At 34.5% G+C, this 50709-nt stretch carries 35 protein-coding genes, 1 tRNA gene and 1 pseudogene; 11 read left to right on the plus strand and 26 right to left on the minus strand.

What is annotated here, in order from left to right:
- Positions 1-13: 13 nt before the first annotated feature.
- The 16 genes and pseudogenes from TA89_RS11830 to TA89_RS11905 all read right to left on the minus strand — a co-directional run bounded on the left by TA89_RS11830 (position 14) and on the right by TA89_RS11905 (position 22898).
- Positions 14-2398, minus strand: coding sequence for an N-acetylmuramoyl-L-alanine amidase (locus TA89_RS11830; protein WP_040213611.1), 2385 nt, complete (start codon positions 2396-2398; stop codon positions 14-16).
- Between the two features lie 14 nt (positions 2399-2412).
- The gene (locus TA89_RS17775; RefSeq protein WP_052447472.1) at positions 2413-5583 is read right to left on the minus strand and encodes an Ig-like domain-containing protein; all 3171 of its coding nucleotides are present in this window, start codon (positions 5581-5583) and stop codon (positions 2413-2415) included.
- A gap of 44 nt (positions 5584-5627) precedes the next feature.
- Positions 5628-6509, minus strand: a complete 882-nt coding sequence (locus TA89_RS11840; RefSeq protein WP_040213613.1) for a glycosyltransferase family 2 protein — start codon at positions 6507-6509, stop codon at positions 5628-5630.
- Between the two features lie 38 nt (positions 6510-6547).
- A complete protein-coding gene (locus TA89_RS11845) occupies positions 6548-7498 on the minus strand; it encodes a glycosyltransferase family 2 protein (protein ID WP_040213615.1) in 951 nt (316 codons plus the stop codon).
- A 15-nt stretch (positions 7499-7513) separates the two neighbouring features.
- Positions 7514-7867 carry a DUF2304 domain-containing protein gene (locus TA89_RS11850; RefSeq protein WP_040213617.1) on the minus strand — a complete coding sequence of 118 codons (354 nt, stop codon included), beginning with the start codon at positions 7865-7867 and terminating at the stop codon, positions 7514-7516.
- A 1-nt stretch (position 7868) separates the two neighbouring features.
- Complete coding sequence (locus tag TA89_RS11855; RefSeq protein ID WP_040213618.1) at positions 7869-8570, minus strand: glycosyltransferase family 2 protein; 702 nt, start codon at positions 8568-8570, stop codon at positions 7869-7871.
- Between the two features lie 20 nt (positions 8571-8590).
- On the minus strand, positions 8591-10558 hold the full coding sequence (locus TA89_RS11860) for a DUF2142 domain-containing protein (protein WP_040213620.1): 1968 nt from the start codon (positions 10556-10558) through the stop codon (positions 8591-8593).
- Positions 10559-10629: 71 nt separating this feature from the next.
- Complete coding sequence (locus TA89_RS11865) at positions 10630-11946, minus strand: glycosyltransferase (protein ID WP_040213622.1); 1317 nt, start codon at positions 11944-11946, stop codon at positions 10630-10632.
- 1 nt (position 11947) lies between these two features.
- On the minus strand, positions 11948-15031 hold the full coding sequence (locus TA89_RS11870) for a glycosyltransferase (protein WP_040213624.1): 3084 nt from the start codon (positions 15029-15031) through the stop codon (positions 11948-11950).
- A gap of 21 nt (positions 15032-15052) precedes the next feature.
- Positions 15053-16537: a class I SAM-dependent methyltransferase gene (locus TA89_RS11875; protein WP_040213625.1), complete on the minus strand. Its 1485-nt coding sequence runs from the start codon at positions 16535-16537 to the stop codon at positions 15053-15055.
- Between the two features lie 26 nt (positions 16538-16563).
- Complete coding sequence (locus TA89_RS11880; RefSeq protein WP_040213626.1) at positions 16564-17847, minus strand: ABC transporter ATP-binding protein; 1284 nt, start codon at positions 17845-17847, stop codon at positions 16564-16566.
- Between the two features lie 21 nt (positions 17848-17868).
- On the minus strand, positions 17869-18645 hold the full coding sequence (locus tag TA89_RS11885; protein WP_040213628.1) for an ABC transporter permease: 777 nt from the start codon (positions 18643-18645) through the stop codon (positions 17869-17871).
- Positions 18646-18751: 106 nt separating this feature from the next.
- Positions 18752-19309, minus strand: coding sequence for a dTDP-4-dehydrorhamnose 3,5-epimerase (rfbC, locus tag TA89_RS11890; protein WP_040213631.1), 558 nt, complete (start codon positions 19307-19309; stop codon positions 18752-18754).
- A gap of 12 nt (positions 19310-19321) precedes the next feature.
- The gene (gene rfbB / locus TA89_RS11895) at positions 19322-20377 is read right to left on the minus strand and encodes a dTDP-glucose 4,6-dehydratase (RefSeq protein WP_040213633.1); all 1056 of its coding nucleotides are present in this window, start codon (positions 20375-20377) and stop codon (positions 19322-19324) included.
- A gap of 63 nt (positions 20378-20440) precedes the next feature.
- Complete coding sequence (gene rfbA / locus TA89_RS11900; RefSeq protein WP_040213636.1) at positions 20441-21325, minus strand: glucose-1-phosphate thymidylyltransferase RfbA; 885 nt, start codon at positions 21323-21325, stop codon at positions 20441-20443.
- Between the two features lie 166 nt (positions 21326-21491).
- Positions 21492-22898 (minus strand): annotated as a pseudogene (locus TA89_RS11905) (undecaprenyl-phosphate glucose phosphotransferase).
- A 298-nt stretch (positions 22899-23196) separates the two neighbouring features.
- Between TA89_RS11905 and TA89_RS11910 the strand changes: the two are divergent.
- Both TA89_RS11910 and TA89_RS11915 read left to right on the plus strand, forming a co-directional pair.
- Positions 23197-24306 carry an LCP family protein gene (locus TA89_RS11910; RefSeq protein WP_082023929.1) on the plus strand — a complete coding sequence of 370 codons (1110 nt, stop codon included), beginning with the start codon at positions 23197-23199 and terminating at the stop codon, positions 24304-24306.
- A 797-nt stretch (positions 24307-25103) separates the two neighbouring features.
- Entirely contained in the window at positions 25104-25979 is an 876-nt protein-coding gene (locus TA89_RS11915; protein WP_040213638.1) for an aldose 1-epimerase family protein, read from the plus strand.
- Between the two features lie 166 nt (positions 25980-26145).
- Here TA89_RS11915 and TA89_RS11920 read toward each other — a convergent pair whose 3' ends face one another.
- From TA89_RS11920 to TA89_RS11925, 3 genes are all read right to left on the minus strand, one after another.
- Entirely contained in the window at positions 26146-28527 is a 2382-nt protein-coding gene (locus tag TA89_RS11920) for an ATP-dependent DNA helicase (RefSeq protein WP_040213639.1), read from the minus strand.
- A 989-nt stretch (positions 28528-29516) separates the two neighbouring features.
- Positions 29517-29678 (minus strand): YvrJ family protein, encoded by a 162-nt coding sequence (locus TA89_RS18045; protein ID WP_082023930.1) that lies wholly within the window; start codon positions 29676-29678, stop codon positions 29517-29519.
- A 143-nt stretch (positions 29679-29821) separates the two neighbouring features.
- Complete coding sequence (locus TA89_RS11925) at positions 29822-30412, minus strand: DUF1836 domain-containing protein (protein WP_040213640.1); 591 nt, start codon at positions 30410-30412, stop codon at positions 29822-29824.
- Positions 30413-31460: 1048 nt separating this feature from the next.
- On the opposite strand from TA89_RS11925, the gene TA89_RS11930 reads away from it, so the two are divergent.
- Positions 31461-31706, plus strand: a complete 246-nt coding sequence (locus TA89_RS11930) for an AbrB/MazE/SpoVT family DNA-binding domain-containing protein (RefSeq protein WP_040213642.1) — start codon at positions 31461-31463, stop codon at positions 31704-31706.
- Between the two features lie 87 nt (positions 31707-31793).
- Here the strand turns inward: TA89_RS11930 and rsmI are convergent, their stop codons facing one another.
- Both rsmI and TA89_RS11940 read right to left on the minus strand, forming a co-directional pair.
- A complete protein-coding gene (gene rsmI / locus TA89_RS11935) occupies positions 31794-32639 on the minus strand; it encodes a 16S rRNA (cytidine(1402)-2'-O)-methyltransferase (RefSeq protein WP_040213643.1) in 846 nt (281 codons plus the stop codon).
- Between the two features lie 8 nt (positions 32640-32647).
- Entirely contained in the window at positions 32648-33442 is a 795-nt protein-coding gene (locus TA89_RS11940; protein WP_052447473.1) for a tRNA1(Val) (adenine(37)-N6)-methyltransferase, read from the minus strand.
- Positions 33443-33757: 315 nt separating this feature from the next.
- On the opposite strand from TA89_RS11940, the gene TA89_RS11945 reads away from it, so the two are divergent.
- The 4 genes from TA89_RS11945 to TA89_RS11960 all read left to right on the plus strand — a co-directional run bounded on the left by TA89_RS11945 (position 33758) and on the right by TA89_RS11960 (position 40805).
- Positions 33758-35782: a methyl-accepting chemotaxis protein gene (locus TA89_RS11945; protein WP_040213645.1), complete on the plus strand. Its 2025-nt coding sequence runs from the start codon at positions 33758-33760 to the stop codon at positions 35780-35782.
- A gap of 189 nt (positions 35783-35971) precedes the next feature.
- Positions 35972-36577, plus strand: a complete 606-nt coding sequence (locus TA89_RS11950) for a TetR/AcrR family transcriptional regulator (protein WP_040213646.1) — start codon at positions 35972-35974, stop codon at positions 36575-36577.
- Between the two features lie 346 nt (positions 36578-36923).
- Entirely contained in the window at positions 36924-39014 is a 2091-nt protein-coding gene (locus tag TA89_RS11955; protein WP_040213648.1) for an efflux RND transporter permease subunit, read from the plus strand.
- 27 nt (positions 39015-39041) lie between these two features.
- Positions 39042-40805, plus strand: a complete 1764-nt coding sequence (locus tag TA89_RS11960; RefSeq protein WP_040213650.1) for a methyl-accepting chemotaxis protein — start codon at positions 39042-39044, stop codon at positions 40803-40805.
- Positions 40806-40879: 74 nt separating this feature from the next.
- Here TA89_RS11960 and TA89_RS11965 read toward each other — a convergent pair whose 3' ends face one another.
- The 3 genes from TA89_RS11965 to TA89_RS11975 form a co-directional block, all read right to left on the minus strand.
- Positions 40880-42121, minus strand: a complete 1242-nt coding sequence (locus TA89_RS11965) for a C40 family peptidase (RefSeq protein WP_052447474.1) — start codon at positions 42119-42121, stop codon at positions 40880-40882.
- Positions 42122-42470: 349 nt separating this feature from the next.
- Positions 42471-43775: a C40 family peptidase gene (locus TA89_RS11970; RefSeq protein WP_040213651.1), complete on the minus strand. Its 1305-nt coding sequence runs from the start codon at positions 43773-43775 to the stop codon at positions 42471-42473.
- A 439-nt stretch (positions 43776-44214) separates the two neighbouring features.
- The gene (locus TA89_RS11975; RefSeq protein WP_040213653.1) at positions 44215-44514 is read right to left on the minus strand and encodes a hypothetical protein; all 300 of its coding nucleotides are present in this window, start codon (positions 44512-44514) and stop codon (positions 44215-44217) included.
- A 210-nt stretch (positions 44515-44724) separates the two neighbouring features.
- Here TA89_RS11975 and TA89_RS11980 point away from each other — a divergent pair.
- A tRNA-Pro gene (locus TA89_RS11980) sits at positions 44725-44800 on the plus strand.
- 436 nt (positions 44801-45236) lie between these two features.
- Positions 45237-46508: a mechanosensitive ion channel gene (locus TA89_RS11985; protein WP_052447475.1), complete on the plus strand. Its 1272-nt coding sequence runs from the start codon at positions 45237-45239 to the stop codon at positions 46506-46508.
- Positions 46509-46672: 164 nt separating this feature from the next.
- On the opposite strand, the gene TA89_RS11990 is transcribed toward TA89_RS11985, so the two are convergent.
- Positions 46673-47374: an N-acetylmuramoyl-L-alanine amidase family protein gene (locus TA89_RS11990; RefSeq protein ID WP_052447476.1), complete on the minus strand. Its 702-nt coding sequence runs from the start codon at positions 47372-47374 to the stop codon at positions 46673-46675.
- Positions 47375-47500: 126 nt separating this feature from the next.
- Between TA89_RS11990 and TA89_RS11995 the strand changes: the two genes are divergently transcribed.
- The gene (locus tag TA89_RS11995) at positions 47501-48853 is read left to right on the plus strand and encodes a [Fe-Fe] hydrogenase large subunit C-terminal domain-containing protein (RefSeq protein ID WP_040213654.1); all 1353 of its coding nucleotides are present in this window, start codon (positions 47501-47503) and stop codon (positions 48851-48853) included.
- 57 nt (positions 48854-48910) lie between these two features.
- Positions 48911-49561 (plus strand): HAD family hydrolase, encoded by a 651-nt coding sequence (locus tag TA89_RS12000; protein WP_040213656.1) that lies wholly within the window; start codon positions 48911-48913, stop codon positions 49559-49561.
- Between the two features lie 58 nt (positions 49562-49619).
- Here TA89_RS12000 and TA89_RS12005 read toward each other — a convergent pair.
- A partial coding sequence (locus tag TA89_RS12005) for a glycosyltransferase family 4 protein (protein ID WP_040213659.1) occupies positions 49620-50709 on the minus strand: 1090 nt, incomplete at its 5' end.

Consider the following 50709-nt stretch of genomic DNA (forward strand, 5'->3'; position numbering starts at 1 on the left):
CTCTTGCTTTTTTTTATTTATAGAAATTATTTATTGTGTTAAATATCTGCTGAGCAGTCATATCCTGCTTAAAAGGATTTGTAATATTCATAATATCATAAGCATTTGTGATAAAACCGTACTCCATAAGTACCGATGCCATATTAGTATTTCTTGTTACATATAGATTATGATCTCTTGATCCTCTATTGTAGAAGCCAACGGCAGATACTGCTGATGCCATTCTGTCTGCAATAACCTTACTGTCAGCTGCTGGCTTTGAAGGTGTTTTATCATATTTTATGCCACCAGACTCATATACACCTGAATTATCAATATTAGGTCTCCAGGTACTGTAATGAGAACTTGATCCTTTAGCAGAACTGTTATAGGAATCATGATGTATGCTTATAAAGAATATTGCTCCTGAATTGTTTGCAATATTTGTTCTGTCTTGAAGACTTAATCCCTGATTATCTAAGGTTCTGGTCATAACAACCTTATATCCTGCACTTTCAAGCTTTGACTTAAGCTTTAAGGATATAGCCAGGTTTAGCTTTGCCTCCTCGTACTTTATACCGTTATGAGTGGCTATAGCTCCTGGATCAGAACCTCCATGGCCGGGATCTATAACTATAGTTTTCCTGCTTCCTTTGTAAAAAGGAATAAATCTATATTCCAGATGTCCGTCATTACTGAATGCATAAACCTCAAGGGTATGCTTTCCTTGGGAGAAGCTGGTTATATCCGCTTCCATTTTGTATCCTACCATATTTCCCTGAGGATAACCTGGAAAAGCATTATTTACATCCGGTCTGCTCACTGTAAGACCTGTTTTTCCTATAAACTTACCATCTATATACAAATGAAGCTCTTTAACTTTTGAAGGACTTAAAGCCCATCCTGATATGGTGAGTTTATTTCCATCAACATAGGAATCTGCCCTAGGAGTATCTACTGCCATATCATATCTTGGCTTCACCATAGTAAAGGTTCTGTCTTCTCTTTTTTTAGTTCCATCTTGACCTACCACTTCAACAGAAAGCTTATTTACCCCTGCAGGTATGGAATCTCTGCTTATCCTGTAGCTGTATCCAACTTTATTACCGTCAGGATAGCCTTTGTACATTGCTGTAACATCAGGCCTGTCAACATTAGGAACAAGGCTTCCGTTATGATTGTCATTTACATAAATGTTTATGGTTTTTATTCCTGCAGGATGTAAAACCCAGCCTTTTACATTAACATCAGCATTATTAAATTTATCTGTAGATAAAGGTGTATCTATACTGGTTCTCATGGAGAGGTTAAGATTAGTTAAATTAATAACCCTATCTTCCTTTTTGCTTGTTCCATCATTACCTACTACTTCTAAAGTTAATGTATTGGTTCCTGAGTTGAACCATTCTTTTTTAAGGGTTACTGAATATCCTACTTTTGTGCCTATTTCGTATCCGGGAAAGGCTTTTGTTACATCAGGCCTTTCCACATTAGGTACTGCAGTCATCACTAATTTATTGTTAGCATATATCTTCAGGCTTTTAATTCCTGCAGGATGAAGAGCCCATCCACTCATGTTGAAGGTAGAAGCTCCAAGAACATCTGATGTAAGAGGCTTATCTATGGCAGTTCTTATAGGAAGTGTCATATCAGGAACGAATACATATCTGTCTTCCTTAGTCTTACTGCCATCCTTCCCAATTACTTCAACAGTTATTTTATTTTTTCCGGGGAGCTTGTCTGAAATATCCATAGCATAGGAATATCCACTTTTAGGATTGTTAGCTTTATAATCAGGATAAACATTAAGAACATCCTGCCTGCTTATATTAGGAACTGTTTGTCCTTTATATTTTCCATTTAGGTAGAAATTAATTTTCTCTACCCCTATAAGATTCAAAGCCCATCCTGTAAGAGTGGTTTTATTTGAAAAAACTCTTTCCTCAGGAAGAGGAGCATCTATGCTCATCTTAGTTTTCCCATTTTTCACTACAGATATGATTCTGACTTCATTAATCTTACTTCCATCATTACCTACTACTTCTACCATGATTTTATGACTGCCTTCAGCAGCTTTTGAAACATCAAGGTTATAGCTATATCCGCTTTTATCTCCTCCGGGATATCCTGGGTACACAGCATTTACATCCTGTCTGCTTAGGTTTGCTGTAGTAGTTCCCTGCAGGCTTCCATCCATGTAAATATTTATGGATTTCACTCCTGCTTTTGATAAAGCCCAGCCTTCTACCTTTATTCCTGAAGAAGCTGTAGCGTTATTTAAAGGTGCATCAACAGCCATTAAAGATGTTGATTTTGCTGTGACTATAGCAGTTTCTCCCACCGCATGAGCCACATAGGGAACGGTATTTATAAACAATAAAGCTCCCAATGATATTGATAAAAGTTTACTTTTTATCATTGTTTCCTCCTTAGTTAGCGCTTGAACACAGGAAGTTCAAAGTATAATGCAGGTCTTCCCATTTGATCTATAAGAGTCTTCATTCTTGAAGTCTGCTTATATGCCCAAGCTACATCTGTGGAATACTGATGCCAGTAGTCCTTATCATTTAAATTGTATCTCATCTTATATAAGGTGTCCTGCTTGTAATAAGAATTAGTTATATATCCTTTACCTATCCATGCAGCTCCGCCTTTTATTGCAGCATCAACACTAAACCAGCCCTGTTTGTATGCATATTCTGATCCTAGCCTTAAAGCATCGCTGTCTTTAGCACCTATTCCATAAACATTGTAAGTCACTCTTGGAGTTACAGGAATGCCGTCTACCGATTCTACCAGTACACCGTTAGCAAGTTTAGAACCTCCATTGCCGGTTTCTAAAAGAGCATGAGAAACTAGGTATATGGGATTGACATTTGCTGCTCTGCCCGCTTCTAAAAATACTGATCCTTTATTGGTCAGTACCCCTTTATTCTGCAGAGCACTGTTTAAATTAGATGCTGTGATACCATCAAAATATGTAAGCTTCATAAACATGAGCCTTGAAGTTTCATCGCTGAAGAAATTATCAGGATTCATATATCGAGCTACATCTTCTCTGGTAGCAGGCCTATTATTAGAACCACTGTAATAAACTACAGGAGCGCCTTCTCTAATTTCTCTGTCTATATAATAATCTAAGGTTTGAGGATAGGAGGTATAGGATATTTTTCCATTTACATTAAAGTTTCTGCTTTGAGTTTGTACCGTTCCATCATTACCGATTACTTTTACCGTTATGTTATGACCGCCAAAAGCTAAGCCTTCTAAATTAAGCTTATAGGAATATCCGCTGTTTTTACTGTTAACATAGCTTGGATACGCATTTCCTACATCCGGTCTGGATTGATTTAGAGAAGCATTACCCTTATATTTTCCATCTAAGGATATCTGTACTTCTTTTACACCTGAAGCATTTAATGCCCATCCGCTTACGTTAAGTGCAGATTCAACGGTAACCATATTATTTGTAGGTGATTCAACGTTCATTACAGGCTCAGCCTTAACCATTTTAAAGCTTGTAGTCTGAACGGACTTAGTGCCGTCTGTGCCTGTGAATTCAACCTTTAATGTATGGCTTCCCGGCTTAATATTATTTGCAGGTATTACATATTCAAATCCGCTGTTTGACTGATTATATTGAGGATATTTAGAAGCTATGTCTGCTCTTGGCTTATTTACCTCTGTTGTTCCCATAAGATCATTATCAATATAAATATTAGCGGATACTACTTTAGTATTTTGTAGTGCATATCCCTTAACAGTAACATTACTGTTGTTAAAGCTTTGATTTACTGAAGGGGTTTCAATTTTACTCACTGCACCTAATGATTTTATAGTTACTGTTCTGTTTTCCTTATGGATGCTGCCGTCATTTCCATGAACCTCAGCTGTTATTTTTCTGGTTCCTACAGGAAGCTTAGAGTAAGGTATAGTATATTCATATCCTGTCCTTACCGGCAGGTTATAGGATGGAAAAGCAGCTTTAACGTCAGGTCTGTCAATGGTTGGCCTAACTTCACCTATATATTTGTCATCTACTAATATCTTAACTATTTTTACTCCTGAATGATTGATTGCCCAACCTGAAACCTTTAGGTTACTATATTCCTTGGTTTCATTCAGTCCCGGAGCATCTATAGCGGTAACAGGATTCCATTTAACTACCTTTAGAGGTCTGACTTCTGATTTCTCTGTACCGTTGTTTCCGATAACTTCTACCGTTATGTTTCGAGCACCGGCAGGTACAGTATTTAAATCTAAAGTATAGGAATATCCTATGTTCACCGGTAGATTATATTTAGAATATACAGCTTTTACATCAGGCCTGTCCACATTAGGAACCATAGTAGTCTTTAGTGTACCGTCAACATATATCTTAATGTTTTTCACTCCAGAAGGATTTATTCCCCATCCGGAAATATTTATGGTATTTGCAGTAGTGGATGCATTTAAACCAGGATTATCTATAGCTGTAATCGGACTCCATCTATCAATTGTAAAGTATCGGGTATCAGTATGCTTTAATCCATTATTACCTTCTACTTCAACGGTAATCTTTCTTCTTCCGCTGGCTGCATCGGATAAATTCAAGTTATATTCATATCCCAGTTTTACCGGTAAACCATAGCTGGAATAGGCCTTCTGCACATCAGGTCTCGATATTGTAGGTTTTACATCTGAAACAAACCTATCATCAAGATAAATCTTAATATTTTTTACCCCTGATGGATTTATACCCCATCCTGTTATCTTTAAAGAATCCCCACCGGTAGTAAAGTTAAGCCCTGGGTTATCTATAGCCGTAATCGGCTTCCAATTCCCCTCTTTTACTGAAAGGATTCTTTTTTCAGAATGTTTAGTGCCATCCTTTCCTTCTACCTCTACGGTTATGGTTTTCTTACCGGGAATTTCATTGGTAATATCAATAGTATGCTGATATCCAATTTTGCTAGGAAGGTTGTAGCTTGAATATACCTTTTGTACATCTGGTCGATCAATGGTAGGCTGAAGATTTGCAATTAGTTTGCCATCTAAAAGCAAACGTATATTTTTAACTCCTGAGCTATTTATTGCCCATCCACTTACCTTTATGCTGTTTTCTAATGTTGATGCATTTAGGCCTGGTTCGTCTATAGCTGTGATAGGATTCCATTTTGCGTTCTGTATATTAACATATCTGTCTTCCCTATGTTTTGTTCCATCTTTACCCACAGCTTCTGCAGTAATTTTATGTGATCCTGCTGTAAGGTTTGATGTTGAAAGGGTATATTTAAATCCTACCTTATCACCTTGACCATATTGAGAATAGATTTTATTAACATCCGGCCTTAAAAGCTGAAGAGTAGTTTGTCCTACATATTTTCCGTCAACCAGAACATTAATTTTTTCTATTCCTGATTTGTTTAAGGCCCAGCCGACAATATCTACATTTCCATAGATATTTTGATTTATCCCTGGTGTGTCTATGGCCGTTATAGGCGATAGAACCGCTTGTGAGGTTACTGCATATGCTGCCAGCGGTGCACTTAAAGCTGTAAAGCTGTAAGCGGACAGAGTTATAGCAAAGGTAACCACATAAGCATTTTTTTTGCTCTTATTCATTTAATCCCCCCTTTATTTAATTTTCGATTAAAATCCCCCTATGTTCATAACTGGAAAGATTTTTTTGATTTAAATAAATTTTTTGTTAAAGCTAACAACAACTGCACCACTATACCTAAGTATATCAAAAAAGAAATAAAAATGTTATATTTTTCTTTAAAATGTTTGTTGTAAAATATATACATTGCTCGATAAAACTCTATAATTGTCTTTGTTCCTTTTTTTGCACTGCTTGCTTTTTTATAATGTATTATTTCAGCTTCCGGATAGTATATTATTTTCCACCCTGCTTCCTTAATTCTATAGCACCAGTCCACGTCTTCACCGTACATAAAGAAGGTCTCATCTAGAAGTCCTACACTTTCTATAATCTCTTTTCTTAAGAGCATATAAGCACCCATTACGCAGTCTACCTCTGCTGTTTCATTCTCATTAATATATGTAAGATGATATCCTCCAAATCTCTTATCCCCGGGAAATATTTTATCAAGCTTTAATAGATAGCTAAAGGAATTCCAAGGGGTGGGAAACCCTCTTTTACAGGCCTTATCCAATTTACCGTCTCTGAGGAGAACCTTGCAACCTAATACACCGGCTTCCGTATTATCATCCATATAAGCTATAGTTTTAGCAATGGTATCATTTTTTACTATGGTATCTGAATTTAGCAACAAAATATATCTGCCCTGTGATTTTTTTATAGCCATGTTGTTAGCAGCAGAAAAGCCAAGATTTTCTTTGTTTTCTATAAGTTTAACCTTATCACCGTAGCTCTTTTTAATGGCTTCTACACTTCCGTCTTTAGAAGCATTATCAACAACAAAAATTTCATAACTAACATTCTTGGTAGTTTTAAATACAGACTCTATAGCATCTAATGTTAATTGTTTAGTATTATAACTTACTATGATTATCGAAATATCCATTATAATCCACCCTAACCTATGAATTTTAGTTATCCAGACTACTTAATAATCAACGCAAAGCTTTCTTTAATTAAAAACCATTGAATTATAAAGTAATTCCTAAGATTCTTTTTGTTAAAACTAACCTTTTTCGTTTTCTTTATAAGCTTTAAACCTGAAACTATTCCTTGAATATAATCTTTTCCTAAAGATTTGCATGAAAAAAATAAAAGCTTTATAAAATAACCTAATAGTATAAAAGGTAAATTTATTATAAGCTGAATTACAGGCATATTTTTATATATTAATAATATATTATTTCTAGGTACAAGCTTAGTTTTAAAGCTGTTATATCTGCTTCCACTGGTGCCGCTGCCTTTATGATAAATCACAGCCTTGCTTGCATACATATTTTTATAACCATGTATTTTAGCTCTATAGCCTATATCTATATCTTCCAGATACGCAAAAAAGCTTTCATCAAAATAACCAATACTTTGAAATACTTCCCTTCTATATATAGCAGCTCCTGCACAGGAGCTGAAAATCTCTCTGTCTTCAGAAAAAGTCCTGAAATTTTTACCATCACCATGCTTTACAGACCATCCCAAGAGTGTATATCCATCCCCTGCATCATCTATTATTTCTCTATGGTCATATCTAAGCATTTTACTGCTGCAGGAGAAAATATCATCCCTGGCACTGATACATTTATAAAGATTTTCAAGCCATGTTTCTTCTGCTTCTGTATCATTATTCAGAAGAACCACGAAGGGATTTTTACTCTTTAATATCCCTTCATTTACAGCTCTGCTGAATCCATAGTTTTCCTTTAAGGATATAAGAATTATATCCGGATAATTTTCTTTTATAAACTCCAGACTTCCATCAGTAGAATTGTTATCTACAATTATGATTTCCTCCGGTTTTAAACTTTGGTTATATAAGGAACTTATACAATTTGGAAGATAATTTAATCCATTATAGTTTGGTATGACTACACTGATCATAATAAATACCTCATTTTATTTATGAGATTCTTGATTTTCTAAATAATTTTTAAGTATTCCAAGCTCCTGAGTCAAATCCTTAACTTTAGTGGAGTAGTTGGATACAGCTCTTGTTAAGGTAAATACAATAATCAGAAGGAAGCTTATTATTATAAAATAAAGGGCATTTACCGGCTCTACTATATGAAGAATCCTTGAAAATGTAAAAACCAGTTTTGGAAAAATCGATATGAGTATAAATATAACACTTACAAGCAGCCAGGTTAAAGTATATTTTAGCTGAAGCTTTCTCCTGTTAACCATAGCTATTATATAGATAGCAAAGAGTATTGCAGCAGCTATAAGCATCAGTTGAAGCACTCTATCCATATTATACCTCCTTATAGGAAGACATAGCTGTAATCAATATAGCTACACTTACCTTAATCATATAATAAATTGATTTAAAGGAATCTATGGAAGATTTCCCTTCTAATCTTTCATTCATAATTACTGGTATTTCTTTAATTTTTAATCCATTCTTTTTAAGCAGAACTACTGTTTCTGGTTCTGGATAATCTACAGGATAGTATTTTCTAAACAGATTAATTGTAGTTTTATCCGCTGCTCTAAACCCTGAAGTAGGATCTGTAATAGATATTCCTGTAAGCATTTTAATTAAGTAATTAAAGTAAGTTATACCTACTCTCCTCATCAAAGTAGATTGAAAGCCTTCTTTATTAATGAATCTAGATCCTATACACATGTTATATCCGCTTTTTACTTCTCTTATAACATCTTTTATGTATATAGGATTATGCTGCCCATCACCATCTACCTGTACTGCTATGTCATAATTATTATAATATGCATATTTATATCCTGTCTGCATAGCCCCGCCTATACCAAGATTGGCAGGAAGATTTATAGTATTTACTCCTAATTCTCTGCATACATTTTTTGTATTATCCGTAGAGCAGTCATTTACTACCAGAATATCATACCCTTCGTTTAATGCATTAATACTTTCTATAAGACGCGGTATATTCTTGCTCTCGTTGTAAGCGGGTATGATAAGCAAAACCTTTTCCAAACTTCATCACTACCTTCCCATTAAATATAATATCTTTCTATTACTATTAACATGGTATATAAAAGTGTCCAATTTATATAGACATACAAATACCTGTTAAAATTCACCCTAGACATCTGCACCTTTAGGTTTGGTATAAACATTAAAAGCAGTGGAATCACAGGTATAAAGTACCTCCCTTGAACTCCTGCTATAATTTCGTGCGCTACGGGAGTCCAACCTGCATAAAGGGATGAAAGAATAAGCAAGGCACTTGTAACAAATATGAATATAAATAAAATTCTCTGTTTTCTATGCTTCGGCATATCTGAAGTTACCGAAACAAAGATAGAAGTGAAAAATAATGAATATATAACAGAGTAAGGAAGCATTGTATCAAGCCAGCCTAAATTACCTATAGCACCCTCTATATAAGCCTCAGAATACATAAATAAGGTATTCCTAATAATAAATGCATATCTGAAGGGATGGGTAAGAGCATATTTAATCTGCATTCCAGTATTTACTCCTAAAAAAGGAGCAAAATCTAAACCAAGTCTAGTATCCACATACTTCATCCAAGATCCGGTTATTAATAAGCTTATTATACCAACCAATACTATAAAGATAACATAATGATTTCCATTCTTAAATCTTTCTTTGGGAATAAGAAAGAATATTAATACTATAGGAAGATATACTATTTTACTTAAGGTTATAAATACAGCCATAGCCAGAATTAATAATTTATGCTTAATGTTAAGCTCCTCTTTAGATTCACTGAGGCTTAATGTATAGGCAATAAATAAAATGGATATTCCATTAAGCATAGCATCTGGAGATATTGACGCTGCCTGCTGAAGACATACAGGAAACAAAGCGGTGATTGCCAGTATATTTTTCCCGAAGGGAACAATTTTTAAAGCATATCGGATTAAAAGAGCCCAAACGATGAGATTTGCCAGTCTGCCTAAGTAAAACACCATAAGTACAGGAAGATTTAATAAATTTCCTAAAGCTATACCTATACTTTGAGGTATATACTGAACAGGAGCATATACAGCAGCGCTGGGGTAAACATAAAATTCCTTATCTTTTTTATTTAGAGGTTCCTTTAAAGCTTCCTTAAAACCTTCAAAATTGACTTTTTCATAAGGATTAAAAGATATTCTTTTAGCTTCCAATAAGTCTTCCATCTTTTGTATACTCTTAGGTAAATAGCTGCCTACCCCTTCAGAGGTGTTATCTGTTACCATTCCTCCTTGTGAAATCTCATAAGCTCTGTAAAAATGAACAGGTTCGTCAGGAGCCTGAAGAGGAGGCATAATTAACATCATAATTATTCCAAAAGCCAGAATCAGCGTAAACACTACGTTTTCTATCTTAAAACTTTTTATCCTGCAAGCAATGTACCAGAAAAACACAAGACCTAGGAGACCTATAAATATAATAATGACAGTATAAGTTCTTGGATAAGCTTCCTTACTGTTTATTTTTAATGCCATATCTCCGCTTTCTGATTTTCCGTTTAAATATAAATATCCATCCTTATAAGCATCGGATTTGCTTTTATATATAGTAACAGAATTATTGTAGTCAGCATCTGGAATCTTTATATAAAAATAATACTCCCTGTTTTTTGTATTTTTTAAATTATTGAATTTAAATTTATGGTACTCATTATCTTTAACTAAAAAGGCATCCTCATTATGTACTTCTATAATTTGTCCTGTCTCATTATCCTTGATTCCATATTCAATAGTACTAAAATTATTTCTTCCAAATGTCCCCATCAACACTTCAACTGAAGAAATATTATCTTCATTTGATATAAAACTTTGTCCTACTTCAATTGCTCCATATATTTCTCCTATTACTTCTTCTCCTAGATTTTGAACAGTATTGTTATATTCATGTTTTGAAGATATCTTATAAAATAATTCTCCAAATTGAAAAAGTACAAATAAAAGAAGAGCAAGAGTAAAAATAAACAAACTTTTTCTCTTCATTATGTCCTCCTAATTAACTTTAAAAAGGGAGCGGTATCTCCTTATTATAATTAAATATAATATAAGCTCCATTATCTTTTAATGAGCTTTTTAATAATCCTTTTAATCTTATTTTTAGCCCTTACATAATAATATTTTAGTTTCTTGGATAAGCTCTCTTTATAATTAAAATTAACCTTAAGCTGCTTATCCTGAGAAATATATGGTGCTTTGCAAAAATTTCTCAAATCTTCTACAGCATTTTTCCACTTATATTCCTCTTTAAGCTTTTCAATATTTTCTCTGCATTTATTATAAAGGTCTTTATCCTCTAAAAGCTTCAAGATCACTTCTGCAAGCTCTTCAGCATTCTTTTCATCATGGCACAGACCTATATTTTCTCTTTCCGCCATTTCTGCCATAAAATCTCCTCTGGTTAATATCATGGGCAGATTACACCATAAATAATCAAGTATCCTGGTTCTGAAGGAAAATCTTGTTTCTAAATTATTAAAATATGTACTTATGCCAATGTCGGACTCTAAGAGGTAATTTTGTCTTTCTTCATAGGGTACCCAGTCATTAAAAGATATATTTTTATCAAATAAGTCATATTTTTTACTTAATTCTATGCACTGCTCTGCAGTGGAAATATCTATGTTAACAGTAGGGTGACCTATACCCATGAAAAAGAGCTTAACGTCCTGACGGGTATTTTTTATAATATTCATGGCTTCAATAAGGGTAAGAGGGTCAAACCAGTTCCAGATTCCCCCTCCCCATATTATAACCTTATCTTCTTCAGCGATATTTTTCCATACTCCCTTTAATACCTTTTTAGTCTTTATAGGAGCTTCATTATTTAACCCGAAGGGAACCACACCAATAAGCTTTTTCATATTGACATCTTCATTATAGGTGGCGGGATTCACCCTGTTCACCGCTGCAAGCATTCCCATCCAATAATCCTTCTGCTTTTCACTGGCACAGATAAAAAAGTCTCCCTGAGCAAGCTGCTCTAAGATAAGCTCTAAATCCGTCTCATGATAATCTATTCTGTCTCTTAAACTCATATTTTTCCTAAGCTCAAGATTTTCAAGGGTAATAGGATCATATATATCCACAGCTATGGGCTTATTAATTTTTTTAAGAAAGGGGTACAGCCTTAAGGCTATCCCCTGTATTACTATAGAATCTGAAGCTTCACAGGCTTCCTTCAGCTCTGAAATATCTCCCTTAATAACCTTAAAGTCATATTCACTAAAATCTATATCTGTTTCTTTATTTGGAACAAACAATGTGACCTCAAGAGAGCAGGAAAGCTCCTTTGCAAAATTAAAATATCTTATACCCGGTCCTGCCATTTTTTTTGCAATGATATCGGGACTTATAAGAGTTACTTTTTTCATATTACTTTCTCCTAAACAGCTTTTTAAGTAGTGATACAGGTTTTTTCACTATTCTTAGCCTCTTGTTTCTATTTTGAATCCAGCTATTTATATTGTTGACATTTATTAATAGGTCAGAAATACAACGCTTCATTTCACCTAGCTCTGCTGAATTTACTCCTGTTCCTGTCTTTCTTACCACTCTTGCATTATTGATTATTTTATGCAGCTCTTCCATAGAAAGCTGGGATAAAGGATTATTATTTCCTGAAATATCCGGCAGTGTTATACCTGCAGCTAAAGGCTTAATAGAAAAGATAACCTCTGTCCTGAAGGTCAAATTACCACTTTCAAGCTCCCCGTCCTTCCAAATTGAACCATAGGCATTTTCTGAAGAACTCTTCCATAAAGTAATGCTGTTACCCTCTGAAGCACCTTGACTTTCAAAGTAGAAATAAAAATCTCTTCCTTCTGAGTTAAGTATAGGATCAAAGGTAATATTAATCCAGGTATTATCAACAAGATCCAAAGCATTAAACTCTTTTTCTGCAACTAAAATATCTGTAGCCGCATCAAAAAGCTTAAAATTCAGCATATGGTTATTCGTTCTTTTATATGTGGCAATGAACACTTCAACTGCAGTTAAATTTGGATACCTGCATCTAAATTTTTGTCCTATTTTTTCTTTATTTGTGAATTCTCCCGTTACTGAATCCTTTGCTGCCTGTTCTATATCCCAGAAGCTTTCTAAATTTCTGGATAGTGACTTTTTCACAGGATTGTTACAGAAATCAATAAGAGGTTTTGTCACCTTATCCCACTTATAATTTTCTCTGTAGGTATCAATGTTAGCTCTGCAGTTTTCATAAAACTCTTTGTCATCGCAGAGCTTTATAAGAGCATTTTTCATATCCTCAGTATTTTCATAGCCTACCACCAAACCTAAATTATGCTTTTCTACCTCTGAAGCAAAATAATCTCCTTCAGTAGCTATGATAGGCAGTCTTGCCCATAAGTAATCAAGTATTCTGGTTCTGAAGGAAAATCTGGTTTCAAGATTTTTGAAATGACAGCTTACTCCTCCATAGGATTCAAGAAGAAAATTTTGCCTATCTTCATAATCTACCCAGTCCATGTTAAAGAATATGTATTTATCCTTTATGCCAAGCTCCTCTGCAAGCTCTATGGCTTTATTAGTCATTTCCATTTCAGGAACTGCAGGGTTAGGGTGCTTAACTCCTAAGAAAAACAGCTTAATATCATCTCTTTCCTTAGAAATCTCATAAATAGCTTTAATAATTGTCAGGGGATCAAACCAATTCCATATTCCCCCTCCCCAAATAAACACCTTATCCTCAGGCTTTAAATTGCCTACCTTCTCTCCCATAGCACTTCTGGTGTGCTTAGGCTCTTCAACGCTTATGCCAAAAGGAACGCTTCCTATAAGCTTACTTAAATCAGAAGATAGATCGTATTCTTCAGGAGTAATTTTTCTAAGAGCTGCCAACATACCAATCCAGAAGTTCATTTGAGCTTCACTGGCGCATATAAAATAATCTCCCAGTTCCAGCTGATCAATCTGCACCTTGGAGGTTATTTCATTGTCCGCTACCCTTATACGCATATCCTTATTTTTATATATCTCAAGATTTTCTATAACAAAAGGATCATATATATCCACTATAAGAACCTTATTCCTGCTTGTATCTTTAAGCTCCGGAACCTGCTCCATAATTGTACCGTGAAGTATGATTATATCGCTGTCATTGGCTAAAGAAGCTACAGACTGAGGTGCTTGAGGGTTATATTCAATAAGAGTAAGGTACGCACTGTTCATTTCAGGGCTTACTGGGTTAGGTACAGCTAATACCACATCGTTATCTACTGCAAGCTGTTTTCCGAATTCCCAGTACCTTATGCCAGGTCCAGCCATCTTTTTACCTACCTTATCCCCCGCTATTAAGAGTATCTTCCTTCTAAATTTAGTATTAAATACCTTATCAACTTTAAAAGTATCCATTATACTTTGGATATTTTTAAGATACTCAAAATCGTGGAAATATTTTAAAGGGAAAGGAAGAAGAGGTCTTGTAAATAAATGCGCTAAATCCTCGTCTCTTACCTTTCTGTTTGACTGTATAAATTCACGCTTTTTAGACATCACAGATATATTTTTTAATAATTCATTTAATGCCACTAAAGTAGTGAAGTTTTCATCATCGCAGTTAACAATCTGCTCAGGGCTTTCCATAGACTTAATATCATATGCTTCACCATTTATATTTAAATCCTTTTGAAGCCTGTTAGCTGCTAAAAGTATAGAGCTTAAAATTATATTAAAGTTGTCATTGGAATAATTTTTGTATATGGAAAATAATGCATTTCTTTCAAAAAGAGCCTTCATTTTATTTTGATTAAAACTCTTTGAAGTACTGTTATGCTTGTGATAGCATATAGAATTAGCACTAAATCTAACCTTATAGCCTAAAACCCACAGTCTCCAGCCTAAATCTGTATCTTCATAATAAGCAAAATAATCCTCGTCAAAGCCTCCTATTTCTAAAAAAACCTTCTTATCTATAAGTAAAGCTCCTCCGCAGGCAAAAAGTATATCTCTGTCAGTATTATACTTGCTATTTGCTTCCTTAATAGGCATTCCATAGTCATCCTGGTAACCAAAACCCATGAAGTTTACTGCTCCTCCGGCAAAGTCCAGCTTTGTACCGTCCCAATTTAATATTTTGCTTCCTACACAGGCATAGCTTTCATCACCGGCATCCTCCAAAGTCTTAAGCATTGTTCTAAGCCAGTCCTTGTTTACTCTCATATCATTATTTATCAAAGCAAGATATTCGCCTTCTGCAATAGCTGCTCCCTGATTATTGGGCTTTGCAAATCCAAGATTACTTTCATTTTTAATTATCTTTACTTTAGAAAAATTCTTTTTAACAAACTCTATTGATCCATCCTTAGAACCGTTGTCAACCATAACAATTTCAAGCTTTTCCTTTGGATAATCCAAATCATATATGGTTTCAAAGCATTCTTTAAGATGATGTTTTCCATTATAGTTAACAATAATAAAACTTACCTTAGGTTCCTTCATAAATTATGCACCGACTTTCTATTACTTGATTAAATCCATTATAAATACCTGCAGCATTTTCCTAAGCTCTAAATTTTCTTTTTTAAGACTGTTATACTCTTCTGCAGAAATCATATTTTCCCCAGATTTTAATTTCTTTTTATAATCCTCTTCAATATTTCTAAATGCTTTGTGTTTTTCTCTATAGTATTTTCCCAAATTATATTTTTCTCTAAGCTGCATTTCCATAGAATTTAATATACTGAAATCCTCTGCTGCTTTCCTTATATGAAATTCTTCCCCGTAATATGTAATCTTCGTATAAGGGATTCCTTCTTCATTTAAATATAGGGAAAAGCCCTCCTGTTCATTTAAATCCGTTTCAATTTTAAAATATAAGTTTTCTTGAGATAAATACAAACTTCCTAAATCCACTTCATAAAATTCATTATCATTCACATTTATAGAACTAATGGTTTTCTTTGCAACAACCTGCTTTTCCTTTTGATTATATAAGGTAATATCTATCTTTCCCTTAGTTACTTTATTGTGTGTCCCAAAAAGAAATGAAATGCTCTTTAAATGTCTGGAAGGGGATATAAGCTTAAACTCCAAAGGAGCTTCACTGCTTACTTTTTTACTTACCTTACCTGTATTTTTCCCATTGAATTCACTTATAAGCATTTTTTTATAGCTTTCTAACCGGCTGTTTAATCCTGCAGCGGAGTCGTCCTTATCTATCCTTTTTAGAAGGAAGATATTTTGAAAGGTCTCCAGTGAAGGATTAGCAGTATATATAAAATCATAAAGGTATGGAAACCTGTTTTTCAGATTTTCTGCAAGCTCGGTTCTATGAGTGGTACATCCTATTTTTTCTACATCCAGCTTAAATCCTTTAAAAAAGCTGTTGGAAGTGTAAATCCATTCAAAGAAGGATTTTTCTGTATAGAACTTTGCATGGGTATTATCTAAAATCCCTTTATCAGAGTAATTAAACCTTTCCTCTATAAGATTCAAAATAATATCCATATTGCTTATATTAGGAATAGAAACCACAATTTTTCCTTCATGCTTAAGGAGCGCTCCCAGAAGGTTTAATGCTTCTGTAGGATATTGAAAATGCTCTATAACATCTGCACAGATTATATAATCAAATTTTACCTTAGAAGATATTAGTCTGTTAAGCTCTTCATGAGGTATTTCTTTATCACTTATGTGATAATCCTTTACTTCATCTAAATTTATATTGTAAGCATCCTCATAAAAGCCTTTTTCTTTAACTTCTTTTAATGCTGTTTCATCTATATCTATTCCATAAACGCTGCAGTTTCTGTTTTTTATAAGCCATTCTCCTATATAGCCGAAGGAGCAGCCTACGTCCAGCACTGTAGTTCCAGGCTCTACCGCATCTACCACTAAGGTAAGAGAATTATTCCTATTGTTAAGGTCTATATTTTCTGCAGCATTTTCATAATGCTTTTCTTCTCTATCGTAAAGCTTATTGTAGCTTGCATTTCCTAATTCCAAAGCTATACCTCCTTATTGGATAAACCTTAAAGATTCCAATCACAATCCACCCTTATCTTACCGGTATCAGTTCTTTCATCTTGTATAATCTGGAAGTAAAAATGTCTTTCCCTAAAATCATATTGATCCGTTTCATCGGAATTATGCAGTGCTGCTGTAAAATAATATTTCCCTTTAAGGAATCTTTGGTTTCTTATGGTTAGTTTGATGTGGTTATTTTCTTTAATGTCTGTGATTATTAAGCCGTCATTTTTACAGTTATGCCCCACTAAATGCCAATCCTCTTCACTGTATATAGCAAATCCAAAGACAGCATCACTAACCTCCTTATTCTTTTTAAATTCTACATTTACACTTATGCTTTCACCAGGGTAGAAATTATTTCTCACGTGACCAGAACTATCGGAGAAAAACACCTTGGTTATTTCTAATTTTTTATTTCCAAATCTATTGGTGCCTACATACTCCTGAGCTTCATGAATATCCAGGTTATAATCTACTTCCTTTATCTCAAAGCCCTTTCCCTTCATTTCATTGATTTCCTGCTCTACCTGCACCTTATCTTCATCATTGGAATAAACCAGTTTCATATATAAACCTATCATCTGCTCAGGGGTACCCTCCAGCATGATTCCGCCTCTTTTAATAAAAAATACCCTATCGCAGATTTTTCTTACTGTACTCATATCATGAGATACAAAAACGATAGTTTTTCCATCTCGCTTAAAGGATAAAATCTTATCAATACATTTCTTTTGAAAATTCTCGTCACCAACTGCTAAAACCTCATCGATGAGAAGTATATCGGGATCTACATTAATAGCTACAGCAAAAGCAAGACGCATATACATACCTGAAGAATAGTTTTTAACAGGCATATCCATAAAATTGCTGAGCTCTGAAAACTCTACAATGCTGTCATATTGACGGCTTATTTCTTCCTTGCTTAAGCCTAATATTGATCCATAAAGATAAACATTTTCTCTACCAGTAAGATCCGGCTGAAAACCTGCACCTATCTCTAAAAGGGCAGAAACCTTTCCCTTTACTTCTATTTCACCCTTATCCGGATAAAGTATCTTTGATATAAGCTTTAATGTAGTACTTTTTCCTGTACCATTTTCTCCAATTATACCTATAGTTTCTCCTTGTTTTATCTGGAAACTGGCATCTTCTAATACAGAAAATTCTTTTACCTCAAGCTTGTTTCTGCTTAAAACCTTGTTTATAAATTTTTCTTTAATAGAATAGCTTCTATTTTGATATATTTTAAAGTGTTTACTTACATTTTTAAATTCTATTACAGTCATAAGTATCTCCTACTTTATACATTATATTGTTTCGGCAAAACTTTTTTCAATACTTCTAAATACCTTCGAGCCTATAAACATAAGTATTACAGCATAAGCGGTCATCCCTGCAAAGAAATGAATGCTTGGTACAGTATTATAAAGTACTGTAGATCTTACACTTTCTACCACTAAAGCTAAAGGGTTTAAGAGTATTATCCCTCTAAACTGTGCCGGTATTAAATCTAAGGAATACACTATTGGAGTCAAATAAAACCATGCCATAAAAATTATTTCCACAAAATGAGAAACATCTCTGTAAATTACATTTAATGAGGATAGTATAAGGCTTAAACCTATAGTTATCCCCAACAATAAAATCAGAACTATTGGCAGAAGTATTATGGCAGCACCAATCTTTATTTTAAATACCATAATAGCCAAAAACAGTACTATAAAAGTTATTAAAAAGTTTATAAAGTTAGAAAAAATCATTGATAGTGGAATGATTTCTCTAGGAAAATATACCTTTTTAACAAGATTCCCATTACTTACAATGGAAGTAGTAGCTGAATTTATCGAGTTTTGAAAAAAGGTCCATGGCAGAAGTCCTGCCAGCAGCACCACAGCGAAGTTTTCTGTAGTTACCCTTAAAACATATTTAAACGCAAAGGTATATACCAGCATCATCATAAGCGGGTTTAAGAAGGACCAAAAAAATCCCAATACGGAGTTTTTGTATTTAAGCTTCAATTCCTTTACAGTAAGGTTTTGCAGAAGCTCTTTATATTTTAATATTTCCTTTATTCGCTGTATCATTTAATCACCTTTTAAAGTATATTTTAACAATTAGCATTAATAAGAGTTATGACCATATTGATAAAAGCCATCTGTATAGCCTTATAATATGGTCATTAAGCATTTATTAAAACTCTATTTTTGATTCATTTAAAGTTTTAGCATTTTTATCCTTTTCAGATAAAAGCACCTCTTCTATACCTTCTAATGGCCATTCAATGCCTATTTCAGGGTCATTCCAAAGTATGCCCCCTTCAAATTCAGGATGATAGAAATCAGTACATTTATATACGAATTCCGCCTCATCTGAGGTAACCAGGAATCCGTGAGCAAAACCTTCAGGAACATAAAACTGTTTTTTATTTTCTTCTGAAAGAAGTACTCCGTACCACTTACCATAGGTTTTTGAACCTTTTCTAAGGTCTATGGCAACATCGTAAACCTCACCCTTTATAACTCTAACAAGCTTTCCCTGAGGATGCTTGGTTTGAAAATGCATTCCTCTTAAAACTCCCTTTTTGGATTTTGATTGGTTATCCTGTACAAAAACCATATCAAGGCCAGCTTCCTTAAAGCTTTCATAATTATAAGTTTCCATAAAATAGCCTCTATGATCTCCGAAAACCTTCTGTTCTATTATATAAACCCCTTCTATAGGAGTTTCTATAAATTTAAAGTTACCCATTAACTACACACCTTACTTTCCTTCATACATCTTGTCATAATAATTTTGATATTCTCCGGAGGTAACGTGCTTCATCCACTCCTGGTTATCAAGATACCACTGAATAGTCTTTTTAATGCCTACTTCGAAAGTAGTTTCTGGATACCATCCTAATTCATTTTTAATCTTTTCAGGATCTATTCCGTATCTTCTGTCGTGTCCTTTTCTGTCTTCTACATATTTTATAAGGTCTTCACTTATACCCTTATCTACATTTTCATTTAGGTATGCTATAACGGTTTTAACTATCTGAATGTTAGTTCTTTCATTATGACCGCCTACATTATAAACCTCTCCAAGCTTTCCGTCATTAATAACCATATCTATAGCCTTGCAGTGATCCTCAACATAAAGCCAGTCTCTTATATTTAAACCATCTCCATAAACAGGAAGAGTCTTCTTGTTTAAACAGTTGTTAATTAAAAGAGGTATAAGCTTTTCCGGAAACTGATATGGTCCGTAGTTGTTTGAACATCTTGTTATGTTTACAGGCATTTTATATGTATCAGCGTAAGCTTTAACCATTAAATCCGCTCCGGTTTTGCTGGAGGAATATGGGCTGTGAGGGTCTAAAGGAGTAGTTTCTGTAAAGTATCCTGTTTCTCCTAAAGATCCGTATACCTCGTCTGTGGAAACCTGAAGGAATTTTTTACCCTGCTTAAAGCCTTCCTTTGTTTCCCAAGCCTTCTTAGCGGCATTTAAAAGCGTAACAGTTCCTAAAAAGTTTGTTTGAGCAAATATTTCAGGGTTTGTAATGCTTCTGTCCACATGGGATTCCGCTGCAAAGTTAACCACATAATCTATATCATATTTTTCAAATAATCCTTCTACAAACTCCCTGTCACAGATGTCTCCCTGAACAAAGACATAGTTAGGGTTTCCTTCTACAGTCTTTAAATTTTCAAGGTTTCCTGCATAGGTTAGTTTGTCAAGATTAATAAGCTTTATATCCTTATATTTATTAAGCATGTAGTGAACAAAATTTGACCCTATAAAGCCGGCTCCACCGGTAACTAAATAAGTTTTCATATTAATCCTCCTAATTACTTCAAATTTCATTTAAATATACTAATTAAAAATTTATTATCTGAATTATTTTGTTTTATCTGGATATTCTTCCGCTATTTGAGTTAAATACTGACCATAGCCTGTTTTCATTAAAGGTTCAGCAAGCTTGAGAATTTCCTCTTTGCTTATCCATCCATTTCTATAGGATATTTCCTCTAAACAAGCAATATAGGTTCCCTGTACATTTTGAACCGCTTCTACAAAGTTTGAAGCTTCAAGCATGGAGGAATGTGTTCCTGTGTCCAGCCAAGCCATACCTCTTCCCAGAAGGTTTACTTTAAGCTTTCCTTCATTGAGATATTCTCTGTTTAAGTCTGTGATTTCCAGTTCGCCTCTGGCTGAAGGTTTTAATGCTTTGGCTCTTTTAGCTACAGTATTATCGTAAAAATAAAGCCCCGGAACAGCATAATGGGATTTTGGATTTTCAGGCTTTTCTTCAAGGGATAATACATTCCAATCCTTATCAAATTCAACTACACCAAAGGCTTTTGGATTTTGTACGTAATATCCGAAGACCATTGCCCCTTCTTTAAGCTCAGCAGCCTTCTTAAGGGTGCCTGTAAAACCGTAGCCGTAAAATATGTTATCTCCAAGTATCATGGCACAGTGATCGTCCCCTATGAATTCTTCTCCTATTATGAAGGCTTCTGCAAGTCCGTTAGGTGCAGCCTGTTCAGCATATTGAATGTCTAAGCCAAGCTCACTGCCATCTCCAAAAAGCTCCTTAAACTGAGGAAGATCTCTTGGAGTTGAAATTATAAGTATTTCTCTTATACCTGCCAGCATAAGCACTGACATAGGATAATAAATCATTGGCTTATCATAAATAGGCACCATCTGTTTTGACATAGCTTTAGTAACTGGATATAGCCTTGTACCTGAGCCTCCAGCTAATATAATACCTTTCATATAAAGTTCCTCCATTTTCACATTCATTCTTCAATATTAACAGCCGATGCATTAAAATAAAACTTATGGTTTTATTAATAATTTGTGCTGTTTTTTATTAAATATTCTAACACATCTGACTATGTAATTATACTTTATGTGCAGAAAAATGTCTATTACTGCTGACTTAGTAGGCATTCTTGTTAATAAAGCCTTTAACTAAAGTAAGTATAACTATCTTTATATCAAAAAGAAAATTCCAGTTTTCTATGTAATAAATATCATATTCTATCCTTTTTTCTATAGAGGTATCCCCTCTCCATCCGTTTACTTGAGCCCATCCGGTAATCCCCGGTCTAACCTGATGCTTTACCATATATTTAGGTATTTCCTCTTTAAACTTTTCAACGAAAAAGGGTCTTTCAGGTCTTGGTCCTATAAGGCTCATATCTCCCTTTAAAACATTGAAAAGCTGTGGAAGCTCATCTATACTGGTTTTTCTGATAAAGGTACCGAATTTGGTCTTTCTTGGATCATCTTTTGTGGTCCATTCGGTTTTTTCCTCCTCATCTACCTGCATCTACATAGATCTGAATTTATACATAGTAAAGCTTTTTCTATTAAGCCCAACCCTTTCCTGCTTAAAGATTATTGGACCTGGAGAGGTTATCTTTATCATTAAAGCTGTAAATATAAGTATCGGTGAGGTTAAAATTATTCCTATAGAGGACATTAAAATGTCAAAGCCCCGCTTTATAGTTTTATTCAGTATATTGTCTAAGGGAACATACCTTATATTAATAACCGGAAGTCCATCCAGCTCCTCTACATAAGGCCTGGCAGGTATATATTTATAGTATCCGGGTATTATCTGGGTTCTCACCCCAAATTTTTCACAGATCCTTATAACAGGCTTAAGCTTAAAATATTCCTTTAAATCCAGCGTTATAAAAACCTCATCTACATTATGCTGTTCTAAAAAGGGTTCAAGGTCAGCCAGACTTCCTATTATATCCACGCTCTCAGGGGTTTTGCTGTTTACAGGAAGATTATCATCTAGTGCTCCCATGACTACATATCCCCAGTGCTTATTGCTTCGGAGTCTTTCCATAAACTCATCAGCCAGATAACTTCCTCCCACGAAAATAATATGCTTCTGATTATAGCCGCTCCTTCTGATTTTCCGTAAGGCTCCTCTTGCTATCGCCCTTTCACAGCAGGCAAACAGAGTGGAAATTATACCAAATAATAGTAACAAAATTCTTGAGTAGTGTATTTCTTTACCTATAAACAGCACCACAGTGAAGACTATTATTCCGTAAACATTTCCTTTAACAGCACCGTAGATTTCGTCATACATACTTTTCAATCTAAAAGGATCATAGAGCCCCACATAATTGTAAATTACAAGGTATATAGGAATAATCATTAATATCGGCAAAAGATATTCTCTAAAGGATAAATAACCTACCTCAAGAGGAATAAAACCGCTCCTCATCCTTAAGTACCAAGAAATAACAAATGCTGCAACCAGAGATACGATGTCCAATAATACTAAAATCTTATTTAATACCTTTTGATTTTCCTTAATCATAGTCCTTTCTCCTTCAAGATTCCTTACAATCCTACTACAATTTATAACATAACAGAATCAACTTTTCCATTAATTTTTTGTTTACAATATAACTTTCATTAAAAAATTGTATTGTACTCGATTACATAAAGACAAATTATGAAATTTCAATTAATTTCAGGTTTTTTTAATTTTTTAATCGTAGTATAATGTAGTAAGATATTGTATAGCTTTTAACATAGTGCTGTTACCTTAATTATAACCACCCATGGTTAATTTATTAAGGTTTAAGAAATTATTTAAGCGAGGTAAACAATAAATGAAGGATAATAGAGATGAAATAAAAAGAAGAAAGGTAAGGCATATAAAAAAGAAGAAAAAGAAAAAAAGAGCTTTAAAGCTTATTCTTTTAACCACTTTTTTTCTGCTTCTCTTTGCTATAGGCTACGGCGCTTTCTATACATTAAATATATTAGGCAAGGTGAACACCACAGAAATTTCTAAAAACTTTTCGGATTTGGGAATTGAAGAATCAGATAATTTTTTAAACAGAAACTACGTTACCAATATACTCTTAATGGGTATTGATAAGAGAGACGATAAGGATAAAGGCCGTTCAGATGCCATGATGGTGCTGTCTATTGACACAAGACATAAAAAAGTTAAGCTGTCCTCACTTATGAGGGATTCCTATGTAAGCATCGACAACCACGGAAAGGATAAATTAAACCATGCCTATGCATACGGAGGCCCTGAGCTTGCTATAAAGACGGTAAACCAGAACTTCGGATTAAATATAACAGAGTTCGTCCTTGTGGATTATGACGGATTGGAAGCAATTATAGACGCACTGGGCGGAGTAGATATAGAAATTAAGAAAAATGAATTAAAGCTTGTTAATGATTATATCCACGATTTAGCAGTGCTTAAGAATACAAAGCCTCCATACTTAAAAAATTACGGTGCTCAAACACTAAACGGCATGCAGGCGGTGGCTTACTCCAGAATCAGATATGTAGGTGATGGAGATTATGAAAGAACGGAAAGACAGAGAAGAGTTTTATCAGGGATGTTTGAAAAGATTAAAACAGCAGGAATCACAAAGTATCCTGTAATGGTAAATAAGCTTCTTCCATATGTTAAAACAAGCCTAGACTCAAAAGAGCTCATAGCAGCAGGTACCAACGTTTTAAAATCCGGAATGGCTAACCTTGAACAGGAAAGATTCCCCGTAGACGGATACAATGACGGAAAAACTATAGGCGGAGTTTGGTATCTGTTATTTAACAAAGAAATGACGAAGAAACAGATGTATGAATATATTTTCGAAGATATAAAACCTACTCCGGGAAATCCTAACAAACCGGACTTAGGAAACTCCACTGGAAAAAGTTCTGGATCCAGTAAATCTTCAGGAAGCAAGAAGTAAGAGAGTAATTAAAGAGAAATTTAGAATTTAAATAGTGCAGAAAATCCGGAGGTAATTCCTTCGGATTTTTTTGATTCTAAATTTAAGCAAACTCTTGGCGGGGGTTGTTTGTTTATAGTTTTTAGTTGTTTTTGAAAATAATAAGACTCCTGTAGGGGAACAGGAGTCTTTAGGAAGTTTAGGGTGTATTGTATGTTTTTAAGGGATTAAATTGGGAAATTGTTTAAATATTAAATTTTAACAATTTGTTTAAAAATACCCTTTAAGCTGCAATACCATGCTCCTGGGGTAAGGCACATGGTAACTGCATTTATAGTTTATGTGAATTTTAATGTAGGGGCATTTTTATAAGGGAATTTATAATATCTTTGTCTATGTCTTCATTATACATGGTATTAAATACTGTTTATTATCATTTAGGTTACAACATTATTACAATTCGGTTACAATGATTTATTTGTAAATTTGGATATGAAAGGTTATAAAATTTTGCTATAAAAAAATTGGATACTTCCCCGGGGAAGGGAAGTATCCGTGTGTTAGTGTAGGGGATTAATCTTTATTAGGGGAATTAATCTTTTAAATAATTAAATTAATTTGTTGTCGGCTATGTAATTTTCATTACATCTTTATTATAGAGTATATCTTCTAATAATAATTATCATTAGTGTTACATATTTATTACAATTAGGTTACATTACTTTTCCTTCTTAAAACCGCTTATTCTCTAGATAGTTGATTTTAGTCAATTAATTTGCTACTTTTATATTACTAACTTTATGAAAGGAGATTTTGCTGTGAAATATATTATAGAAAATGATAAATTAAAGGTATCTTTCAGAGCCCTTGGAGGAGAATTAACCTCTATAAAAAGTAAAAAAGACGATGTTGAATACCTATGGAATGGAAACGAAACTTATTGGAAGTATCATGCTCCGGTGCTTTTCCCTATTGTAGGAAAAGTGGAAAATAATGAATACATAGCTGAAGGAAAAACTTACGTACTTCCACAGCACGGTTTAGGAAGGCTTCATGAATATGAGGTTATTAAAGAAACTCCCCACTGCATTTCCTTTAAATTAACCTATAATGACGAGCTTTTAGAAATATATCCTTATAAATTCACTTTAGTTATCACATATACTTTAAAGGAAGATACAATAACTGTTGAATATAAGGTCTATAACGATGATTATAAGCTTATGTATTTTTCCATCGGCGGCCACCCTGCCTTCATGTGCCCGCTTTTTGAAGGAGAGACCTTCACTGATTACTACCTAAAGTTTGACCAAAAGGAAGACTTCAAGCTTATGAAAATAAATTCAGAAGGTCTTTTTGAAAGAAGAGAAGAGGATTATCTTAAGAATGCTGATACCATACCTCTAAGCTTAGATTTATTTAAAAGCGATGCTTTAGTTTTTCAAAATTTAAAATCCTCTACCATAGCTATAAAAACTGATAAGCATTCCAGAAGCGTAACTATGGATTTTTCTCAATTCCCTTATTTAGGAGTGTGGACAATGAGTACCGGAGCTCCTTTCCTTTGCCTGGAGCCATGGCATGGACATGCTGACTATGAGGACTTCAGCGGAGATATATCTAATAAACCGGGAATGTTAAGCCTTACACCGGGGCAGAACTTCAGCTGCAGCTACGATATAATAATTTCATAAAAAAGACACTTAAAGGATTTAAAAAATCCTGCTCTTCAAAATTAGCAGCTTGATTTAATAATTAAATGAAATAAAATCCATGAAAAAGCCTCAGATGTTATAAAAACCATCTGAGGCTTTTTATTAATAATTTAACCTTTCGGAACTTATTCAGCTTTGCTTTAATTTAGTCATTCTTATTTTCTTCAGCATTATTCCAAAATCTTTTTAAATTATCCCTAAGCTCTTCCCTGTTTCTTATGAGCTTATAGGGGAGCCATTCAGGAGGCATAAGATTTTCATAGGCTGTGGTTGTAAATCTGTCATCGATTAAAAGGGCTGCTCCCTTATCTCTTTCCGTTCTTATAAGCCTTCCCACCGCCTGGAGCACCTTGTTCATGCCGGGATACATATAGGAATACTGATACCCCTTCCTCATTTCTTCATCAAAGTAATCCTTTATTATATTTCTTTCAAGCCCTAACTGAGGGAGTCCTACCCCTACTACCACAGCACCGATAAGCCTATCTCCGGTGAGGTCGATACCCTCAGAAAATATTCCTCCAAGGACGCAGAAGCCCACTAAAGTTTCCTCAGGCTCTTCTTTAAACTCACGAAGGAATAGCTCTCTATCAGCTTCGCTCATATCTCCTGTCTGTATAATGCTTCTAATATCGTTGAACCTTTCCTTAAACCTTTCAGTTACTTCCTTCATATAGGCATAGGAAGGGAAGAATATCATATAATTTCCCTTTTTTACCGTTACAAAGCTGTATATATAATCTGTTATGATGTTATAAGTATCCTGTCTGTTTTTATATCTGGTAGATATTGGAGCTGTCATTATTTCAATATTTTCTTTTGGGAAGGGAGAAGGAAGCCTCATCCTGTAGTCATCCTCGTCCCCTCCTAAAATCTCTTGAAAATAACTTAGAGGAGTCAGCGTGGCTGAAAAGATTATTTCTCCACGTGCCCTTTTCATTGCTTCTTTCAGATTCTTTGAAGGATCCAGACAGAATATTTTAAGCTTTACCTCCCTGTCAGAGGTATCAACATAGGTAACGTAGTGTTCATCATATAGCTCGCTGATATTTACAAAGCCGTTGCATTTAAAAAACAGCTCCATAATCTCTTCATAACCCTCTGTGCTTGGATTCTTTGTAAGATATTCTTCAGACTCTCTCATAAGTATCCTTAAGAGCTTATTAATATCCTCAGGAGCCTCCTTTTGCACAAAAGAGCTGCTGCCACCATCCTCGCAGATATGCCTCAGTTCTATAAAATAGGAATTAAGTGCATTGGAAGCCTTGTAAAGACCTGGAGCCTTTCCCTTTGTAAGCTTCTTAACCTTTAAAAAATCGCTTTTAATAAGCTCCGAAGAAAACATCTCTCTTGCTCTGTCTACTAAATTGTGTGCCTCATCTACCAAAAAGGCATACTTCTCACCGGAAGCTCCCTCCAAAAAGAATCTTTTAAGATAAACTCTTGGGTCGAAAGCGTAATTATAATCGCATATAATGCAGTCTGACCACAAGGCGATATCAAGAGAAAACTCAAAAGGACAAACTCTGTGCTTCTCTGCATATTTTTCGATTATTTCCCGGGTAAAGTAATCTTCATTGGTAATTATGTCAAAAATAGCATCATTTACTCTGTTAAAATGTCCATCTGCATATGGGCATCCTTCCGGAGAGCAGCTTTCGCCTTTGCAGAAACAGATCTTATCCTTTGCTGTCAAAGTAAGTACCTTTAAGTTCAGACCCTTTTCTTTTAGCTTTTGAAAAGACTCCTCTGCCACGCTTCTGGTTATGGTCTTTGCTGTAAGATAAAATATCCTGCTGACCTTTCCTTCTCCCATAGCTTTAACTGCAGGAAATATAGTGGATATGGTCTTCCCTATTCCTGTAGGAGCCTGAACAAAAAGCTTTTTACCTTCCTTAATGGTTCCAAAAGCTGCTACCGCAAGCTCTCTTTGACCGCTTCTATAATAAGGAAAAGGAAAGGGTGTTTTTGTAATGGAACCATCTCTGATACTTTCCCATTCCAGGGTGTTTTCCGCCCATACATAGTATTTATCCAAAATCCCATAAAAGAACTCAGAAAGCTCCTCCTTTTTATATTGCTTAATAAAGCTTTTCACCTCTTCAGTGGTAAGGGAATAATATCTCAACATCACAGAAATCTCTGAAAGTCCCTGCTCATCAGCATACATAAAAGCGTAGCACTTAGCCTGAGCCCAATGAAGCAGGTTATAGTCCTCATTTATATAAGAAAGCTCCTTATTAGTGCTTTTAATCTCTTCTATTATCTTTTTCCCATCTTCTTCGATAATGCCGTCCATCCTGCCTTCTACCACTATATTTAAGCTTTCATACTGAATTCTCTTTTTTATATAAACCTCACTGGAATACTTCTCAAATTCTGTACTGTTGATCTTTTGAAGCTTCTGATGAGCCTTAGTTCCCTCCTGGGCCCTTGAGGAGCTCATAAATTTACTGTCTATGCTTCCCTCTCTTAAAATAAACTCCACCAGATTCCGTACGGATATATTTACTTCTCTATCAGACATTAATATCCCTCATTTTAATCTATAGTATAAGCAGCTCATAAAGCCTAAAAATTCAAAGGAATTATTAAAATTTTTATATTTATGAAACCACTAATTAACATGTATATTATATCTTAATATTAGTAAATATAAAAACATCTATATAGAAATATAGAAACAGTTGAAACGCTTATATAGAATATTGCAGCTAATCCTAATAAAATCACAGCGTAACTATAGAATCAATTATATAATAATTTCAAATATTTGTTTGACAGTAGTGATTGTAAAGCATATAATATATTATATACCCCTTGAGGGTATTTGGAGGTGAGATTTTGGATATTAATATTAGTCAGGATACAGCAGCACGTCTGCTGGTAGAGCTTAAAGAAAAAGGAAAAAGTGCAGCAAGAATAGTAATACGTGGTTTTGGCTGAGGCGGTCCAACTTTAGGAATTGCTCTGGATGAGCAAAGAGAAAATGATGAGGTTACTGAAGCACACGGATTAAAAATAGTAGCAGAAAAAGATTTTTCATATCTTCTTGAAGATGCAAAAATAGTCCATAGCAGAGGTATATTTGGAACTAAATTCAATGTAATGACTAAAAATTCTGGAAGCTGTTAAATTAAAAATCCAATAATTATTTTAAAACCCGCAGATATATGTTTACCACCGCTGAGCTTTGTTAATAAATTTGCTCAGCGGCATTGTTTTGTCCAAAATATAAAAACATAGAATTTTGTCAATTTAAATAAAAAAAAAACGTAAACCTAAATACAAGGCTTACGTGTTGGTGAGATATTATAAATTAAGGGGGAATATTATACTTTAATACTTATATTATAGTATGTTACTATTAACAAACTGTTAAGATTTGGTAACTTATTTATAAATTAATCCCATTTATTCTCAATATTTTTATATATAACCAAATAAATTTAGAAGCAATTATAAAAATATGGATTAATTATTATTTACCGGATTTATGTTCTCTCAGGAATGAATCTACCTTTGTTTTTTCTCTTCATGGAGTAAATTCATAATTTGAGCCAGGTTGCTTATTGTGAGAGTCAGTACTTCCAGCTTCTGTTCCACCCTTACCAGAAGATATAGAGAAACAGCGATGGGAAATCCAACATTACCTATAAGATTTACTATATGATCCATTTATATCACTCCCTTCACCAATTATATATGCAGCAAGGGATAGTTTTTACAAAATAAAAAACCTGATTATGAAAATATTTTTTTACAATCAGGCTTTAATTTATTATTTATTAAGCTTTCAGGCATAAATTATTTGCTAGTTTTTATTCATTATACTCACTTACAAGCCTTTGAACCATCTTTTTAATCACGCTGGCCTGAGAAATAAGCGACATAACCGTAAGAAAAAGCATTATCCTCTCATGATCTCTTCCTTTTAGATTAAGCTTTGAAGCAATGTCATTTAACTTTTTCTCATTAAAAAAAGGATTGGAGGAAAAATCCTTAAAACTATCCATATGGATTTCTGAAAATATCTTATATGCATCTTCCCAGGAAATAATATCATCTTCACGGTTGTTTATTTCATTAAATGCAAGTCTAAAAACCTTTCTTATTTCTTCACTGGTAAGTACAGGTCTCATATAGCTTAATAAAACTAATTGAGCGAGGTGGAGCTTTGTATATCCCCTTTTTTTACCGTCTTCCGGCTTTGATATTATTTCACTTTTAATGTAGTTTTGAACTATATTATTTGTGTATTTATCTTCAGTGAACTTATCATTTAGATAATCTATTACCTGAGACAGAAACAGATCATATTTAGGAAGGTCTTCATAAGGCACCATATTATTCTTAGACATTTCTTCAGCTAAATTCATTAAATAAGCCATATCAAATTCAGGTTTAGACATCTATATACCTCCTCAATGTAGTTGTAATTGTCTATTATTATAATATAATATTATACAGTATAAAAAAACTCTTTTCAAGTAAACCTTACCATGTAAAATTCATAATTAAATATTTGTAGTTTTAGTAAAATTTATATTCAGCTATTTATAGTCCTGAAAATTTTCAACAAGCTAGTTTTAATGCTAAACTCGCTTAAAAAGCGACTTATCAACAAAAATTGGTTAGTTATCCACATTTTTTGTTGATAACTTTCCACAAGCATGAGAATAACACTTAATCATACCTAGGAGTTATGAACATTATCCACAATCACCTTGTGGATAAGTTGTTGGTTTCCTGTGAAATAGTAGGTTATTTTTCAACAAATTATTAACAAAATGAATTATTTGATGTGAATAACTTCTTAGCTTATTTATGCACATATGTGGAAAACTTATGCCACAGGAAAATATTATACGCCTTCTCTCAAAAATTGTATATCGGAAATTTTAGAAATAATTTTCTAATTGAATATTAGAATCAATTAAAATTTTTCTATTAATTTACATTATGTCAGTTTAACGAAGGTTTTATGCATAAAACTAAAGAAGCATTATGATATAAAATACTAAATGGTTATATTATGGAAGTAATTTTTCTGCACTAATTCCTTATGAACACAGCTATGTAATAAAAAGGAACTTATAAGACAAGCCTTCGACATAAACTAAAGTTCATCCCCAATTTATTACTATTTTATTTATTTTATAAAATTAATGTAGATTTCCTGTTAATTTTTAGTAGAATCACTTCTGCTTCCAAAATTAAATTATCATTAAAGACCAATAAATACAAGGCTTTAAGGATGATTAATATTTTTTTAAAATAATCTTTCTATATATATTGACATTTCTATTTTATGGTAGTATAGTATCTATAGTAAGTTAAATATGGTAAAAAAATTGTAATAAGTAGAAAAAAATAAATTAATGTTTGACGGTTTATTACAAAATTGTTACAATAATATAAGACGATGTCGAATTATGTAATATTAGGAGGAAGAGTTTTATGAAATCCACAGGTGTAGTAAGAAGAGTAGACGAATTAGGAAGAATAGTTATTCCAATCGAACTAAGAAGAACATTAGATATCGCAGAAAAGGATGCTCTAGAAATATATGTTGATGGAGAGCAAATCATATTAAAGAAATATGAGCCTGCATGCATATTCTGCGGAGACGCTAGAGACGTAGTAAACTACAAAGGCAAAAACATCTGTAAAAACTGCTTAGGCGAACTTAAATCAGACAAATAAAAGAAATTTAAAGGCTGTGCCTGATGATAACAATCATCCAGGCACAGCCCTTCTTTTTATTTAAATCTTAAAGTATTAAAAAATTGTTTATAAATCAATTGAATGCCTATATACCTCTGATTTTGGAAGATTCCTGTCTTTAGCTACCTGCTTAATCGCTTCTTTTTTGCTCAGCCCTTCATTAATGTATTTTAATATATGCTGAGGTATTGTGAGTTTCTCCCACTGCTTAAGCCTTTCTTCCTCTATTTTTTCAAGGCTCTTCCCCTCCATGACAAGCACATACTCTCCTCTTGGCTGCAGATTTTCGTAGTATTCCAAAGCATCATTAAGAGGAAGCCTTATTATCTCTTCATGGAGCTTGGTAAGCTCTCTGCATAATGCTATGTTCCTGTTTCCAAACTCCTTCAGCAGAAATTCCAAAGTATCCCTTAGACGGTGTGGAGCTTCATAGAAAATTATGGTTTCTGTCCTTTCCTTTAACTCCTCAGCTATAGGAAGCCTTTCTTTATTTTCTCTGGGGAGAAAGCCCCTGAATATGAATTTAGAGGTATCAAGGCCTGAATACACTAGAGCAGTGGTTATAGCAGTGGCTCCGGGAAGGACTTCAAAATCTATGTTATTTTCTATGCACTTATTTACTATCACACTTCCTGGATCTGAAATTCCGGGAGTTCCTGCATCTGTAACTAAAGCTACATTCTCCCCTCCTTCAAGCCTCTTTATTATATCTTCGCTTTTATCCCCTTCATTATGCTGGTGGTAGCTTATTAAGGGCTTTTTTATCTCATAATGGTTAAGAAGCTTAAGGCTCTGCCTGGTATCCTCTGCCGCTATTATATCCGCATTTTTAAGAACCTCCAGAGCTCTTAAGGTTATATCTTTAAGATTCCCAATAGGGGTAGGAACTAAATACAGCTTTCCCAATTTTATATCCCTCCTTATACTCTTCCATATATCCTGTCAATTTCTTCAGAATAACCGCCTTCATCCTTATATACATATAAAGGAGGCATAAATTTTAAATAAGCTCCTCCGTCTCTCTGACCTTCCACCAAAACTATGTTAGGTGCTTTTTTAGTATTTGGATGAACCATCCTTATAGTTTTAGGCTCTATTTTATATTTTCTCATCATACACAATATATCAGCAAGCCTTTCCGGCCTATGAACCATAAACAGCCTTCCGTTGTCCTTAAGAAGAATTCTTGCAGCGTAAATTACATCTTCTAAGGTACACAAAATCTCATGTCTTGCTATGGCATTTTTATCTTCAGGATTCAATATACCGGAATTTTTAAGCTTATAGGGAGGATTTACCGTAATCACATCAGCCCTTTCCATCCCTTTAAGAAGTTTTATATCCTTTATATCTCCATGAATAAATTTCATCCTGTCATTAAGGTGGTTTAGCTCTGTGCTCCTTTGCGCCATCTCCACCATTTCCTTTTGAATTTCAATGCCGGTTATGCTTTCAGCTTCTGTTTTGCCTGCTATTATAAAAGGAACTATACCGGTTCCGGTGCACATATCTATTACCCTGTGCTTGTTTTTAACCTTTGCAAAGTTAGCAAGAAGTACAGCATCTACTCCAAATCTGAAGGCTTCTTTTTTTTGAATTATCCTTATTCCTTTAAGCTGAAGATCATCTAAGGTTTCTTCTTCCCTTACCAAAGAATCAGGAGTTGTAATATTATCTTTTTCATTATTGACATCGACATTTTTATTTTCTTTCATATTTTATCTTCCTTTAAGCTTTATATATTAAATTTTAAGCTGCTTCTTAATCCTATTTTTCTATAGTTATAATTCTGAAGCTTATACATCCTATCTAAAGGAATTATACCTCTTTGAATAATAGCATATTTTACATTATTCCACAAAGGCAGCATTTTAGTTCATCATATTACTGAAATAATTATAAAATCTGTTAAATACTTCGAAAGATAGTCGAATATTAATATATAGGATATATAGATAAATGAGTGGGATCATTCATTATATAATCAAGTTAAACTTATAATTTAATTTTATTTTATTTAGGGGGTTATTATGAAATTAAGACTAAAAATACCGTTGATATTTACCACATTAATTTTTGCATCTCTCCTGGCGGTAAGTTATCTTATCCACTGGCAGAGCTCAAAAACCGTCGGAAACTTGATCAGAGAAGAGGTGGAGCACAGCACAATTCAATCCCAGCAGAATTTAAATACTCTTATCAGCTCAGAATTAAACATAGTAAATCTTCTTTCTCTGGATGAAAATGTTAAAAACTTTTCTGCATTAAGGCTTGCAGATACTTCTGAGAATTTCTTCAAAGTAAATAAAGCTGAGCTGGATAAAATGAATACATATTTAAAGAAAAAGTATGACTTTACCACCTCACATGAACAGCTTTTCATAGCTGATAAAAATGGAAATATCTTTACAAGCAGCCATCCTGCCTATTTAGGTATAAATATAAATGAAAGAGATTATTTTAAAAAGGCATTAAAGGGCGAAACCGCCATAAGCGACGCAGTGATTTCCAAGGCTACAAACAAGCATTTAATCCTTTTTGCTGCTCCGGTATTCAATGATGCAAGAGACATTATAGGAGTTGCAGTAAACTCAGTTTTTGTAGAATATCTTACCGCAAAGCTTTCAGAGACTAAAATAGGAAATACAGGCTTTGCCTTTTTAGCAGACAGTAAAGGAGTTTATCTGGCTCATCCTAAGCAGGAACTTGTGGGAAGAGCAGTGGTAGAGGAAAGTTTCTCTCGTATTTCAAAGGAATTAACTCAGGATTCAGATAAAACTGTAGAAAATAGTGCTTATGTTTTAGAAGAGGATAAAGGAATACAAAGTATTGGGGTGATACCTCAAACAGGATGGTATTTATCCACAGCAGTACTTGATGCAGATATAAATAAACCTACTGATGACCTGTTTAACAAGACCCTTCAAATGGCAGCTGCTGCTATGATAATAATGCTTATAATAAGTATTTTAGTATCTAAAAGCCTCATTAAGCCTTTAACCTCATTGGTTGCCACCATGGAAACCGCCAGCGGCGGCGACTTAACGGTTCAAAGCACCGTAATATCTAAAGATGAAATAGGAAGTCTGGCTCAGGGCTTTAATTTAATGGTTAACAGGCTAAGAAGCTTAATCGAAGAGATAAACAGAATTATAGGAGCAGTAAACAAGACTTCTTCTGATATACTGGCTTCCTCTGAAACTACAGCAGCATCCATAGAAGAAGTTTCAAAAACCGTAGAACAGATTTCAGAAGGAACTCAGGTACAATCCAGCAGTCTTCAAAGCGTTATAAATCATTTCTCAGTGGTAAGCGATGAATTTGGAAAGGTATATAACTATTCCAATGAAATGAAGGCTAAATCTGAAGATACCATGATAATAAATGATAATTCCAACAAGATTGTAAATATACTGTATGAAAATACAAAAATCAGCACTACAGAAATAGAAAAAATAATAGACATAATCAAGGAGCTTCAGGAAAATTCAAAGAATATTGTGGTTATAACCGACGCTATTAAGAGCATAGCAGAACAAACCAGCCTCCTTTCATTAAATGCTTCTATAGAAGCTGCAAGGGCAGGAGAACAGGGAAGAGGCTTTGCAGTGGTAGCTGAAGAAATCAGAAAGCTCAGCGAAGAATCCACCGCTTCTGCTAAAGAAATAGACGATATATTAGGGGATATCATTTCCAAGACGGAAAATGCCGTAACCATAACTGATACTGTAAAGGAAACAGTAAAGGAACAAAATCACAGCGTTAACCATACAGTGCAGGCTTTTGAGAAGATATCTGAAAACATGGCGGAAATTAAAACCCAAATTGAAAATATAAACTCTTCTTTAAGTAATGTAGAAAATGAAAAGCATACCTTAAACAATGAATTTGAAAGTATTTCGGCAATATCTGAGGAAACGGCAGCTTCCACTGAAGAGGTTTCAGCCTCAACGGAGGAACAGGCGGCGGTGATAATGGAGCTTGCAAACTCCATAAAGGATCTTAACAGTATTGTTGAAACATTATCGCTAACAATTAAAATATTTAAGCTATAAAACTCCATTTGCTGTGGATAACAGGGGCAGAAGATGCCTTTTATCCACAGTATTTTTTTATTTATATCCTTTTTGTGGATAAAACTTAGTTTTTAGTGAACAAAACTCCATCTTCAGGTTTATAAATAAAATTAATTGTGCTACCATAGATTTATAAATCTATTCTATTATGTTAAATGAGGGTTGTATATGTCTAATGAAACTATAGATACAAGAACAAAAATACTTCAGACCGCCATTGATATAGTCGGACTTAAAGGCGAGGTTACCATAAGAGAAATAACAGAAAAAGCCGGCGTTAATGTAGCCTCGATAAATTACCATTTTGGAAATAAAACTAATCTTCTGAAGGAAGTAGAAACGCATTATTCCAACCTCTTATATGAAATGCAGAGGAGCATACTGGAAAATGATATTATCCCTCCAAAGAACAGACTGCTTTTATGGTCGGAAAACATGCTGGATTTTATATTTTCCTTTCCTGCGGTTATAGGCCTTATTATTAATCTGTACACTGAAGATAAAAGCTATAACCCTGCACTTATTAAAAAGATTTATTTAAATAATGAACTTCAGCTGAGAGTTAAGGAGATAATAGCAGAATGTATAGGCAGCAGTGAGGAAAAACTTTTAAACTATAAATACCTCCAGCTTTTTTCCGGAATATTAGGTCCTGTGGTTAACAGACTTGTGTCCAGCACTTTTACGGAAACTAAAGGCTCTTTAGACATAAATAACGAAGAAGAGCTTAAGGAATATATAGTATTTCTTATAGATTCCATAACAGAAAAGTAGGATTAATATAATATTTTTTATAGTAATAAAACAGTTTTTTATTTAGAGGATTTTTTAATTTTTATAGTTTAATCCATATTTAAGAATAAAAGTTCTGAGGATATGCTTTATGCAGCTTCAGAGCTTTTTCTATTATTAAATTTATTCAAATCAATAGTAAATCTGATACATAGAAGAAAAACAGCTGTTTTTTATTTATATATTCAGTAAAAAGTTTCTGTAAATAATTTTATACAATTATTATTTATCCCTTTGATTTATCTATTGACTGTAAAATACTGCTATGCTACTATTAAAACAGATATTTTAAACAAGTGTTTAATTTTGTAGACATAGGGAGATTTTTATGAGAAAAATAGCTGCTTTTATTGTAAAGCATAAAAAGCTAATTATAGGCTTTTATGTGCTTATACTGCTGCTTTCTGCTGTGAGCATGCAGTTTGTTACTATAGAATACGACTTAAGTTCTTACCTGCCTAAGGAAATCAACTCTATTAAGGGAAAGAACAAACTCAGTGAGGATTTTAATATAAAGGGTACTGCCAATCTTATGGTCAAAGAAAAGGAGCTTTATAAGGTTAAAAAGCTTAAGGAGGACATAGAATCACTTCCCGCAGTGGAGTCGGTGATATGGCTGGATGATGCTGAGGATATCCATAAACCTGTAGATTTTATGGATAAAGCCCTTTCAAAAAGGTTTATCTCCGGTGAATACAGCCTTCTGCAGCTACAATTTGCAGAAGGCAATGATACCTTAGCTACCAGAAAGGCAATAGATGAAATAGATAAAATGACGGAGATGGAGCATTATATTGGAGGACAGGCAGCCGTATCGAAGGATATGCAGGATACTGCTAACAGAGAGCTTTTTAATTATTCAGTGGTAGCTTTCATAATTATAACCATAATCCTCCTTATTTCCTCCAGGGCATATTATGAGCCCATTTTATTCTTTGCTGCCATAGGTGCTGCAATCCTCCTTAATATGGGCACAAATATCATATTCGGAAGTATATCTTCTAATACCCACTCTGTGGCAAGCATACTTCAGCTGGCGGTTTCTATGGATTATTCCATATTTCTTCTCCACAGATTTCATGAAGAAGCTGAGAATATGGATCAGAATTCTGCCATGATAGAAGCTATAGTTAAAACCTTCAGTTCTGTATCCTCCAGCGCTCTCACCACTGTAGGAGGCTTTCTGGCCTTAGTTGCCATGCATTATGGAATAGGCAAAGATATGGGGCTTGTACTCGCAAAAGGAGTTTTTTTCAGCTTAGTTACCGTAGTAACCCTCCTTCCCTGCTTAATACTGGTTAGCGAACGCTTCAGCGGCTATAAGCACAAAATCCTTCTTCCTGATTTTAAAAGGATTTCCGGATGGATGGTTAAAAGAAGAAAATTTGCTTTAGTTTTGGCTATGCTTTTAGTACTACCGGCATTCCTGGGACAATCAAAGCTAAAATATTATTATTCTACGGAAAAAACACTTTCTACTAAATCTCAGTCCGTTAAGTCCAACGAAAAGATTGAGGAAATCTTCGGCAGCAGTAATGAACTCATCCTCTTAGTTCCTAAAGTGGATAAAACAAAACTCAAGTCTATGGCTGATGAGATTGATTCTTTAGAAAAGGTAGATTCTGTTCAGGGTCTTTATTCTATGGCAGATGAAACCCTTCCTGATTTCTTAATACCGAAGCAGGTAAGGGCTACCTTTGAATCCGATAAATATACCTATTTTATATTAAATATAAATGCGCCTATAGAAGGATTGGAAACCAAGGAAATAATTAAAAAAATACAAAGTACAGCAGATAAATATACAAAGGAATGGTATGTAACAGGAGAGGCAGCTATCTATATGGATCTTCAGCAGGTAACCTCTCAGGATTTTAACAGAGTAACCATTATATCCATAATAATTATAGGCTTGATTTTACTCTTTACCTTCAAATCCCTGGTACTTTCTTTGATTTTGGTATTCGTTATACAGCTGGGAATATGGATTAATTTAAGCATTCCATATTTCTTAGGGTCAAAGCTTAACTTTATAGCTTTTATAATAATAGGAGCTATACAGCTTGGAGCTACTGTGGATTACGCTATATTATTCACTTCAAGATATAAGGAAAATTTAGAGGCATATAAGCCTTTAGAGGCTATGAAAAAGACTATAGAAGACACAGGAAGGTCCGTATTTACCAGTGCTTTAATACTTATGGCAGGAACCTTCAGCATATCTTTCATAACCACTATAAAATCAGCTTCAGAGCTGACCCTTTTAATTGGAAGAGGTGCTTTTATAAGCCTGCTTTTAGTTTATATGCTGCTTCCTGCCCTGCTTCTTATATTCGGACCCTTAATAAGGCGTACCACTTTAAACTGGCCAAAGAATGTTTCTGAGGAATTTGTAGATAACCAGATTAATGTTAATTAGAGAATAAATTTAAGGAAGGTAATTATTATGAAGAAAAAATTTATAAGCGCTCTTCTGCTGTGTTTTATGCTCATAAGCAATGCTATAGCCCATGCAGCTCCCACAAAGGACGAAACGGTTTATGTTTCCATGAAAAATGACGGAAGCACTGCTTCTATAAAAATAGTAAATCACCTTTATAACATGGACAATTCAGGAGAATTTACAGACTACGGAAAATATACGGAGATTAAAAATCTAACCGGTGCTTTAAAACCTGAAGTAACCGGGGATTATGTTAAATGGAACCTTACTGAAATAAAGGAAAAAGATCTTTATTATGAAGGCTCTGTGGACAAAGAGCTTCCTGTGAAAGCAGAAATCAGATATTTCCTTGACGGAAGGGAATTTAAGGCTGAGGAGCTCTCAGGGAAAAAAGGCAAGCTTAAAATAATTATAAAAGTAGACTTTAAGGAAGAAGAAGGCATATCCCCTGATTTAATGGCACAGGTTCAGGTTACAGCAGATTTAGATATATTCAGAAATCTAGAAACTCAAGGCAATAAGGTGGTTATAGGAAAAACCGCAGCAGTTAACTTTGTAGCCCTTCCTCCTGAGGATGCTGAATTTGTTCTGGAGATGGATGGAGAAAATATATATTTAGAGCCTATTACCATAACGGTTTTACCTGCTTCCTTTAATGTTCCGGAGGATATTTCAAAGGGTATAGACTCTCTTACCAAAGGTTTGGGAGACATGGAAAAAGCCTCTGATTCACTGGCAGAGGGAATGCAGCAGACAATCACAGGAACTTCTGAATTAAAGTCAGGAATGTCACAGCTAAATGTTGGATTAAACAGCATTTACAGGGGTTCTGATGAAATATATACCCAATCTCAAAAGCTTTCTTCATCTATGAATGAATTCGAAAAGGGTCTTAAGGAGATTTCTGATAACAGCAGCAGCCTCATAAGCGGATTAAAAAGCCTCTCCGGAGGTATTAATGAACTTTCTCAAAGGAGTCATGATATTCAAAAAGGACTTCAGGGTGTTCACATGGGAACTAAAGAGCTACAGGGAGGAATCAGCGGCTTAAAAGACGGCTCCTTGAAGCTTAAGGAGGGTCATGACAAGCTTTCTCAAGTAGCAGCTCTTTATGCAAATCACCCAGATCCCATGGTAGCTGCCATGGCTAAAGGAATCCTTGGAGAAAAGGATGGAATAGATCAGCTAAATGAAGGCTTGACTAAGTCCTCTAAAGCCATGAAGGATTTAGAAACCTCTACAGGTGCCTTATCATCAGGATATAATGATTTTCACGGAGGCCTCTATCAAATATCTTCAGGAATGAATAAAACCGCTGAAGAAGCCCCTCAGCTGTCTTCAGCATTAAATCAATTAACAGCGGGATTTTCCTCAATGCGAGAAGGCAGCTCTAAACTCTTTAAGGGTTTTGGAGATATAAATAAAAGTATAGGCACGGTGAAAAATGAAACCTCCGGACTTCCTGGAGATGTAGGAAAGCTCGTTGATGGGCAGCAGCAGATAAAGGAGGGTATGAGCAAACTTGGCAAAGAAGGTATAGGAAAAGCCCGTGCTGAACTTCAAAATAACTTAAATAACAGTATTATTGGTGATAATAAAAACCCATATAACTCCTTTGCTGATAACAGCAGAAATAAAAACTCCACAGTGCAGTTTATAATGAGAACTCCCGGTATTTCTAAGCAGGAGGAGAAAAAAGAAGCTGTGGTGCAGGTAGAGGAAAATAAAAATATCTTTCAAAGATTTCTGGATTTATTTAGAAGATAAGTTTTGTAAATAGGCACAATAAAAGGCATTCTCACAATCTATGAGAATGCCTTTTACATCAACTTTTATAATATCTAATTTAATATTCTTCTTGCTGCATAGAATTTATATACCTTGGATACCTTAACCACATCTCCGGTGTGAGGTGCATGTATGAAGTTATTATTTCCTACATATATACCTACATGTCCAGCATGTGTAAACACCAAATCTCCTGGCTGCATTTCCGCTCTGGAAACTCCTCTGCCAGCTTTTATTTGATCATAGGTTGTACGACCTATATTGTATCCAAAGTGTCTAAATACGTAAGAAGTAAATCCTGAGCAGTCAAATCCGCTTGGTGTTGTTCCACCATATACATATTTTACTCCTAAGAATTGATATGCATAGTTTATTAAGGATGTTGCGCTTGCAGATGCTGCACCATCACCTCTTGAAGGTGTTGAGCTCTGCTGCTTAGCTGCCTGAATTTCCTCTAATCTCTTATTACCCTTCTTTATAGCAGCATCAACTTTACTATCGATATTTGTTGATACAATACTATTTCTAATCTTAACTAGTGTAGTAATGGAATTTCTTATATCTGATTCACTGCTTGAGCTATTGTTGATTACACTGATTGGGTATTCAACTATTGTCCACTCTTTAGAGTCCAGATCCATTTCAATTTTAGCTCTTTCGGCTCTGGCTTCAGCAACTAATTTGTTCTGTTCATCCTGCTTAACCTTCAATTCAGCAAGTTTTGCCTCATTTACTTTCTTAAGCTCGCCTACAGCTAAAACCTTTTCATCCAATTCCTTTACTTTTCTATCAAGCTCTTCTTTTTTCTCATCCAACTCTTCTATTATTTTCTGATCCATACCCATAAGCTTGCTGATGGCTTGTGCTCTGGCTATTAAATCACTGAATCCCTGAGATTCAAATAATAAAGCAATATATGAGCTTTGTCCGCCTGATTTATATAAGGCTCTCATTCTAGCATCATACATTATCTGTTTCTCTTTTACTTCCTCTTTTGCTACTTCAATAGCTTTATTTGTCTCAGCAATTTGATTTTGGTACTCTTGAATCTCGTCCTGATTCTTTTGTACAACATCTCTGGCTGCACCAACTTCATCGTCTATGATGTTAAGCTTTTCTTCAAGGTCCCCAACCTTACTTTCAATATCATTGTATTGATTTCTGCTCTGTTGTATCTGCTCTTGAGACGCTGGCTCAGCAAATACCACAGCTCCTTGTCCAAATACAAAGGATGCTGCAACTATAGCCGCAATTATTTTTTTGTTCATGCGTCTGATTGCCTCGATAATTCTCATATCTTGCTCGAGGCAGCCTCCTTCCCCCACATTAGTTTAAATTTGTACTAGCCGACGAAATTATTATAACACCATACAAGTAGTATGGACAACCCGCTTTTTCGAATGTTTACAAATTGGTTAAAATTTAATGACATTGTAATTACTATTTTTTAATTAATTTGCAAAATTTAAATGTTTTATTTACATTTTATTATTTATATTCCATAAAATATGCGATTCTTCGCCCCTTGGCATTAATAAAATAACAAAACAGGCAGAACAAGGAATGTTCTGCCTGTTAACAATTTGTACTTTTTTTATTTATTATTAAACAAATTTTGTTCACATTTAAGTCCTCGACAGGATACTATCTTAACACTCTTCTTGCAGCATAGAACTTCCACACCTTAGAAACCTTAAGTACATCTCCTGTTTGAGGTGCGTGAATCATCTGTCCGTTTCCTATATAGATTCCAACGTGTCCAGGGTTAGTAAATACTAAGTCACCAGGCTGTAATTCAGATTGAGAAACGGCAACGCCGGCATCTATCTGATTGTAAGTGGTTCTTCCTATATTATAACCGAAGTGTCTGAATACATAGGAGGTAAAGCCTGAGCAGTCAAAGCCGCTAGGGGTAGTTCCTCCCCAAACATATGGAATATTTAAAAATTGATATGAGTAATTTATAAGTGAAGCTGCACTTGCTGATCCTTGTGATGGACCTCTTGAAGGAGCTGGACTAGGCTTTGGCGCTGGTGCAGGTTTGCTGCTTCCGCCACCTCCATTGCTTGGTCTGTTATTTCTTGCCGCTTCTTCTGCCGCTCTTGCCTCAGCCAATCTCTGGGCTTCTCTTTGTCTAATTGTTTCCTGTCCTTTTTTAATAACTTCATCTATCTTTCTGTCTACATTTGTAGATACTATATTGTTTCTTAATCTTACAAGAGTAGTTATTGAGTTCTTAATATCATCATCGCTACTATTTCTGTTTGTAATAACATCCATAGGGAACTGTACAAGCTCCATTTCTTTAGTGTCAAGATCTACAACAACCTTTGCTTTTTCTTCTTTTGCTGCTGCAACTAAAACATCTTGTTCTTTTTTCTTATTTTGAAGGTCAGCCATCTTAGCTTCATTTTGTTTCTTAAGCTCTAAAAGGCTGGCATTTTTTTCGTCCAATGCTTTTTTAGTATCATTAAATTCTTTTTCTTTTTCATTAAGCTCTTCAATAATTTGCTTGTCCAATCCCATAAGTTTTCCTATGGCTTGAGCTCTGGCTATAAAATCGCTAAATCCTTGTGACTCAAGAAGCACTGATACGTAACTACTTTGTCCCCCGGTTTTATACATAGCTCTCATTCTTTTATCAAACATATCTTGTTTCTGCTTAAGCTCTTCTTTCAGCTTTTCTATTTCCTTTTTTGTATCTTCAATCTGCTTATTTAAAGCAGCTATGTCTTCATTATTCTTGTCTATAACTCCATGCATTGCAATAACTTCTTCGTCTAATAGCTGGATCTTTTCCTCAATACCAGCAATTTTCTGCTCAATGCTGTTAAGTTGATTTCTGCTCTGCTCTACTTGCTGCTGCGTCGTTGGATCAGCGAAAGCAACAACAGCTTGGCTACTAATTATAGATGCTGTAATTACTACCGCAAGTAATCTCTTTTTCATAGGTGTTCTTTCCCCCACATTTTTATTTTTTCGGTATATTATTATCATATTAGCCGTTAATATGATATATTGCCGACGAAAATATTATAGACTTAATGATTAGGAAAAAACAACCTTTATGTATAAATGTTTACAAAATGGTAAAAATTCTACTAAGTTTCGGTTAAAATTTGCAGTCAATTCTGTAACAATTACAGAAAATTTTTAAAGGTAAAACTTGTCCCCCTCTGCTTTCCACTATCTTTAAGCACTGCATTTAGGATATTCTAAAATTTATATAAGATATGAATTCATTCTTAAACCCCTTACAGTTTGTTAAAAAATTATATACATTTTCAATCTTTATCAAAAGACAGAAATTAACTTATTCGAAATACCCATGATTTTTAAATATTTTGCTTCTTATTATATTTGATTCTTATATATTAGATGCGCATGGCTATTTATATTTTTTTGTTATCTGTGCCTGTATTATTGAAGCACTAAACATCATTATAATAAATATTATTACAAATACCAGTGTATACTTCTTAATAAAGAAGTCAGCAGCTCCTAATATGAGGCCTGAAACACCTAAAACAATATTAAAAGTTCCATTGCTTTTAAAGTATCCTTCCTTATCCTTTATACTGCTTCCGGTTTGAAGTATGTCCTGAACCTTTTTGCTTTTTAGTATCAATATACCAAAGGTTAGAAACCAAAGGCTTCCTAATAAAATAATCAAAGTTGATCCTGCCATATTATCTCTCCTTCTTATTTGTGTCATATAGTTAATCTTTTCTATCAGTATTTTTAAACTCTGCACTTTTATATGATGCATTGATTTATAAGCAATAATACAATTATACATTAAAATTTTCCATTAAAAACTATAAATAATCTTTTCATTTATTATTATATTAATAATATTGACAGCGGCGGGCTACTTATATATAATTATATATGTCGCCGGGGTGTGGCGCAGATGGGAGCGCGCGTGCTTTGGGAGCATGAGGTCGCAGGTTCAATCCCTGTCACCCCGACCAGGAAAAGTCATATGCAGGATTTAACCTTCATATGACTTTTTTTATTTTTCAAAAATAATAATTATATTATAAAGGAATCGTTAAATTCGGTTCCTTTTTTATTTAATCTGTAAATAGATTATTATAACTATAATCACCATACAATATTCAAGCAGCTGATTATCACTCTTATACTCATTAATCCTTCCATTATATTATTATAAATTTTAGTTTTTAACTCCTCTGCCAGTGTTTCATTCTATTGTTCATTAATAAAAACTATATATAAGAAGATAATAAACAGTATAGTCTTTACTATTGTTTTAATTCCCTGTGAAGCTTCTGTTAATAATGGTAATTATGCAGAAAATTTTCCAAAAGGATACTCTTTCTTTAATCTTTATTAATATTTGCTTTTTATAATAAAAACACTACAAAAAACAAGGAGGTAATATTAATGGAAGAGATAAGAACTATTACATACCCTATGTATAATGCAATACCAAACATATTATCGGCAGTACTTCTTCTTTTACTTGCCATAATAGTTGCATCAATAGTTAAGTCACTCATTATTAAAGGCGGTAGAAAGATGGGACTGCCAGGTTATATAGATAAGTGGGGCTTATCCAATAATAAGAGCTCCGATAAAACTTTAGAATCCTTGGGTAAAGCCGCTTTTTGGCTTATATTCATTTTATTCTTCCCAAGTATTTTGGAAGCATTAAATATGAGGGCAGTTTCAACTCCTATTACAAATATGACAAGTAAATTCCTAAACTTCCTTCCTAACATACTAGGAGCAGTACTTGTACTTATAGTTGGATATATTATAGCTAAAGTAGTAAGAGATTTATTAGCACTGCTTTTAAGAAAACTTAAGGTAGATGAGCTTCAGGATAAGGCAGGTTTAACACCAACTGCTACAACATCATCCTTCTCTACCATATTGGCAAATGTAGTTTACGTTTTAATATGGATTCCAATTATTATTTCAGCATTAGAAATCCTTAATATTAAGGCTATATCACAGCCTGCAATAGGAATGCTGAATAATATATTAAATATGATACCTAATATATTTGTGGCAGCTATACTTATAGCTGTAGGTGTATATGTGTCTAAACTGGTAGGTAACCTTGTTTCAAACCTGCTTGCAGGAGTGGGAATAAACTCTATTTATAAGCAGATTGGATTTGGTAAGGAAGGAATGGCACCACGATACTTGTTATCTGATGTTATAGGCAAATTAGTTAAGTTTATCATAATACTTCTATTTGCTGTAGAAGCTTTAAACGTAGTAAATCTAGAGGTATTAAACAGAGTAGGATTTGCTATAATAGCATACTTACCATTCTTCTTAAGCGCAGTTATAATTTTAGGTGCAGGTTTATTTATAGGTAAATGGGTGGAAGGCCTATTAGGTAAATACACTTCATCCTCAAGGCTTACCGCTGCTTTAGTTAAATACTCCATTATAGTATTTGCAGTATTTATGACCTTAAGCCAGCTTGGTATAGCTATGGTAATAGTAAATACAGCCTTTATCATAATACTTGGAGCACTGGCTATAGCCTTTGCAATATCCTTTGGTATCGGCGGAAGAAAGTTTGCTGAAAGATCCCTAGAGAAATTTGAAAGAAAAATGGAAACATCCGCACCTGCTTCCGGTAAAGATGTAAACACTGAAGAAATCGATCCTACAGACAATACACCTCCAGTGCTTTAAACCGAAGGTGAAATGCAACAATCCTATTTTTTAGGATGTTTATATAAAAAGCCCCGGAGACTCTGCAGTAAGTACACTGCAGTAAGTCCCCGGGGCTATTTTATATTCTAAATCTCTATGGTAATTTTTGTATTCACCCCAGGGGTGAATACAAAATTATCCATTTACTTAAGGAGCTCACCAAGCTGGTTCAACTTTTCCTGAAGCCTCCTGAAGGCTTCAAGGGCTTCTTGATAATTTTTTAAAAGCTCTTGTCTATTGCCAGGTTCTGGGGCCTGAGGTTCTTGAGAATCTGGTGTCTCAGGCTCTTGAGGAGCAGGTTCCTGGTAATCTTGTCCAATAAAACTAAGAAAGCCTTTTGCTATGGCAAGTGAAACTGTTTCTATGAAACCATCATCTTTAAGCCTGGCTTCTTCATCGGGGTTGCTTATGAAGCAGATTTCCACTAGAGTTGCAGGCATCAGGGTTTGCCTGAGCACAGCGAAGTTTGCATATTTGACTCCCCTATTTTTTGTTCCTATAGCTGACACTACTGAATTCAGTATGGCTCTTGCCATTGTTTCCCCTTCCCCACCTGACTTATAGGCATAGGTTTCTGTTCCTGAGGCTGAAGAGTCACTGAAGGAGTTATTGTGAATGCTTATAAAATAGTCTGCATTGTAGTTATTTGCAATATTAGCCCTTTCAGTAAGTGTGATATATTTATCTTCAGTTCTTGTATATTCAACGGAAATTCCCTGTGAAGATAAAATTTCTCCGCATCTTAAAGCAATTTTTAAATTAGGCACCTTTTCATTTAAACCAGTAGCTCCCACTGCACCGGAATCCTTCCCGCCATGGCCTGCATCAATTACTAGCTTAACCATAAAATTATTACCTCCTACTTGGGTTGTATACCCTACTAAAAATATATGCAGCAAAATGAAAATTGTGGATACCTTTGAGTAAATTAAGTTATAATAATTTTATGTACAATTTTAAGGAGTGAGAACATGAAAAAACACCATATGGACTTATTTCAAAAGCTTGTAAAATCCTATTATGAAGGTAATTTTGATGAGACTGTAGAAAAAATCATTAATACTCCGGGACTTGATAAAGATGAAATAACAAAAACTGTATCTATGCTCTGCGGTGTAGAGGTTGAAAATGACGAAAACTATATTTATAACCTAAAAAAAGCAATAACAAATTATCAGGTTAGGGAAAGGATAGTTGAAAAACTTGGGCAATGCACTATAAGTTGCACTAAAGATGAAACAGGGAAAACAAAATGCCAAATGGCATGCCCATTCAATGCCATTTTAAAGGATCCAATTAAAAACACTACATACATAGACGAAGATTTATGCGTAAACTGCGGGATGTGCGTGGATGTCTGCGACAATTCAAAACTTATGGACAGAGTAGAGTTTATCCCTATAATGGAGCTATTAAAAAGCGGAAGTCCTGTAATTGCAGCTGTAGCTCCTGCTATATCAGGACAGTGGGGCTCTGATGTAACCATGGATCAGCTGAGAGCAGCTTTTATAAAAGCAGGCTTTAAAGATATGCTTGAGGTTGCCTTTGCAGCGGATATGCTTACCATAAAAGAAGCAGTGGAATTCGACCATCTTGTAAAGAATAAAGATGATATGATGATTACCTCCTGCTGCTGCCCAATGTGGGTAGGAATGCTTAAGAGGGTTTATTCCGATTTGGTTAAATACGTATCTCCTTCCGTATCTCCTATGATAGCTGCTGCCAGAGTTTTGAAAAAGCTCAATCCCGATGCTAAGGTGGTATTCGTAGGGCCATGTATTGCAAAAAAAGCTGAAGCAAAGGAGAAGGATTTAATAGGAGATGTAGATTTTGTCCTAACCTTTCAGGAATTGAAGGGTATTTTTGAAATACTTGATATTAAGCCTGAAGAGCTTCAGGGAGTGGCATCTATTGAATATGCTTCCCGAGGCGGTAGACTTTATGCCAGATCCGGAGGAGTGTCCATTGCAATTTCTGAGGCCATTGAGGAACTTTATCCTGAAAAATATTCCTTCCTTAAAACCCTTCACGTAGACGGGGTTAAGGAATGCAAGGAGATTTTAAACAGAGCAGTGGCAGGAGAGGATTTAGGCGCAAACTTTATTGAAGGTATGGGCTGCGTAGGAGGCTGCGTAGGAGGTCCTAAGGCAATAGTTCCAAAAGAGGAATCCAGAAAGGCAGTGGATGAATTTGCGTATCAGTCTGCTGTAAAAGTAGCAACTCACAGCGGAATATTGGATGAGGTCTTTCTCCGTATAGGAATTAATTCCCTTGAAGATTTTAAGCATCCTGAAAAGATAGAAATATTTGAAAGAAACTTTTAAATAAGTGAAAACATATGATATAATTCTCAGTAATTATATTTAGGCTGGTGAGTAAATATGTTGGAAAATATAAAAGCGGTAATATTTGATTTAGACGGCACCCTTGTAGATTCTATGTGGGTATGGGAAAAAATTGATAATGATTATTTAAAAAAGATGGGTTATGAAGTTCCCCTTAATCTAAAGGATGAAATAAGCCATTTGAGCTTTAATCAGGTAGCGGAATACTTTAAAGACAAATTTAACATTGTGGATTCCTTAGAAGTTATCAAGGATACCTGGCATAATATGGCCATATCAGAGTATTCTAATAACATACCTTTAAAGCCGGGAGCAGAAGCGTTTTTAAAACACATTAAGAACCTGGGTTTAAAAATAGCTTTAGCCACCAGCAATTCAGTGCCTCTCCTGGAGGCTGTGCTGGTTAAGCATAATATTTATGAATATTTTGATGTTATAGTCACCACTAACGAAGTGGAAAGAGGAAAAAATTTTCCTGACATATATCTTTTATGTGCGGAAAGGCTTGAAGTCAAACCTGAGGAATGCCTGGTTTTTGAAGATTTATATGCAGCGGTGATGGGAGCTAAAGCTGCAGGTATGAAGGTAGCAGCCATGCATGATCCCTCTTCAGAATATCAAAGGGAAGAGCTTGAAAGGCTTGCAGATCATTATGTCATGAGCTACGATGAAATTTTTGAAAAGTAAAATAAAAACCTTGTGCTTTGTTATTCTTAGTTCAGCACAAGGTTTTACTACTTTATTTTTAGTATAGTGATTCCGTAGCCTTAATCATGGCCTCCAAAGAATATCTTTCCTTATTAAGCTGGTAGGATTTTTCCGCCTTTTCCTTCATCTCTTCATAATTTTCTATGGCCTTAATCATGGAGAGCCTGAGGTTTACAGCATTTCCTGGCTCAGTTATTATTCCTAATTCTTCGCCTTTAATGATTTTTCTCACTGCTCCTACATCCGTAGATATTATTGGGATTTTATTTTTTACAGCCTCTAATATCACAAAGGGGAATCCTTCCTTTACAGAAGACATTACAAAACAATCCATAGCTTTCATCTTTTCGGAAGCATTATCCACATATCCTGTAAATATAATGCTATTATTACCTTCAGCGAGAGTCTTCATTTCAGGTAAAAGCTGTCCATCCCCTATAAGCAGAAGCTTAGCCTTATAACCCTCCTGACAGAGATCATTAAAAGCTTGTATTAAATACCTATGCCCCTTGGTTTCATAAAAATTTGCTACACAGCCAAAAACAAAATCCTCTGATGTAATATTAAATTTCTTTTTGAAGGCTTCAATATCTTCACCTTGAGTCTCTTCACTTTCATTAAAATCTATGCCGTTAGGTACATATACAGCTTCCTTTTTAGGAATTATGCCATTCTCCTTGGCAACCTCAATGTCTCCTTCGTTTACGCATATCAAACTGGTGGTTTTCCTGCTTTCATAAGCCTCTAAAAAGGTATAAATCTTCTTCTTTAAATTACTCATTGGTTCATTAAATACAAAGCCGTGAGCAGTATATACAATCTTAGATATTCCTGCAGAATGAGCAGCTTCTCTGCCTAAGATTCCAGCTTTGGAACTATGACAGTGCACTATATCAAACTTATTTTCTTTAAATTCCTTTTTCAAATGCTTAAGGCATTTGAAATCCATAATGGGATTAATCTCCCTCACCATTTCATCTATGGCAATATGTCTTACTCCCATTGCCTGAAGCTCATCTATCATCTTTCCGCCGGGAGCTGAATATACAGTAATGTCGTATCTATCCTTAAGCCCCTGGCATAAAAGCAGCACATTTTTCTGTGCTCCCCCCAGCTCCGATTGTGTT

The sequence above is a fragment of the Clostridium polynesiense genome (assembly GCF_000820705.1).
In the GTDB taxonomy this organism is placed as follows: Bacteria; Bacillota; Clostridia; order Clostridiales; family Clostridiaceae; genus Clostridium_AA; species Clostridium_AA polynesiense.

Coding starts and splice junctions, on each gene's coding strand:
- TA89_RS11845 (WP_040213615.1), bottom strand. CDS start 7,498: ATGATCAGTGTAGTCATACCAAACTATAATGGATTAAATTATCTTCCA.
- TA89_RS11990 (WP_052447476.1), bottom strand. CDS start 47,374: ATGGTTAAGCTAGTAATTGATGCAGGCCATGGCGGGAAGGATTCCGGT.
- TA89_RS11945 (WP_040213645.1), top strand. CDS start 33,758: ATGAAATTAAGACTAAAAATACCGTTGATATTTACCACATTAATTTTT.
- TA89_RS11880 (WP_040213626.1), bottom strand. CDS start 17,847: ATGACTGTAATAGAATTTAAAAATGTAAGTAAACACTTTAAAATATAT.
- TA89_RS11965 (WP_052447474.1), bottom strand. CDS start 42,121: ATGAGAATTATCGAGGCAATCAGACGCATGAACAAAAAAATAATTGCG.
- TA89_RS11860 (WP_040213620.1), bottom strand. CDS start 10,558: ATGAAGAGAAAAAGTTTGTTTATTTTTACTCTTGCTCTTCTTTTATTT.
- TA89_RS18045 (WP_082023930.1), bottom strand. CDS start 29,678: ATGGATCATATAGTAAATCTTATAGGTAATGTTGGATTTCCCATCGCT.
- TA89_RS11925 (WP_040213640.1), bottom strand. CDS start 30,412: ATGTCTAAACCTGAATTTGATATGGCTTATTTAATGAATTTAGCTGAA.
- TA89_RS11920 (WP_040213639.1), bottom strand. CDS start 28,527: ATGTCTGATAGAGAAGTAAATATATCCGTACGGAATCTGGTGGAGTTT.
- TA89_RS17775 (WP_052447472.1), bottom strand. CDS start 5,583: ATGAATAAGAGCAAAAAAAATGCTTATGTGGTTACCTTTGCTATAACT.
- TA89_RS11975 (WP_040213653.1), bottom strand. CDS start 44,514: ATGGCAGGATCAACTTTGATTATTTTATTAGGAAGCCTTTGGTTTCTA.
- TA89_RS11955 (WP_040213648.1), top strand. CDS start 36,924: ATGAGAAAAATAGCTGCTTTTATTGTAAAGCATAAAAAGCTAATTATA.
- TA89_RS11985 (WP_052447475.1), top strand. CDS start 45,237: ATGGAAGAGATAAGAACTATTACATACCCTATGTATAATGCAATACCA.
- rfbB (WP_040213633.1), bottom strand. CDS start 20,377: ATGAAAACTTATTTAGTTACCGGTGGAGCCGGCTTTATAGGGTCAAAT.
- TA89_RS11970 (WP_040213651.1), bottom strand. CDS start 43,775: ATGAAAAAGAGATTACTTGCGGTAGTAATTACAGCATCTATAATTAGT.
- rfbC (WP_040213631.1), bottom strand. CDS start 19,309: ATGGGTAACTTTAAATTTATAGAAACTCCTATAGAAGGGGTTTATATA.
- TA89_RS12000 (WP_040213656.1), top strand. CDS start 48,911: ATGTTGGAAAATATAAAAGCGGTAATATTTGATTTAGACGGCACCCTT.
- TA89_RS11840 (WP_040213613.1), bottom strand. CDS start 6,509: ATGGATATTTCGATAATCATAGTAAGTTATAATACTAAACAATTAACA.
- TA89_RS11865 (WP_040213622.1), bottom strand. CDS start 11,946: ATGAAAAAAGTAACTCTTATAAGTCCCGATATCATTGCAAAAAAAATG.
- TA89_RS11960 (WP_040213650.1), top strand. CDS start 39,042: ATGAAGAAAAAATTTATAAGCGCTCTTCTGCTGTGTTTTATGCTCATA.
- TA89_RS11940 (WP_052447473.1), bottom strand. CDS start 33,442: ATGAAAGAAAATAAAAATGTCGATGTCAATAATGAAAAAGATAATATT.
- TA89_RS11995 (WP_040213654.1), top strand. CDS start 47,501: ATGAAAAAACACCATATGGACTTATTTCAAAAGCTTGTAAAATCCTAT.
- TA89_RS11885 (WP_040213628.1), bottom strand. CDS start 18,645: ATGATACAGCGAATAAAGGAAATATTAAAATATAAAGAGCTTCTGCAA.
- TA89_RS11830 (WP_040213611.1), bottom strand. CDS start 2,398: ATGATAAAAAGTAAACTTTTATCAATATCATTGGGAGCTTTATTGTTT.
- rfbA (WP_040213636.1), bottom strand. CDS start 21,325: ATGAAAGGTATTATATTAGCTGGAGGCTCAGGTACAAGGCTATATCCA.
- TA89_RS11930 (WP_040213642.1), top strand. CDS start 31,461: ATGAAATCCACAGGTGTAGTAAGAAGAGTAGACGAATTAGGAAGAATA.
- TA89_RS11950 (WP_040213646.1), top strand. CDS start 35,972: ATGTCTAATGAAACTATAGATACAAGAACAAAAATACTTCAGACCGCC.
- TA89_RS11910 (WP_082023929.1), top strand. CDS start 23,197: ATGAAGGATAATAGAGATGAAATAAAAAGAAGAAAGGTAAGGCATATA.
- TA89_RS11870 (WP_040213624.1), bottom strand. CDS start 15,031: ATGAAGGAACCTAAGGTAAGTTTTATTATTGTTAACTATAATGGAAAA.
- TA89_RS11850 (WP_040213617.1), bottom strand. CDS start 7,867: ATGGATAGAGTGCTTCAACTGATGCTTATAGCTGCTGCAATACTCTTT.